The 55,958-nt window shown below is 64.0% G+C and carries 52 protein-coding genes and 2 tRNA genes (1 of these 54 running past the window's edge); 33 read left to right on the forward strand and 21 right to left on the reverse strand.

Annotated elements, in window-relative coordinates; genetic code table 11:
• Positions 1 to 104 precede the first annotated feature (104 nt).
• Complete coding sequence (locus I2H31_RS22035; protein ID WP_196295223.1) at positions 105 to 1,766, forward strand: hypothetical protein; 1,662 nt, start codon at positions 105 to 107, stop codon at positions 1,764 to 1,766.
• A gap of 342 nt (positions 1,767 to 2,108) precedes the next feature.
• Here the strand turns inward: I2H31_RS22035 and I2H31_RS22040 are convergent.
• The 8 genes from I2H31_RS22040 to I2H31_RS22075 all read right to left on the reverse strand — a co-directional run bounded on the left by I2H31_RS22040 (position 2,109) and on the right by I2H31_RS22075 (position 6,936).
• Positions 2,109 to 2,182: transfer RNA gene (locus I2H31_RS22040), tRNA-Asn, on the reverse strand.
• A gap of 111 nt (positions 2,183 to 2,293) precedes the next feature.
• A complete protein-coding gene (locus I2H31_RS22045; RefSeq protein WP_196295224.1) occupies positions 2,294 to 2,743 on the reverse strand; it encodes a Rieske (2Fe-2S) protein in 450 nt (149 codons plus the stop codon).
• 129 nt (positions 2,744 to 2,872) lie between these two features.
• Positions 2,873 to 3,844 carry a signal recognition particle-docking protein FtsY gene (gene ftsY / locus I2H31_RS22050; protein WP_196295225.1) on the reverse strand — a complete coding sequence of 324 codons (972 nt, stop codon included), beginning with the start codon at positions 3,842 to 3,844 and terminating at the stop codon, positions 2,873 to 2,875.
• Between the two features lie 95 nt (positions 3,845 to 3,939).
• Positions 3,940 to 4,104 (reverse strand): DUF4295 domain-containing protein, encoded by a 165-nt coding sequence (locus I2H31_RS22055; protein ID WP_196295226.1) that lies wholly within the window; start codon positions 4,102 to 4,104, stop codon positions 3,940 to 3,942.
• A gap of 8 nt (positions 4,105 to 4,112) precedes the next feature.
• On the reverse strand, positions 4,113 to 4,295 hold the full coding sequence (rpmG, locus tag I2H31_RS22060; RefSeq protein ID WP_046245291.1) for a 50S ribosomal protein L33: 183 nt from the start codon (positions 4,293 to 4,295) through the stop codon (positions 4,113 to 4,115).
• Positions 4,296 to 4,548: 253 nt separating this feature from the next.
• Entirely contained in the window at positions 4,549 to 6,243 is a 1,695-nt protein-coding gene (locus tag I2H31_RS22065) for an aminopeptidase P family protein (RefSeq protein WP_230687990.1), read from the reverse strand.
• Positions 6,244 to 6,428: 185 nt separating this feature from the next.
• On the reverse strand, positions 6,429 to 6,668 hold the full coding sequence (rpmB, locus tag I2H31_RS22070) for a 50S ribosomal protein L28 (protein WP_196285946.1): 240 nt from the start codon (positions 6,666 to 6,668) through the stop codon (positions 6,429 to 6,431).
• 85 nt (positions 6,669 to 6,753) lie between these two features.
• Positions 6,754 to 6,936, reverse strand: coding sequence for a DUF5522 domain-containing protein (locus tag I2H31_RS22075; protein WP_196295227.1), 183 nt, complete (start codon positions 6,934 to 6,936; stop codon positions 6,754 to 6,756).
• Positions 6,937 to 7,016: 80 nt separating this feature from the next.
• On the opposite strand from I2H31_RS22075, the gene I2H31_RS22080 reads away from it, so the two are divergent.
• The 6 genes from I2H31_RS22080 to hemB all read left to right on the forward strand — a co-directional run bounded on the left by I2H31_RS22080 (position 7,017) and on the right by hemB (position 12,386).
• Complete coding sequence (locus I2H31_RS22080) at positions 7,017 to 7,526, forward strand: hypothetical protein (protein ID WP_196295228.1); 510 nt, start codon at positions 7,017 to 7,019, stop codon at positions 7,524 to 7,526.
• Between the two features lie 64 nt (positions 7,527 to 7,590).
• Positions 7,591 to 8,844, forward strand: coding sequence for an ornithine--oxo-acid transaminase (gene rocD / locus I2H31_RS22085; protein WP_196295229.1), 1,254 nt, complete (start codon positions 7,591 to 7,593; stop codon positions 8,842 to 8,844).
• Between the two features lie 139 nt (positions 8,845 to 8,983).
• Positions 8,984 to 10,120, forward strand: coding sequence for an NAD(P)/FAD-dependent oxidoreductase (locus I2H31_RS22090; RefSeq protein ID WP_196295230.1), 1,137 nt, complete (start codon positions 8,984 to 8,986; stop codon positions 10,118 to 10,120).
• 58 nt (positions 10,121 to 10,178) lie between these two features.
• Entirely contained in the window at positions 10,179 to 10,715 is a 537-nt protein-coding gene (locus I2H31_RS22095) for a hypothetical protein (RefSeq protein ID WP_196295231.1), read from the forward strand.
• Positions 10,716 to 10,788: 73 nt separating this feature from the next.
• Positions 10,789 to 11,400 carry a hypothetical protein gene (locus I2H31_RS22100; RefSeq protein WP_196295232.1) on the forward strand — a complete coding sequence of 204 codons (612 nt, stop codon included), beginning with the start codon at positions 10,789 to 10,791 and terminating at the stop codon, positions 11,398 to 11,400.
• Positions 11,400 to 12,386: a porphobilinogen synthase gene (gene hemB, locus I2H31_RS22105; RefSeq protein WP_196295233.1), complete on the forward strand. Its 987-nt coding sequence runs from the start codon at positions 11,400 to 11,402 to the stop codon at positions 12,384 to 12,386. The genes I2H31_RS22100 and hemB overlap by 1 nt, the downstream gene beginning before the upstream one ends.
• Before the next feature lie 11 nt (positions 12,387 to 12,397).
• On the opposite strand, the gene I2H31_RS22110 is transcribed toward hemB, so the two are convergent.
• A tRNA-Arg gene (locus I2H31_RS22110) sits at positions 12,398 to 12,469 on the reverse strand.
• A 40-nt stretch (positions 12,470 to 12,509) separates the two neighbouring features.
• Between I2H31_RS22110 and I2H31_RS22115 the strand changes: the two genes are divergently transcribed.
• From I2H31_RS22115 to I2H31_RS22125, 3 genes are all read left to right on the forward strand, one after another.
• Positions 12,510 to 13,013: a GNAT family N-acetyltransferase gene (locus tag I2H31_RS22115; protein ID WP_196295234.1), complete on the forward strand. Its 504-nt coding sequence runs from the start codon at positions 12,510 to 12,512 to the stop codon at positions 13,011 to 13,013.
• 156 nt (positions 13,014 to 13,169) lie between these two features.
• Entirely contained in the window at positions 13,170 to 14,171 is a 1,002-nt protein-coding gene (locus I2H31_RS22120; protein WP_196295235.1) for an NAD-dependent epimerase/dehydratase family protein, read from the forward strand.
• A gap of 128 nt (positions 14,172 to 14,299) precedes the next feature.
• Positions 14,300 to 15,388: a glycosyltransferase family 4 protein gene (locus I2H31_RS22125; protein ID WP_196295236.1), complete on the forward strand. Its 1,089-nt coding sequence runs from the start codon at positions 14,300 to 14,302 to the stop codon at positions 15,386 to 15,388.
• A gap of 115 nt (positions 15,389 to 15,503) precedes the next feature.
• On the opposite strand, the gene I2H31_RS22130 is transcribed toward I2H31_RS22125, so the two are convergent.
• Positions 15,504 to 16,907 (reverse strand): APC family permease, encoded by a 1,404-nt coding sequence (locus I2H31_RS22130; protein ID WP_196295237.1) that lies wholly within the window; start codon positions 16,905 to 16,907, stop codon positions 15,504 to 15,506.
• Positions 16,908 to 17,044: 137 nt separating this feature from the next.
• Here I2H31_RS22130 and I2H31_RS22135 point away from each other — a divergent pair, with 137 nt between their 5' ends.
• From I2H31_RS22135 to I2H31_RS22150, 4 genes are all read left to right on the forward strand, one after another.
• Positions 17,045 to 17,980 carry a cation diffusion facilitator family transporter gene (locus I2H31_RS22135; protein WP_196295238.1) on the forward strand — a complete coding sequence of 312 codons (936 nt, stop codon included), beginning with the start codon at positions 17,045 to 17,047 and terminating at the stop codon, positions 17,978 to 17,980.
• A 140-nt stretch (positions 17,981 to 18,120) separates the two neighbouring features.
• Positions 18,121 to 19,050, forward strand: a complete 930-nt coding sequence (locus tag I2H31_RS22140) for a cation diffusion facilitator family transporter (protein WP_196295239.1) — start codon at positions 18,121 to 18,123, stop codon at positions 19,048 to 19,050.
• Positions 19,051 to 19,227: 177 nt separating this feature from the next.
• A complete protein-coding gene (locus tag I2H31_RS22145) occupies positions 19,228 to 20,424 on the forward strand; it encodes an amine oxidase (RefSeq protein WP_196295240.1) in 1,197 nt (398 codons plus the stop codon).
• A gap of 93 nt (positions 20,425 to 20,517) precedes the next feature.
• Positions 20,518 to 21,006 (forward strand): methylated-DNA--[protein]-cysteine S-methyltransferase, encoded by a 489-nt coding sequence (locus I2H31_RS22150; RefSeq protein ID WP_196295241.1) that lies wholly within the window; start codon positions 20,518 to 20,520, stop codon positions 21,004 to 21,006.
• Between the two features lie 282 nt (positions 21,007 to 21,288).
• Here I2H31_RS22150 and I2H31_RS22155 read toward each other — a convergent pair whose 3' ends face one another.
• Entirely contained in the window at positions 21,289 to 22,173 is an 885-nt protein-coding gene (locus I2H31_RS22155) for an alpha/beta hydrolase (protein WP_196295242.1), read from the reverse strand.
• Between the two features lie 259 nt (positions 22,174 to 22,432).
• On the opposite strand from I2H31_RS22155, the gene I2H31_RS22165 reads away from it, so the two are divergent.
• Both I2H31_RS22165 and I2H31_RS22170 read left to right on the forward strand, forming a co-directional pair.
• A complete protein-coding gene (locus I2H31_RS22165) occupies positions 22,433 to 23,206 on the forward strand; it encodes a tetratricopeptide repeat protein (RefSeq protein WP_196295244.1) in 774 nt (257 codons plus the stop codon).
• Between the two features lie 81 nt (positions 23,207 to 23,287).
• The gene (locus tag I2H31_RS22170; RefSeq protein WP_196295245.1) at positions 23,288 to 24,028 is read left to right on the forward strand and encodes a hypothetical protein; all 741 of its coding nucleotides are present in this window, start codon (positions 23,288 to 23,290) and stop codon (positions 24,026 to 24,028) included.
• Between the two features lie 190 nt (positions 24,029 to 24,218).
• Here the strand turns inward: I2H31_RS22170 and I2H31_RS22175 are convergent, their stop codons facing one another.
• Positions 24,219 to 26,654: a M4 family metallopeptidase gene (locus I2H31_RS22175; protein WP_230687991.1), complete on the reverse strand. Its 2,436-nt coding sequence runs from the start codon at positions 26,652 to 26,654 to the stop codon at positions 24,219 to 24,221.
• A gap of 510 nt (positions 26,655 to 27,164) precedes the next feature.
• On the opposite strand from I2H31_RS22175, the gene I2H31_RS25720 reads away from it, so the two are divergent.
• Positions 27,165 to 27,869, forward strand: coding sequence for a phosphatase PAP2-related protein (locus I2H31_RS25720; protein ID WP_196295247.1), 705 nt, complete (start codon positions 27,165 to 27,167; stop codon positions 27,867 to 27,869).
• Positions 27,870 to 27,898: 29 nt separating this feature from the next.
• Here the strand turns inward: I2H31_RS25720 and I2H31_RS22185 are convergent, their stop codons facing one another.
• Entirely contained in the window at positions 27,899 to 28,678 is a 780-nt protein-coding gene (locus I2H31_RS22185; RefSeq protein ID WP_196295248.1) for an SDR family NAD(P)-dependent oxidoreductase, read from the reverse strand.
• A gap of 145 nt (positions 28,679 to 28,823) precedes the next feature.
• The gene (locus I2H31_RS22190) at positions 28,824 to 29,639 is read right to left on the reverse strand and encodes a phytanoyl-CoA dioxygenase family protein (RefSeq protein WP_196295249.1); all 816 of its coding nucleotides are present in this window, start codon (positions 29,637 to 29,639) and stop codon (positions 28,824 to 28,826) included.
• Positions 29,640 to 30,131: 492 nt separating this feature from the next.
• On the opposite strand from I2H31_RS22190, the gene I2H31_RS22195 reads away from it, so the two are divergent.
• From I2H31_RS22195 to I2H31_RS22230, 8 genes are all read left to right on the forward strand, one after another.
• Positions 30,132 to 30,548: a hypothetical protein gene (locus I2H31_RS22195; RefSeq protein ID WP_196295250.1), complete on the forward strand. Its 417-nt coding sequence runs from the start codon at positions 30,132 to 30,134 to the stop codon at positions 30,546 to 30,548.
• Positions 30,549 to 30,638: 90 nt separating this feature from the next.
• Complete coding sequence (locus tag I2H31_RS22200) at positions 30,639 to 31,346, forward strand: hypothetical protein (protein ID WP_196295251.1); 708 nt, start codon at positions 30,639 to 30,641, stop codon at positions 31,344 to 31,346.
• 98 nt (positions 31,347 to 31,444) lie between these two features.
• Positions 31,445 to 32,182, forward strand: coding sequence for an energy transducer TonB (locus I2H31_RS22205; protein ID WP_196295252.1), 738 nt, complete (start codon positions 31,445 to 31,447; stop codon positions 32,180 to 32,182).
• A 17-nt stretch (positions 32,183 to 32,199) separates the two neighbouring features.
• Complete coding sequence (locus I2H31_RS22210; RefSeq protein ID WP_196295253.1) at positions 32,200 to 32,664, forward strand: TonB family protein; 465 nt, start codon at positions 32,200 to 32,202, stop codon at positions 32,662 to 32,664.
• A gap of 97 nt (positions 32,665 to 32,761) precedes the next feature.
• Positions 32,762 to 34,324, forward strand: coding sequence for a hydroxymethylglutaryl-CoA reductase (locus I2H31_RS22215; RefSeq protein ID WP_196295254.1), 1,563 nt, complete (start codon positions 32,762 to 32,764; stop codon positions 34,322 to 34,324).
• 54 nt (positions 34,325 to 34,378) lie between these two features.
• Entirely contained in the window at positions 34,379 to 35,953 is a 1,575-nt protein-coding gene (locus tag I2H31_RS22220) for a T9SS type A sorting domain-containing protein (RefSeq protein ID WP_196295255.1), read from the forward strand.
• A gap of 90 nt (positions 35,954 to 36,043) precedes the next feature.
• Positions 36,044 to 36,787, forward strand: a complete 744-nt coding sequence (locus I2H31_RS22225; protein ID WP_196295256.1) for a hypothetical protein — start codon at positions 36,044 to 36,046, stop codon at positions 36,785 to 36,787.
• A gap of 132 nt (positions 36,788 to 36,919) precedes the next feature.
• Positions 36,920 to 37,654, forward strand: a complete 735-nt coding sequence (locus tag I2H31_RS22230) for a hypothetical protein (protein WP_196295257.1) — start codon at positions 36,920 to 36,922, stop codon at positions 37,652 to 37,654.
• Positions 37,655 to 37,731: 77 nt separating this feature from the next.
• On the opposite strand, the gene I2H31_RS22235 is transcribed toward I2H31_RS22230, so the two are convergent.
• The 3 genes from I2H31_RS22235 to I2H31_RS22245 all read right to left on the reverse strand — a co-directional run bounded on the left by I2H31_RS22235 (position 37,732) and on the right by I2H31_RS22245 (position 41,330).
• The gene (locus I2H31_RS22235; RefSeq protein WP_196295258.1) at positions 37,732 to 38,271 is read right to left on the reverse strand and encodes a hypothetical protein; all 540 of its coding nucleotides are present in this window, start codon (positions 38,269 to 38,271) and stop codon (positions 37,732 to 37,734) included.
• A gap of 64 nt (positions 38,272 to 38,335) precedes the next feature.
• Positions 38,336 to 39,541 carry a homogentisate 1,2-dioxygenase gene (locus tag I2H31_RS22240; protein ID WP_196295259.1) on the reverse strand — a complete coding sequence of 402 codons (1,206 nt, stop codon included), beginning with the start codon at positions 39,539 to 39,541 and terminating at the stop codon, positions 38,336 to 38,338.
• Positions 39,542 to 39,653: 112 nt separating this feature from the next.
• Complete coding sequence (locus I2H31_RS22245) at positions 39,654 to 41,330, reverse strand: S41 family peptidase (RefSeq protein ID WP_196295260.1); 1,677 nt, start codon at positions 41,328 to 41,330, stop codon at positions 39,654 to 39,656.
• A gap of 416 nt (positions 41,331 to 41,746) precedes the next feature.
• Here I2H31_RS22245 and ruvX point away from each other — a divergent pair, with 416 nt between their 5' ends.
• From ruvX to I2H31_RS22260, 3 genes are all read left to right on the forward strand, one after another.
• Positions 41,747 to 42,172, forward strand: coding sequence for a Holliday junction resolvase RuvX (gene ruvX / locus I2H31_RS22250; protein WP_196295261.1), 426 nt, complete (start codon positions 41,747 to 41,749; stop codon positions 42,170 to 42,172).
• A gap of 127 nt (positions 42,173 to 42,299) precedes the next feature.
• Positions 42,300 to 42,908 carry a peptide deformylase gene (gene def, locus I2H31_RS22255; protein ID WP_196295262.1) on the forward strand — a complete coding sequence of 203 codons (609 nt, stop codon included), beginning with the start codon at positions 42,300 to 42,302 and terminating at the stop codon, positions 42,906 to 42,908.
• Positions 42,909 to 43,037: 129 nt separating this feature from the next.
• Positions 43,038 to 44,015, forward strand: coding sequence for a zinc dependent phospholipase C family protein (locus I2H31_RS22260; RefSeq protein WP_317192256.1), 978 nt, complete (start codon positions 43,038 to 43,040; stop codon positions 44,013 to 44,015).
• A gap of 51 nt (positions 44,016 to 44,066) precedes the next feature.
• Here the strand turns inward: I2H31_RS22260 and I2H31_RS22265 are convergent, their stop codons facing one another.
• Positions 44,067 to 44,984, reverse strand: a complete 918-nt coding sequence (locus I2H31_RS22265) for an ion channel (protein WP_196295263.1) — start codon at positions 44,982 to 44,984, stop codon at positions 44,067 to 44,069.
• 182 nt (positions 44,985 to 45,166) lie between these two features.
• Here I2H31_RS22265 and I2H31_RS22270 point away from each other — a divergent pair, with 182 nt between their 5' ends.
• From I2H31_RS22270 to I2H31_RS22285, 4 genes are all read left to right on the forward strand, one after another.
• Positions 45,167 to 45,541: a DMT family protein gene (locus I2H31_RS22270; RefSeq protein ID WP_196295264.1), complete on the forward strand. Its 375-nt coding sequence runs from the start codon at positions 45,167 to 45,169 to the stop codon at positions 45,539 to 45,541.
• 83 nt (positions 45,542 to 45,624) lie between these two features.
• Positions 45,625 to 45,954 carry a CD225/dispanin family protein gene (locus I2H31_RS22275; protein WP_196295265.1) on the forward strand — a complete coding sequence of 110 codons (330 nt, stop codon included), beginning with the start codon at positions 45,625 to 45,627 and terminating at the stop codon, positions 45,952 to 45,954.
• Between the two features lie 19 nt (positions 45,955 to 45,973).
• Complete coding sequence (locus tag I2H31_RS22280) at positions 45,974 to 46,348, forward strand: DUF2752 domain-containing protein (RefSeq protein ID WP_317192257.1); 375 nt, start codon at positions 45,974 to 45,976, stop codon at positions 46,346 to 46,348.
• A 201-nt stretch (positions 46,349 to 46,549) separates the two neighbouring features.
• Entirely contained in the window at positions 46,550 to 48,859 is a 2,310-nt protein-coding gene (locus tag I2H31_RS22285) for a patatin-like phospholipase family protein (RefSeq protein WP_196295267.1), read from the forward strand.
• A gap of 7 nt (positions 48,860 to 48,866) precedes the next feature.
• Here the strand turns inward: I2H31_RS22285 and I2H31_RS22290 are convergent, their stop codons facing one another.
• A complete protein-coding gene (locus I2H31_RS22290; protein ID WP_196295268.1) occupies positions 48,867 to 49,586 on the reverse strand; it encodes an alpha/beta fold hydrolase in 720 nt (239 codons plus the stop codon).
• A gap of 357 nt (positions 49,587 to 49,943) precedes the next feature.
• Here I2H31_RS22290 and I2H31_RS22295 point away from each other — a divergent pair, with 357 nt between their 5' ends.
• Positions 49,944 to 50,498 carry an RNA polymerase sigma factor gene (locus I2H31_RS22295; RefSeq protein ID WP_196295269.1) on the forward strand — a complete coding sequence of 185 codons (555 nt, stop codon included), beginning with the start codon at positions 49,944 to 49,946 and terminating at the stop codon, positions 50,496 to 50,498.
• Positions 50,499 to 50,504: 6 nt separating this feature from the next.
• On the opposite strand, the gene I2H31_RS22300 is transcribed toward I2H31_RS22295, so the two are convergent.
• Both I2H31_RS22300 and I2H31_RS22305 read right to left on the reverse strand, forming a co-directional pair.
• Positions 50,505 to 51,425, reverse strand: coding sequence for an NAD(P)/FAD-dependent oxidoreductase (locus I2H31_RS22300; protein ID WP_196295270.1), 921 nt, complete (start codon positions 51,423 to 51,425; stop codon positions 50,505 to 50,507).
• Between the two features lie 150 nt (positions 51,426 to 51,575).
• Positions 51,576 to 55,958: the 3' portion of a T9SS type A sorting domain-containing protein gene (locus I2H31_RS22305; RefSeq protein ID WP_394368980.1), read on the reverse strand. It continues 2,865 nt past the right edge of the window; only the last 4,383 of its 7,248 coding nucleotides appear in the window; its start codon lies off the right edge, out of view; it ends in the stop codon at positions 51,576 to 51,578.

A 55,958-nucleotide genomic window follows, 5' to 3' on the forward strand; every position in this document is an offset into this window, starting at 1 on the left:
TTACCTCGCCCCCAACCACTTCGAATCCCAACTCAAAACCACGTACCAGTTCTGTCCGGCTTAGCTAGACCACCTCACAACCATATACCTCTTGCCTCGTAGCCTTGCTGGCATTATCCACTGCCCAGGCCCAGACGGGCAGCGTCGGCATTGGCACTATTGCCCCCGACGGCTCGGCGGCCCTCGACGTGCGCAGCACCGACAAGGGCCTGCTGATTCCGCGCGTGGCGCTGGCCTCGCTCACCGACGCCACTACCGTGGCCAGCCCGGCGCCGAGCCTGCTCGTTTGCAATACCACCGCGGCGCTGGGCGTGGGCTACTACTACAATGCGGGCACGGCCCGCGTGCCGCAGTGGCAGCGCCTGGCCACGCAGGCCAGCCTCGATGCCACCAACGCCACGGTCGCGGACCTGGGCACCACCAGCTGGCGCACCACCGGCAACGCCCTCACGGCCACGAGCCGGTTGGGCACCACCACCAACCAGTCGGTGGACCTGCTCACCAACAACGCCGTGCGTGGGCGCATGAGCAACTCCGGCGAGTTTTTTTGGGGTGCCACCAGCACCGCTCAAAGCGGCGACCTGATGAACGCCGTCAGCAACAGCTCTTTTCCTTTTGCCCTGAACGGGTACAGCAGCAATAACGGCAGCGGCGTATACGGAGCTATCCAGGGAACCAACACCACCACGTATGCCGCGGTGCAGGGCGAAAACAACTCCAACTCCGGCGGGGCCAATACAGCCGGCGTGCGGGGAGTTAACAGAAGCTATAACGCCGGCACCGGGTTTCGGGCCTTGCTGGGCACCGGGCCGCGGGCGGGGGTGGTGGGGGCCATTGCCCAGCCCGGCGCCTATGCCTTCGGGGTACACGGCACATCTCCGAGCTACACCAAGCGCACAGGGGCCGTGTTCGGCGACGACGGGGGCCTTTGCTACGGCGCGATGGCGTACTATTCCGCCGACAACCACGACTATTCCTTTTACGGGTTTGGCAACCCCGACAACATCACCACCGGTTCGGGCACCGGCCTGCAGGCCGGCCCCGCCGCCCCGGTGGTCAACACCCACATCGGCCTGGGCATCGACGGCGGCGTGCTCGGCGGCTGGGTGCGCGGGCAGGCGTACGGCCTGCTGGCCCGGGGCGAGCGCTACAACCTGTACGTCGACGGGGCGGCCGTCACGAACCAGCCCCTGACCCAGCTCGTGGCCCGGGCCAGCGGCGAGCGCGTGGCCGCCTACGCCCCCGTCGCGCAGCTCGGCCCGGGGCCGGGCCGAGCTGCGCGACGGACAGGCAGTGGTGGCGCTTCCGGCGGGCTTTGGGGCGCTGCTGGCCAACCCCCAGGAAGCCACCATCACCGTGACGCCCACCGGCGACACCCGGGGCGTGTACGTGGCCGAAGTCACCGAAAGCGGTTTCGTGGTGCGCGAAAACCAGGGCGGCCGCAGCTAGGCCGCCTTGCACTGGACCGTGAGCGGCCTGCGCCGCGACGCCCCCGCCGGGAAGCTGGCGCCCGAACTGCTGGCCCCCGACTTCGACGCCCGGCAGCGGGCCCTGATGCACAGCGACGCTGCCCCTACCGAGTCAGACCGCCATTTCTGGTGGGATGGCCAGCAGGTGCGCTTCGACGCCCCACCCCCCAAGCCGCAACGCGCGGTGCCCACGCCCGGCCTGCGGGCGCAGGCAGCCGATGCCGCCCAGTAGTAACGAAGCCCACGAAAAAGCCCTGGCAGTTGGCCGGGACTTTTTCGTGGGCTTGCGTGCCATGAGGCCCCGCGCCGCCCTCATCCGAAACCGAGCCATAACGCCAGCCCGTGATGAGCTGGCGGTAACCGTAATTATTAATGAGGCTTTTGTTCTATTCAACTGCTTCTCATCAATGGCTGGGAACGCCCCATGCCCGTAGGTACGTAGCCCAACCTCACCACAGTCTGCTACCCCTTACCCCGTGCTTCCTTCCGGTCAGCAAAGGTGGAGCGAACGAATGCCAAGCATCGTTTTTCTATTCCGCTCTTGCTGCAAAAAGGATGTAATCAATAAATACCCGCACTGAGTACAGAACCGGGGCAGTATGAAAAAGGCCTCTAGCATTGGTGCTAGAGGCCTTTTAGCGCTCCCTCCTGGGCTCGAACCAGGGACCCTCTGATTAACAGTCAGATGCTCTAACCGGCTGAGCTAAGGAAGCATTTTCATGCCCGAAACCCGGTTGTGGTTGTTTCGGACTGCAAACTTACGACCTTCTCCAAATAAGCGCAAGTCTGACGAACATTTTTTTCAAGAAAATTGTGCAGCACCCTCAGTTGGTAATGCTTAGGAGGTTACCTTGGAGGTTGACATTGTACTGTTTAAGGGGGCGCGGACTGGGGCCGCCACTGACCTGCCCGCGCAAATCAAATTGCGAATTGCAGCAGGAATCCCGCATAAATAAGCCCGAATTCCGGTCCAAGCTCACGATGGCGCAGGCATCGTAGGGCCGATAGGGGCAGTTGCGCTCGAAAGCCAGGTAGGTGCTGGCGTTCTGCCGCACCACAATTACCCCCTTGACGCCGCCGGTGCCGGCCGGGCCCTTCACCGGCAGGGTCACCGCGCCGTTGTCGAAGCGCAGCTTGACGTATTCTTGGCTGGTGAGGGCCAAGCTGAGGTTTACCGGCGCGTCGGGGATGAGCGGCTGCTCGTCGTTGCTGCTACCACAGGCAGCCACGATAAACCCGAAACAAACAAACAGGGGCACGAATAAATGGCGCATGAAAGAAAAGGGAAATGAGTTCCTGAGTACCTCGCAGGCGTTGCAACAGCGGCTGGCCAAAGGTCTTGTCTGCTTAAGGCCTCTGCCGGCCTTTTTGGTTCGCCGGTCGTCAACGCTACGCGGCCAGGCTTATTTCTTGAACAACGAATTCACGAACGTGTGGCGGTCAAATAGCTGCAAGTCCGTCATTTTCTCTCCTACCCCGATGTAGCGCACCGGAATGCTGAACTGGTCGGAAATACCAATAACAACGCCGCCACGGGCTGTGCCGTCGAGCTTGGTGATGGCCAGGGCCGTGACTTCGGTGGCCTTGGTGAATTCCTTGGCTTGCAGAAAGGCGTTCTGGCCCGTGCTGCCGTCGAGCACCAGCAGCACCTCGTGCGGCGCGTCAGGAATCATCTTCTGCATCACGCGCTTGATTTTGCTGAGCTCATTCATCAAATTCACCTTGTTGTGCAGGCGCCCGGCCGTGTCGATGATGACCACATCCGCGCCCATTTCCACGCCTTTTTTCACGGCGTCGAAGGCCACGGAGGCGGGGTCAGTGTTCATGCCGTGGCTCACCACGGGCACGCCCACGCGCTGGCCCCAGATGATGAGCTGGTCCACCGCCGCGGCGCGGAAAGTGTCAGCGGCGCCCAGCACCACCTTTTTGCCGGCAGAGTGGAAGCGGTGGGCCAGCTTGCCGATGGTCGTGGTTTTGCCCACCCCGTTCACGCCCACCACCATGATGACGTAGGGCTGGCCGGAGCTGCCCGCGCTGTCGAGCACGGCCATCGAGCCCGAGTTGTTGTCTTCGAGCAGCGCCGCAATTTCCTCGCGCAGGATGCGGTCCAGCTCCGAAGTGCTCACGTACTTGTCGCGGGCCACGCGGGCTTCAATGCGGTCAATGACCTTCACCGTAGTTTCGATGCCCACGTCGGCGTGCACGAGCAGGTTTTCCAAGTCGTCGAGCACGGCTTCGTCCACGGTGCTTTTGCCCACCACGGCCTTGCTCAGCTGCTCAAAAAAGCTGGTTTTGGTTTTTTCCAACCCGGCATCAAGCGAGGCTTGCTGGGCGGGCGTTTCCTTGTCCTTTTTAAAAAAATCGAAGAGACCCATGGGGAGAGAATAGTGGGGAATGGTACCCCTACACGCAAAAAGTCCCACGAAGGTGGGACTTTTTAACTTCTTGCATTGCCGAAGGCGGCAATCAATTACTTGTTGCCGGTGGCGAGGTATTCCTGCACTTTGTCGAGGAGCACCATTTCTTCTTTGAAGGTGTAGGCGCCCGTTTTCTCCGATTTCACGGCACGAATCACCTTAGCCCAGTTCTTGGCGTTCTCTGTGGTTTTCAGAGTTGCTACTACTTTCTTAGCCATTGTTCAGGTTATTTAATTTCCTTGTGAACGGTCATTTTCTTGAGGATGGGGTTGAATTTCTTCAACTCGATGCGCTCAGGGGTGTTCTTGCGGTTCTTGGTGGTGATGTAGCGCGAGGTGCCCGGCATCCCCGAGTTTTTATGCTCGGTGCATTCCATGATAACCTGCACCCGGTTTCCTTTCTTGGCCATCTCGACGGGGGTGTATGTTTTTAATTTTAGGACTGCAAAGGTACGGGTCTTTTTGGAAAACGCAAAGGGTTGCCGCGCAACTTTCAGTCGGAGAAGCAGAACGGCGGCGGATTGACGCCGTTGAGAATAGGAGGAACGTCATGCCGAGCGCCAGCGAAGCACCTTTACTGCAAGAGTAACTGAATACTCTCACGGTAAAGGTGCTTCGCTGGCGCTCGGCATGACGTTCCACGAATACCCTTCATTGAAGCTATTACTTCAGGTCTGGCAGCTTAAAGCCTTCCAGCGCGCTGGGCTCGGCCATCAGCTTCTCGATGTCGGCCACGGTGCGGGGCGCTTCGGCCGATAAGTTCTCGTAGCCCGTGGCCGTTATCAGGGCGTCGTCCTCGATGCGCACGCCGATGTTCCACCACTTGGGGTCGCAGGGCGAGCCGGCGGGGATGTAGATGCCGGGCTCCACGGTGATGACGTTGCCGGCGGCCAGCGGGCCATAATTGCCCCGGTCGTGCACGTCGAGGCCCAGGTAGTGGCTGGCGCCGTGCGGGTAATACTGCCGGAATTCTTCCTTCTTTTTGATGATGCCCAACTTCAGCAGGCCGGCGGCCACCACGTCCTGGGTGGCTTTGTTGGGGGCGTTGAAGTCGGCACCGGGCTTGCAGGCGGCAAAGCCGGCTTCCTGGGCGGCCAGCACCAGCTCGTAAATCTGGCGCTGGGCCGGGCTGAACTGGCCGGACGGCGGCGCGGTGCGCGTCACGTCGGCGGAATAGCCGTGGTATTCGGCGCCGCAGTCCATGAGCACGAGGTCGTTGTCGAGGCGCTGGCGGTCGTTGGTTTCGTAGTGCAGGATGCAGCCGTTGGCCCCGCCGCCCACGATGCTGGGGTAGCCCTGAAACTCGGCGCCGTAGCGGCGGTACACGTATTCGTGCAGGCCCTGCACTTCCATTTCGCCCATGTCGGAGCGCAGCAGCTTCATCACCTCGCGCTGGCCTTGGGCGCTGATACGGATAGCGCGGCGCAGCAGCGCCAATTCTTCCGGCGTCTTGACGGCCCGCAGCTCGTCGAGCTTCTCGCTCAGCGTGGCGTCGTCGAGGCGGCCGGGCGGGTGGGCCTCGATGGCCTTTTTGCGGGCGGCGTCGGTGGTGGCCGCCAGGAAATCCTTAATCAACGGCGAAGCGGCGATTTCCGGGGTTTCCTTTATGGCCTGGTTGATGAAGCCGGCGGCGCCGGGCCGCAGGCCGTAGCGCCGGGTCATGTTCTCCGCGTCCGAAACCGCCGCATTGTAGCCGGTGGTGAGGCCGGCCTGCTGGCGGAAGGTGGCCACGAGGTTGTGCAGGTCGGCGGGGTTGCGGCTGTCGTCGCGGGTGTCGGTGGGCAGGTTGTCGAACAAAACTTTGTCGAAATCGGCCCACGAAATGCCAGCGGCGGCAAAATCCTTGTTGTCGGCTGTGAACTGCAGGCCCAGCTGGTTTTTGGCCCCGGCCGCGCCCAGCCGCCGGCCCGTCCAGGACTCGCGGGCGGGGTTGCGGGGTTGGGTAAACAGCGCCTCGGTCACGCCCGGCTGCCCGCCCACGGTGCGCGGCTCCTTGAAGAGCAGCAGCACGGCATCGGGCTCCTCGTAGCCCGTGAGGTAGTGAAAATCGGGGTTTTGGTGGTAGACGTAGTCCACGTCGTTGGCCCGGTTGCGGACGGGCGCGGCAAACAGCACGGCCACGCCTCGCGCCGGCAATTGTGCCCTTAGCAACTCGCGCCGCTGTTTGTGGAAGGCGGGCGACAGAAAATCGGTGGGCCGGGCGGGCGGCGCAGCGGCCGTAATGGGCTCGGGCACCGAAGCGGGCTGCTGAGCCACGGCCGGGAAGCCGGCCAGCCCCAGCATGCCCAGGGCCAGCAGCGAAGTAGCCCGCCGCAACCGCAGCGGCGAAAGGGGGTTCGTGTTGAATTGGGGCCGCATATTCATCGAGAGATAAAGAAGACCAAACCGAAATGCAAGGTAGCCGCCAATAGACAAAGCCAGCGCCGATACAGTTGCCTGAGGGCAAGCGTACCGGCGCTGGCTTTTAGAATGAGCAACCAGGAATAAACCCGTAGCAAAGCGACTCTCGCCTTCCCTGCCACTGGTTATTCAGTGCTAAAAATCTAGTAGACGATGAAGCCCTGCTCCTTGGCCTTCTTCAAGGTGGCCATGATGCCGTTCTTGTTGATGGTGCGGATGGTGGAGGTAGCCACTTTCAGCGTAACCCAGGCGTCTTGCTCGGGCACGTAGAAGCGCTTTTTCTGCAGGTTCGGATAGAACTTGCGCTTGGTCTTGTTGTTAGCGTGCGAAACGTTGTTGCCAACGCGGGTACGCTTGCCGGTCAAATCACAAACACGGGCCATGATATCGGAGGGTTAATTAGTTACAAAGCAGGGAAACGGGCCGCAAATATCGGCAAAAGTCTGGCATTCACCAAGCGCCCCGCCCTTATTTCTGGTCGGATGCGCCCTGAGCGCCTGCTTTGGGCCGAAATTTCCACGGGCAATGGCGGCAGCCGCTGCCGCAACAGCTGCCCCGGCGGAGGTGGTACTGCTCCGTGAACACGAGGTAGCCTTCAGGTGTGTAGTAAAAATCGCCGGGCTGAAGCGGCTGGGGTGTGGGCGCGGGCATGAGTGCATCAAAGTTACGCCCGGGGCCGTTGGAAGAATTTTGGGTGGTATCTTGCTGTGGCTAACATTCTATTATTTCCTATGAAAACACCTTTTCGCCGGGCCCTGCTCGTGGCCATAGTGGCGGGCGTAGGCCGGGGAGGCCTGCTGCTCGCGCAAGGCACTACGCCCGTGGTGCTGACGGACGCCACGACCCCCGCGGGCCTTCGCCCAGCTTTATCCCGCAACGAAACCGCTCTGGCCGACCCCATGCGGGAAGCCCTGCGCACGCTGCCCCAGGCCAAAAAGCGGTTTCTGGCGGGCCTGCCCACCGGCGACCAGTTCCTGCTGTCGGTGCGCGTGCTGGCGACGGACACCAGTTTCCGGCAGGCTTCGGCGCGGGTGCTGGGCTGGCACGGCAACACCGTGCAGGCCCTGCTGCTGCCCGACGCGGCCAGCTCGACCGCGCCGGTGGAACCGGTGCCGGTGAGCTTCCCCGAAACCGCCGTGGTGGACTGGACGCTGCTGCGGGCCAACGGCCGCGAGGAAGGCAACTATGTGGGCCGCTACATCGATACCTCGCGCCAGCTGGAGAACATGCCGTTTCGTTAAGATTCGACCGGACGGGGCGAAAAAACGTACTTTCGCGGGCTCACCATTACTCCCACCCAACCCCATGCAAAGCACCGCCTCCCCCACCGCCACCAGCCGCCGCGCCGAGCAGCTGATGCAGCTCGAAGACCAGTACGGCGCCCACAACTACCACCCCCTGCCCGTGGTGCTCGCCAAGGGCGAAGGCGTGCACCTGTGGGACGTAGATGGCAAGCATTATTACGATTTTCTTTCGGCCTACTCGGCCGTGAACCAGGGGCACTGCCACCCCCGCATCATCGGGGCGCTCACGAAGCAGGCCCAGCAGCTCACGCTCACGTCGCGGGCGTTTTTCAACGACCAGCTGGGCGCGGCTGAAAAGCAGCTTTGTGAGCTGTTTGGCTACGACAAGGCCTTGATGATGAACTCGGGCGCTGAAGCGGTGGAAACGGCCCTGAAGCTGGCCCGCAAGTGGGGCTACCAGGAAAAAGGCATCGCGCCGAACCAGGCCCGCATCATCGTGGCCGAGCACAATTTCCACGGGCGCACCACGGGCATCATTTCCTTCAGCACCGACGCTGACAGCACCGGCGGCTTCGGGCCCTACATGCCCGGCTACCAAGTGGTGCCTTACGATGACCTGGAGGCACTGGAAGAAGCCGTGAAGGAGCCGCACGTGTGCGCCTTTCTGGTTGAGCCCATTCAGGGCGAGGCCGGCGTGATGGTGCCGTCGGAAGGCTACCTGAAGGCGGCCGCGGCCATTTGCAAGGCGCATCACGTGCTGTTCATTGCCGATGAAATCCAGACCGGGCTGGGCCGCACCGGCAAGCTGCTGGCCTGCGACTACGAGGGCGTGCACGCCGACATCCTAATCTTGGGCAAGGCCCTGAGCGGCGGCGTGCTGCCGGTGTCGGCGGTGCTGGCCGCGGATAAAATCATGCTCACCATTCAGCCCGGGCAGCACGGCTCCACGTTTGGCGGCAACCCGCTGGCCTGCGCCGTGATGCGCGCCGCCCTGGACGTGCTGCACGAGGAGCGCCTGACCGAAAACGCCGCCCGGCTGGGCGAAATCTTCCGCGAGCGGATGCGCCAGGTGCAGGCCCAACGCCCCGAGCTGGTGGACCTCGTGCGCGGCAAAGGCCTGCTCAACGCCGTGGTCATCAACCCGACTGACGACGGCCGCACTGCCTGGGACGTGTGCGTGACGCTGATGGAGCGCGGCGTGCTGGCCAAGCCCACGCACGGCGACATCATCCGCTTCGCCCCGCCGCTGGTGATTACAGAAGAGCAGTTGCACGCTGCCTGCGACGTAATTTCGGAAGTGCTGCTGGCCTTTTAGAGGTAGTTATTCAACTCGTCTGTCATCCTGAGCGCAGCGAAGGACCTTCGCACGTGGGCATGCTATGTGTCCTGACGTGCGAAGGTCCTTCGCTGCGCTCAGGATGACAGACGGCTCGAACAACCGTTTGATTTGCTGCATGCCTGACACCAACTTCTCTTACTGGGAATACCAATCCTTCTTCGGGCCGGCCGATGTGGCCATTATCGGTGCGGGGCTGGTGGGCCTCACCGCGGCGCTGTATCTGAAGCGGCGCCGGCCTCACTGGCACGTGGTGGTGCTGGAGCGCGGCGAATTGCCCAGCGGCGCCTCGACCAAGAACGCGGGTTTTGCCTGCTTCGGGTCGATTTCAGAGCTGATGGAGCAGGAGAAGCGCGGCGACTTGCAGGCCGTGGTGGCCGCTCGCTATGAGGGGCTGGGCCGGCTGCGTGAATTGCTGGGCGATGCCACGCTGGATTACCGGCCGGTGGGCGGCTACGAGCTTTTTCGCCACGAAGAAACGGCGCTGGCAAACGAATGCCGCGCCAAAATCGACTACTTCAACGCGCTGCTGGCGCCGGTGGTGGGCCACGCCCGCACCTTCCGCGACGCGAGCGGTGAGGCCGGCTGCTTCGGTTTCCGGGGCGTGGGCACACTGCTCAAAAACGAGCACGAAGGCAGCCTCGACGCCGGCCGCATGATGCGCGCCCTGCTCCGCCAAGCCTGGGCGTCTGATGTGCCGGTGCTCACCAACTGCGCCGTGGAAGCCATAGAAGCTGCCGGGCCCGGGCAGTTGGTGCAACTGAGCAACGGCGTGGCTCTGGCAGCCGGGCAGGTGTTGCTGGCCACCAATGCCTTTGCCGCCGAGTTGCTGCCGGAACTGGCCGTGACGCCCGGCCGCGGGCAGGTGCTGGTTACGGAGCCGCTGCCGACGGTGGCCATGCCCGGTACGTTTCACTACGACCACGGCTACGCCTATTTCCGCCAGTTGCCGGACCGTCGCCTGCTGCTGGGCGGGGGCCGCAACCTGGATTTCGCGGCCGAAGCCACCACCGCGCCGGGCCTCACCAAGCCGGTGCAGACTTACCTGGAAAACCTGCTGCACGACGTCATTCTGCCCGGCCAGCGGCCGCGCATAGACTACCGCTGGAGCGGCGTGATGGGCTTTGGGCCGGCGCTGGCGCCCATTATCGAGTGGGTGCGGCCGGGCGTACTGGCCGCCGTGCGCTGCAACGGCATGGGCGTGGCCCTGGGCGCCGGCACCGGCTGGCGGGCCGCCGAAAAGCTCGCCAAATAGCGGAAACCAGGTAATATTCGTACAGCCATTCAGCCAGTACAATCTTCAGCTTACCCTCATGCCTTTTGCTACGCGATTTCGCTTGTTCCGCTTCCGTTTACTGGCCCTGCTGGTGCTGCTGGCCAGTGCGGCCAGCAGTTGCCAGAGCAGCCGGGCGAGCTTCTCGTTCCAATCAATTTCGCTTTCGTCGCCGGTGCGCGTTGCTGAAAAGCCTGTGAAATTGGTGGACTCGATGGCGGCGGTGAGTGTCCCGGTGCGGGCGGGGCATCCGGTTGCGGCCACGCTGCCGGCGCCGCGGCCGCAACCGGTTGGGCGGGTAAGCAAAACGTCTGCAGCTGCTGTTGTTCCCGCTGAAACCACCCCGGCTAAACTAGCCAGTGCCCCCGCCCGGCACCGGCGGGCCTGGCTGGCGCGGCCCCGCGCCGCCACCGAAGCCGGACTGGGCACCACGGTGCTGGGGGTGCTGGGCCTGATAATGCTGCCCGTTGCGGCGCTGGGACTGATTTTGAGCGGCGGGGCGTTGGGCTGGATAATTGTGGGTGGGCTGGCGGCCCTGGCCGTGCTGGTGGCGTGGCTGGACCCATTCGGAGAATAATCAATCCCGGGTTTAAGACGACCTTTGTGCCGGCCCTGCCCGGCTCGTTTGCCCCAATTCTTCACTCACTCCCATGAATACACCACGATGCGGCTGGGTTCTCGTAACGGTGGCGTGGGCATTGTGCAGTAGCGGGTGCCGGAGCACGCACGCTTCCTTTCCGTTTCACAACACTGCCCAGCAACGGGTGTCTCAGGCGCCGCGTGAAGCTGCCGTGACCGTTTCGGAAACAGCAGCGCAAGACCAGACGGTGGCTGCGCCGCGCGGCATCGCCGCCGGAAGCCACCGGCCTCGCCAACGTCCGCAGTCAGCCGCTTGTGATGCAAAGCCCCGCACCTCACGCGTCCATAGCCAAGCGCTGGCGGCCACCCGGGTCTCCGTTCGTTCGCTGCCGGCCGATTCCACCAAGCGCCGGTTTCGGCGAGTCCTGCGCAGCGAGCAACCGCTTCCCAGACCGGCGACAGAGATTGGCCTGCTTGTTTTTGGCGCTTTAGAGCTTCTTGCAGGCTTGTTGTTGAGGCATTCGGCTGTAACGGGTGCCAGGGCCGGCGCCGCCATCGGCGAGAGCTTGGGGAAAGCCTACGGTGCTGCCATTCTCATTGTACTGGGTGCCATAACCCTGCTGGCGGCGCTCATCATTTTCGTTGTCAACGATTCTAAAAAACGCAAACACTCTCCTTCTTAATGCTTCCCACTCACCGCCCCCGCCGCAACCGCAAGTCCGCCGTCATCCGCGACATGGTGCAGGAAACCCGCCTCACCGCCCACGATTTCATTTACCCCATCTTCATCACCGAAGGCCAGAACCAAGCCGAGGAAATCAAGTCGATGCCCGGCATCCACCGCTTCACGGCCGACCGCGTGATTGACGAAATCGGAGCCTGCGTGGAATTGGGCGTGAAAGCCTTCGCCCCTTTCCCCAACATCAACGAAGTGCTGAAGGACCCCATGGCCCGCGAAAGCACCAACCTGGAAGGCCTCTACCTAAAAACGGTGGCCGACATCAAGCGCCAGTTTCCGGAAGTGGTGCTGATGACCGATGTGGCCATGGACCCCTACAGTTCCGACGGCCACGACGGCGTGGTGGACCCCGACTCCGGCGAAATCCTCAACGACGCCAGCCTGGAAGTGCTGGGCCAGATGGCCCTGGCCCAGGCCCGCGCCGGTGCCGACATCATCGGGCCGAGCGACATGATGGACGGCCGCGTGGCCTGGATTAGGCGGGTGCTGGACGAGAACGGATTCCAGCACGTGAGCATCATGAGCTACACGGCCAAGTACGCCTCGGCCTTCTACGGCCCGTTCCGCGACGCTCTGGCTTCGGCCCCCAAGAAAGGCGACAAGAAAAGCTACCAGATGAACCCCGCCAACAAGCGCGAGGCCCTGCGTGAGCTGGCCCTGGATGAGGCCGAAGGCGCCGACATGGTGATGATAAAGCCCGCCCTGAGCTACCTGGATGTGATTCATGAGGTGAAAGCCCACACCCACCTGCCCGTGACGGCCTACAACGTTTCAGGGGAGTACGCCATGGTGAAAGCCGCCGCCCAAAACGGCTGGCTCGACGGCGAGCGCACCATGATGGAGGTGCTCACCAGCATCAAGCGCGCCGGGGCCGACGCCGTTCTGACTTATTTCGCCAAGGAAGCGGCCGCCGTGCTGCGCCGCGGCTAGGGCCGCAAAAGTGGTTCCGGCAGGGCTCGAACCCGCATTGGCTGGTTCGAAGCCAGCTGTCCTATCCATTGAACGACAGAACCAGATGTTTCCCGCAAATGTATCGGCCCCGGCCCTTGTGAAATGATTATTCGTCGCGCGCTGCCGGCCGATGTGCCCGCTATTCTAGCCCTGGTGCGGCGGCTGGTACCGCTGATGCAGGCCAGCGGCAACTTTCAGTGGTCAATTGACTACCCGAACGAAGCCGTTTTTGTGGCCGATATCACGCAAAACCACCTCTGGGTGGCCGAGCTAGGTGGCGCGCTGGTGGGCGTGGCCGCCCTCACGCAGGACCAGGACGCGGAATACGCCCAGGCCGACTGGGACGTGGCCGAGCCCGCGCTCGTGACGCACCGGCTGGCGGTGGACCCCGCCGCCCAGGGAAAGGGCGTGGCCCTGGCGCTGATGGCGCAGGCCGAAAAGCAAGCCGTGGCGCAAAAACTAAAGGTGCTGCGCGTCGACACCAACTCCGAAAACGCCGCCACCCAGCGGCTTTTTCCGAAGCTGGGCTACCGGTTTGCGGGCGAAATCACGCTGGCGTTTCGGCCGGGGCTGCGGTTCTTTTGCTACGAGAAACGGTTGGATTAACCCCCTGCCCGGCCCGGGAGTATACCCCCCGCCCGCAGGCAGGTTTGCGCGGCGGGTTGGCCGGGCAGGTAAAATCGCCGAACTTTGCCCGCTGAAACTCCCCACTTTACTTATTTCAGCGCCGGGCCAGACCTGCGGCCGGGCGCCATCTCTGATATGATTACATCTCTCGTTACCGGCGGGGCCGGCTTCGTTGGGGCCCACGTGGCCCGCGAACTTCTCAAACTGGGCCACAAAGTGGTGGTGCTGGACGACTTGAGCGGCGGCTTTGAGGAAAACCTGCCCCACGCGGCGGAATCGACGTTCGTGCACGGCTCCATCCTCGACCACGAGCTGCTGGCCCGCCTGTTCGACGAGCATCAGTTCGACTACGTGTACCACTTGGCCGCCTACGCCGCCGAGGGCCTGAGCCACTTCATCCGCCGCTTCAACTACCAGAACAACTTGGTGGGCAGCGTGAACCTGATTAACGAGAGCATCAAGCACAAAATCAAGTGCTTCGTGTTCACCTCCAGCATCGCCACCTACGGCGCCCTCACCCCGCCCATGCGCGAGGACATGACGCCCCAGCCCGAAGACCCCTACGGCGTGGCCAAGTACGCCGTGGAGCTCGACCTGAAGTGCGCCCACGAAATGTTCGGGCTGAACTACGTGATTTTCCGCCCCCACAACGTGTACGGCGAATACCAGAACCTCGGCGACCGGTACCGCAACGTGGTGGGCATCTTCATGAACCAGCTCATGCAGGGCAAGCCGCTCACCATTTTCGGCGACGGCCTGCAGAAGCGCGCCTTCTCCTACGTGGGCGACATCGCCCCCCACATTGCCAACTGCGTGAACGTGCCGGAGGCCTACGGCGAGGTCATCAACATCGGCGCCGACCAAGAATACACCGTGAAGGAACTGGCCACCACCGTGATGGAAAGCATGGGCCTGGAAGGCATGGTGCGCCACGTAGAAGCCCGCAACGAAGTTCAGATTGCCTGGGCCGACCATTCCAAAGCTCACCGCCTCTTTGGCGAAGGCCGCGCCACTACCCTGCGCGAAGGCCTCGACCAGATGGTGGACTGGGCCAAGCGCACCGGCATCAAGAAAAGCAGTAAGTTCGAGAACATCGAGGTGATGGAGAAGCTGCCGCCCGTGTGGCTGGAAGACTGATTCCGAATACTTAGGTGTCATCCTGAGCGCAGCGAAGGACCTTATCAAGCCCGAACAAGTCGTTCAAACGTGATAAGGTCCTTCGCTGCGCTCAGGATGACCGTTTTTTATCCCAGTTTCCCTTACCAATGAAACGCATCCTCTGGGTGGCCATGCACCGGCCCGACCGCTCGCCCTCGCAGCGGTTCCGCTTTGAGCAATACATCGACTACCTGCGCGAAAACGGCTTCGACAGCGACTATTCCTACCTGATTTCGGCCGAAGACGACAAGGTGCTCTACAGCCCCGGCAACTACTTCGGCAAGCTGAAAATATTCCTCAAAAGCGCCGCCAAGCGCCTGGGCAACGTGCTGGATTTGGGCAAATACGACATCGTGTTCATCCAGCGCGAGGCGTTCATGATTGGCACCACGCTGTTCGAGAAGCTATTTGCGAAGTCGAAGGCCAAGGTGGTGTTTGACTTCGACGACTCCATCTGGCGCAACCAGGGCGAGGCGGTGGGCGCCAACACCAAGCTGCTCTTCCTCAAAAATCCGGACAAGACCAAGGACATCATCGCCGCGTCGGACCTGATTTTTGCGGGTAATGAGTACCTGGCCAACTATTCGCGGCAGTTCAACAAAAACGTGGTGATTGTGCCCACCACCATCGACACTACCGAGTACGAGCGGGCGAAGCTGCCGCCGCACCCCGGCCGCGTGTGCGTGGGCTGGAGCGGCAGCTTTACCACCATCGAGCACTTCGAAACAGCCATTCCGGCTCTGCGCAAGCTCAAGGCCAAGTATGGCGACAAGGTGTATTTCAAAGTCATCGGTGACGGCAGCTACCGCAATGAGGAACTGGGCATTGTGGGCCTACCCTGGCGCAAAAACACCGAGATTGAGGACCTGTCCGAAATCGACGTGGGCATCATGCCGCTGCCCGACACGGAGTGGGCCAAGGGCAAGTGCGGGCTCAAGGGCCTACAGTACATGGCCCTGGAAATTGCCACGCTCATGTCGCCGGTGGGCGTGAACTCGACCATCATTCAGGACGGCGTGAACGGCTACCTGGCCAACCAGCCCGACGAGTGGGTGGACAAAATCAGCCGCCTCATCGATAACGAAGCCCTACGCCTGGAGATGGGCCGCGCCGGCCGCCAGACCGTGGTGGACCAGTATTCGGTGATTTCGGAGCGCGGGCACTACCTGCAACTGTTCCGCGAGCTGACGGCGTAGCGTCTACAATTTTTGGCCTGTCATCCTGAGCGCAGCGAAGGACCTTCTCACCGCTGAACAGTTAATGTTCTAACGTGAGAAGGTCCTTCGCTGCACTCAGGATGACAGGCTTTTTTTACGCCTGCGCAAACGGCCACCGCTTCAAGCTCCGGCTCCAGAGCAGAAAGGCTACAGTGCCCAGTGCCATCATACCCAGCGCGGCAAACTGGAAATAGAGTTTGAAATGCACGCCGCCCCACGTCACCTCGGCCGGCGCGATGCCCACGAACACGAACAGCCAGACGATGATGGCCAGAATGACCGGCAGCGGATAGAGCGGCATCTTGAACGGCAGCGCCGCCGTGCCGCGCCGGCGCCGCAGCAGCACCAGCCCCACGGCCTGGCCCACGAACTGCACCAGAATGCGCATGGCCAGAATGGCCGATATCACCTCGCCCAGCCGGAACAGCAGGCTGAACACGAAGCCCACGCCACCCAGCAGCAGCAGCGAGACGTAGGGGAAGTTTTTGGTGGGGTGCAGCTTGCCGAACACGGGCAGAAACTCGCCATCGGCCGCCGCCGCGTAGGGGATGCGCGAGTAGCCCAGCAGCACCGCAAACAGCGACGCAAACGCCACCAGCAGCACCATGCCCGTGGCCACCGTGGCGGCCGCCGGCCCATACAGCCGCTCCACGAACACGCTCACGATGAACTGCGATTTGTCGCCGGCACTGGCCTGCCAGCCCTGCACTTCCTGCCAGGGAATGACGGTGCCCACGCTCCAGTTCAGCAATAAATACAGCGCCGCAATGCCCAGGATGCTGAGGAAAATGCTGCGCGGAATGACTTTTTCCGGGCCTTTGATTTCGGCGCCGAGGTGGCACACGTTGTAGTAGCCTAGGTAGGAATAGATGGTTTTGACGGCCGCCTGGCCCATGGCCACCGAAATGAGCAGGCCCGGCAAGGCTGGAAAGCCGCCCGCCGGGAAGATGTCGACGTGGTGGTTGGGGTGCGTGAGGCCGCCGAAAATCAGCCAGACCATCAAGCTTAGCACGCCCACCCACAGGGCCACGCCCAGCTTGCCGATGTCTTCGATGCGGCGGTAGAGCAGCGCGATGAGCAGCAGCACCACGCCGCCGGCCACGGCTTTGGGCTGCCACCACTCCGTCATGGGCACGAGGTAGCCGAAGTATTGGGCGAAGCCGATGGCGCCCGAGGCCAGCACCAGCGGCGACTGAATGAGCGTTTGCCACACGTAGAGGAAGGACATATAGCGGCCCCACTTCTGCTCGCCGTAGGCCAGCTTGAGGAAGCGGTAGGAGCCGCCGGCTTCGGGGTAGGCGGCGCCCAGCTCGCTCCAGATGAGGCCGTCGACGGAGGCCAGGGCCGCGCCCACCAGCCAGGCCAGCAGGAAATTGGGCCCCATGAAGCCCATGACGAGCGGCAGGGTCACGAAGGGCCCGATGCCCACCATATCTATCATATTCAACGCCGTGGCCTGGACCAGGCCCAGGCGGCGCTGCAAAGTGGGTGCTGACATGGGGGCGAAAGTAGCGCGGACTTTGTAGTCCGCGGCGCCGCGCCGTTTGGGAATCGTTCGGGCGTCCGTCGGGGACGCGGACTACAAAGTCCGCGCTACTTTCCAACGTCGGCCCAATCTACTGCGTAAGCCCCGGCATGAGTTCGGCCGCTTCTTCCTCCAAATTTGCCATTTACGGCGCCATCGGGGCCAACGTGGCCATTGCCGCGAGCAAGTTTGTGGCGGCGTATTTCACCGGCTCTTCGGCCATGCTCTCGGAGGGCATTCACTCCCTCGTGGACAGCGGCAACGGCGTGCTCATCCTGCACGGCGTGCGCCAGGCCGAGAAGCCCGCCGACAAGCGCCACCCCTTCGGCCGCAGCAAGGAGCTGTACTTCTGGGCCCTGATTGTGGCCATTCTGGTGTTTTCGGTGGGCGGCGGCATGTCGTTCTACGAAGGCATCGAGCACCTCAAGCATCCCGCGTCCCTCTCCGACCCCACCTGGAACTACTGGGTGCTGGGCCTCTCGCTGGTGTTTGAAGGCATTTCCTGCTACCTGGCTTTCAAAGCCTTCAACGCCGACCGCGGCGACGCCGGCTTCTGGGAAACCCTGGGCCGCAGCAAAGACCCCGCGGTGTTTGCCATTCTGCTCGAAGACCTCGCGGCGCTGCTGGGTTTGGTCATTGCGCTGGCCGGCGTGTACGTGGGTCATCTGCTCAACAATCCCTACCTCGACGGCGCGGCGTCCATTGCCATCGGCACGCTGCTGGTGGGCGTGGCGCTGTTTCTCATCTACAAAACCAAGCGCCTGCTGGTGGGCACCGGCGTGGATGATGAAACCCAGGACGCCATCGAAGCACTGGTGCGCGCCCAGCCCAACATCGACCAGGTAGGCCCGCCCCTCACCTCCTACCTCGGCCCGGCCGATGTCATCCTGGCGCTCGACGTAGAGTTTGCCCACCACCTCACCGCCGAAGAAATCGAACACGCCATCGACGCCCTGCAGGACGTCATTCGGGCCCAATACCCGGAAATGAAACGCATTTTTGTGGAAGCCAAGTCGCTGTCGAGCCGCGCGACGGCGCAAGCCTGACAGCACGAATCTTGGTCGTCATGCCGAGCGGAGCGAAGCATCTTTACTGCGAGAGTAAATGAATGCATTGCGCGGTAAAGATGCTTCGCTCCGCTCGGCATGACGTTCTTTACCCCCTTTATTTAATATTCTCTTCCTTTATGGCCGACGCCAACGCCTCTAAACTTTCCCTCTACGGCGGCATTGCCGCCAACGTCGCCATTGCCATCAGCAAGTTTGTGGCGGCGTATTTCACCGGCTCCTCGGCCATGTTGTCGGAGGGCATTCACTCGCTGGTGGATACCGGCAACAGCGGCCTGCTGCTCTACGGCACGGCCCAAAGCCAGCGCCCGGCCGACGCCGAACACCCCTTCGGCCACAGCAAGGAGCTGTATTTCTGGGGCCTGATTGTGGCCGTGCTCATCTTTGCCATCGGTGGCGGCATGTCGTTCTACGAAGGCATCAAGCACATTCAGCACCCCGAGCCCATCGAAGACGCGACCTGGAACTACGTGGTGCTGGGCCTCTCCTTCCTCTTCGAGGGCATTGCGTTTTACCTCTCGGTGAAGGCGCTGCTGGCGCAATCTACCGGCAACGTGGGCTTCGTGAAGATGCTGCGCACCAGCCGCGACCCGGCCGTTTTCGCTTCCGTGATGGAAAACCTGGCCGCGCTGGTGGGCCTGGCCCTGGCCGGCCTCGGCGTGTTTTTGGGCCATCTGCTGAATAATCCCTACTTCGACGGCGGCGCCTCCATTGCCATCGGGCTGCTGCTGATGCTGGTGGCCGTCTTTCTGGTGGGCCGCACCAAAGGCCTGCTGGTGGGCACCGGCGTCGACGCCCTCACGCTGGCCAACCTGGAGCGCATTGCCCGGGCCCAGCCGCAGGTGCGCGAAATCCGCTCGCCCCTCACCATGTACCTCGGCCCCAACGACGTCATCATGGCCCTCGACGTGGACTTTGCCGACAACCTCACCTCCACCGAAGTGGCCACCGCCGTCGAGCACTTGCAGGACGCCATCCGGGCCGAACACCCGGAGGTGCAGCGCATTTTCGTGGAGGCAAAGAGCCTGGTGCAGGCCGCAGAAAAGTAGCGCGGACGTTGTAGTCCGCGTCCCCGCGCCGTTAGCGTCGTTCGGGTATCGTCCGAAGACGCGGACTACAACGTCCGCGCTACAATAACCTCCGCTCCTCTTTTCCGGTATTATCCCCCGGTGCCCGCGCTAGCTCAACTGCTGACGCGGGCGCCTGCATATCCCCCATTTCCCGCTATGGCAATCCTTACCCCCGAATCCAGCCCGTTTCAGTCCTTTTGGTGGGGCGGCTACGAATGCACCGACCAGCTCAACGCTTTCGGCAACCGCGTCGATTTCCTGCCCCTCACCGGCCATCTGCAGCTGATTGACGAAGACTACCAGGCCCAGAAGCCGTTCAACATCGGCACCGTGCGCGAGGGCATTCGCTGGGCCCACATCGAAAAAACGCCCTACCACTACGATTTCAGCACCGTGAAAACCATGCTGGACGCCGGCCGGCGCCACGGCATCCAGCAAATCTGGGACTTGTGCCACTTCGGCTTCCCCGACGACCTCACGCCGCTGCACCCCATGTTTGCCCGGCGCTTTGCCGCCCTGTGCCGCGCCTTTGTGGATTTCTACCGCGCCGAGCGGCCCGACGGCCCGCTCATCGTCACGCCCATCAACGAGGTGAGCTTTATCAGCTGGCTCGGCGGCGAGGCCAACGGCACCGCGCCCTACTGCCACGGCCAGGGCTGGCGCGTGAAATACGGCCTGATGCGCGCCTACATCGAGGGCAGCTACGCCCTGCGCGAGGCCGACCCCGGCATCCGCCTGCTCACCACCGAGCCGCTCATCAACATCGTGCCCCCGCCCAACCCCTGGGCCAGCCACCGCCGCGAAGCCCGCGACGCCCACAACAACCAGTTCCAGGCCACCGACATGCTCTGCGGCCGGCTGTGCCCCGAGCTCGGCGGCAGCCCCGAGCTGCTCGACATCGTGGGCTTCAACTATTACTACGACAACCAGTGGCAGCTGCACCCCTACCGCAAGCTGGGCTGGAACGACCCCCAGCCCGACCCCAACTGGGTGCCCCTGCACAAGCTGCTGCAAAAGGCCTACAAGCGCTACGGCCGCCCCTTCGCCATCACCGAAACCAGCCACCCCGGCGTGGACCGGCCCCTGTGGTGGCGCATGATTGCCGAGGAATGCGCCCACGTGCTGCGCAAAGGCCTGCCCCTGCAAGGCGTCTGCATCTACCCCCTCATCGACCGGCCCGACTGGGACCACCTGCACCACTGGCACCAGTCCGGCCTTTTCGATGCCGACCTCGCCCAGCCCGGCCCCGGCCGCGTGCTGCACCAGCCCAGCGCCGAAGCCCTGCTGCGCGCCCAGGCCGCCGTGGCCGCCGCCAAGCCCGCCCGGCGCCGCAAGCTGCCCGAGTTGCTGTAGCGCGGACTTTGTAGTCCGCGTCCCCGGCGGAAACCCGAACGACGCCAACGGCACGGGGACGCGGACTACAAAGTCCGCGCTACTTTTACCGGCATGGACACCGCCCTTTCCATCCTCGCCACGCCCCTCGGCCCGCTGGCCCTCACCGGCACCGAGGCCGGCCTGAGCGCCGTCACTTTTCTGAACGAAGCAGCAGAACTAACCGCACCAGCCGCCGTGCCCGAGTGCCTGCGCGAAGGCCACCGCCAGCTGCAAGCCTACTTCGGCCGCGAGCTGCGCGAGTTCGCCCTCACCTACACGCCGGCCTTTGGCACCGATTTTCAGCGGCAGGTGTGGCAGGCACTGCTCAGCGTCGGCTACGGCCGCACGGCCTCGTACCGGGAGGTGGCCAGGCTGCTGAACAATCCAAAATCCGTCCGGGCCGTGGGCGCGGCCAATGGCCAAAACCCGCTGGCCATTGTGTGCCCCTGCCACCGCATCATCGGGGCCAACGGCAGCCTCACGGGCTACGCCGGCGGCCTGCACCGCAAGCAGTGGCTGCTGGCATTTGAGCAGCCCACCCGCCAAACTGGCCTGTTTTAGCCCACGCCCGACCTACCGCCCGAGATAACGGAGCTGGCTTCGGACGCGCCGGAGTTGGTTACGGACGCTCACGACCGGGCTTCGGACGCTCACGACCGCGCTTCGGACGCTTACGACCGCGCTTTGGACGCTTACGACTCGGCTCCGGACACTCACGACCGAGCTTCGGACGCTCACGACCGCGCTTCGGACGGCTCGGACTTGGTTTCGGACGCTTGCGACCCGGCCTCGGACGGTGAAGAGTTGGCTTCGGACGCGTCGGAGCGGCCTTAGCCAAACCGGTTACGCCCCCACAAACTTCAGCAGGCCCTGGTAGATGATGTTGTGCTGCCAATACAGCTGCAGCACCATCGGAATGTGGTGCCGCCCGGGAATGATGGTGTAAGGCGCCGGCTGCCCAATGGCCTTCAGCCGGTCCCGAAAGCGCCCCGAGCTGCCGCTGATGCTCGGGTACGTCTCGCCGCCCAGGTAAAAGATGAACGGCGGCATCCCCGGCCGAACCTTGTAGATGGCCGACATCTCCTTCCACACGGCCGGGTCTTTGCCGAAGGGCACGAGGTACTGCGCGTCGTTGCTGTAGCGCATTTCCTTCAGGTAGCTATACATGTCCAGCCCCGCCGGGTCGTCCATGATGGCGCCGCGCACCGGGTTTTGGGCCAGGCCGGCGGCGGCCAGCAGAGCATCGTCGGTGGCCAGCAGCGCCGCCAACCCACCGCCCGCCGAGTGGCCCATCACGAACACGCGGGCCGGGTCGCCGCCGTATTGTTTGATGTTGTTCACCGTCCAGGCCAGGGCGCGGGCGCAGTCGGCGGCCTGCTCGGGCACGTGCACGGGCGGCGCCAGGCGGTAGTTGATGACGACGGCCACCACCCCCTGCTTGGCCAGCCGCCGACCGATAAAGGTGTAAATGTTCTTATTCCCACTAGTCCAGCTGCCCCCGTGAATGAACAGCACCACCGGGTAGCCCGCCGCAGTGGGCGCCGGTTTTTTGGGCGAATACACGTCCAGCACGTGGCGCTCCGGGTCAAAATCGGGGGCGGTGGCGGGCACGTAGGCCACGTTTTTGGTGCGGTGGCTGGGCCGGGCCACCACGTATTCGGTGGCGGCCAGCAGCACCGCCACGGCCACCAGCACGGCCACCGGGGCCACTAACAAAAGACGACGCATAAGAGGGAAACACAGGAGGAGCGCGGGCAAACGCCCGCCGCGTGCCTCACCTACGCCCTGGCGGCCGGCGCAGTTTGCCGCCGGCCCCCGTAGCGCGGACTTTGTAGTCCGCGTCCCCGGCGGAAACCCGAACGACGCCAACGGCACGGGGACGCGGACTGCAAAGTCCGCGCTACTGTCGCTGGCTTTATCTTTGCCAATCATATGGCGCGGCCCATTTTAATGGCGCAGCGTCCTTCATATTAATTCGTTCCTCCCCGTGCTCTTTCCCGTTTCGCTCAAAACCACTTCAAAGTCGCTGGCGGCCTTCTTGCTGCTGGTGCTGCTGCTGGCGGCTCCCGCCCACGCCCAGCGCAAACCCAAAGGCCAGGCCGCCGTCAACCCTGACGGCAGCCTGGCCACCGCCACGCCCGGCCCCACCAAGCCGGCCCGCCTGCAGCCGCTCTTCGGCGGCCTCAGCCCCGCCCAGGCCACCCAAGTCATCGGCGAGGCCCAGCTCAAGGCCATTGCCGCCAGCTTCGCCTCCACCGCCGAGGCCAGCGCTTTCTTCACCACCAAAGGCTACGAATACCTGCGCGAAAACCAGCCCGACACCGCCGCCTATCGCTTCAACCTGGCCTGGCTGCTCAACCCGCAAAACGCCGAAGCCTACCGCGGCCTGGGCGTCATCGCCAGCATGCAGCCCACCCCCGATGCCTCCATTACCCTGCTGAATAAAGCCTTCGCCCTGGCGCCCACCAGCTCGCTCATCATGAGCGACCTCGGCGCCAGCTACCTCATCCGCTACGGCCAGTCGAAAAAGAAAAAGGACCTGACCACCGGCCTCGACCTGCTGCAGCGCGCCACCGCCGCCGACCCCACCAACGCCGTGGCCTGGCAGCAGCTCGCCCGCGGCCTCTACTACCAGGAAAAATACGCTGAAGCCTGGGCCGCCGTGCACAAAGGCCAGAACGCCAGCGTCGGCAGCCTCGATTTCGACCTCATCAGCGACCTGCAGGCCAAGCTGCCCGACCCCCAGGGCACCTTTAAATAAACGCGCCGCGTAGACACGGATTTTCCCAATGGGCCGTTAGGGGCCATCCGGACAGGTTTTTTATTTTTGATTCGACTAGCTATGCGGTTTCGCTCATGGATTTTTGGGGCCTTGGTGGCCGGCGCGGGCGTGGCCAGCAGCCGGCCGGCGCAAGCCCAGTTTCACCGGGAGGTGCGCCACTACAACCGCCAGGGCCGCCCCTACTACCGCGGCCCCCTGCACCTGACGCTGGGCGGCGGCACGGCCCTCTACAACGGTGACCTGGGCAACGCCCCCGGCGACAACTTCCTCGGCCCCGCCGCGAGCTTGGGCGTGCTCTACCGCCTCACGGCGCACATGCACATCGGCAGCGAGTTTTCCTACCTGGAACTGGGGGCCCGCGACAAGCTCAAAGAGCGCGGCCTGGCCTTCACCAGCACCAACGGGCTGGGCACGGTATTCCTGCGCTTCGACCTGCTGCCCGACGAGTCCATTTTTGCGTCTTCGGTGGCTGACGCGCCCATTTTCCAGGTATATGTGCAGGGCGGCGCCGGGCTGCTGCTCTACAACCCCAAGTCCTACCTCGGCACCGCGCGCGACACCAAGGAAACGGCGTTTCTGCCCCCCGAGCGCAACGACTACCCCGCCCTGGCCGGCGCGTTCCCGGTGGGCGGCGGCTTTGCCGTGCGCCTCACCGACCGGCTGCGGGCCGACTTGGAAGCTAACTACTACTTCACCGTCACCGACCAGCTCGACGACATCAGCCTGCGCCTCGGCGGCGCCTCCCGCGGCAACGACGGCTTCGGCACCGTCATGCTAAAGCTGGACTACGCGCTGAAGTAGCCTCAGCGAATCCAGGAACGTCATGCAAAGCGCAGCGCAGCATCTTGCTTGCAGCCACTAATTCTTTTAATTACTACCCCACGCGAGATGCTTCGCTGCGCTCTGCATGACGGGCTGGAAAATCCCCTGAATCAAAAAAGGCCCGCCAGCAATGCTGACGGGCCTTTTTGTTTGCCTGGTGCAAGAAGAACTATTCTTTCACGAAGCGCTGGTGGAACACTTTCTGGCCGTCACTCACGCTCAGGGTGTACATGCCCTTGGCCAGGCCGCTGATGTCGAGCGTGCCGTTGCGCAGGGTGGCGCCATTCACGCGGGCGCCGCGCACGTCGCTCAGCACCACGCTGGTGGCTTCGGCGTTGCCGGGCAGCACCAGGTGCAGGGCGTCGGTGGCCGGGTTGGGGTACACTTGCAGCGTGCTGGCGGCTTCGTTGCCCAGCGGGGTGGCGTCGCCGGCCAGCGTGGTGGGGCCGGTGAGGGCCGCGCCGCCCGTGATGTTGAGGGTGTAGTCCTCGGCCTCGCCGTAGCTGAAAGTGCCGCAGCTGCTGGTGGCCGAGTTGTCGCTCATCAGCACGCGCATCACCGTGCTGCCGCTGCGGGCCGTGCTGGGCACCGTGAAGGTGGCGCTCAGGGTGCCGGCGCTGGCGCTGCTGCCGCTCACCACCAGCTCGCCGGCGTCGGTGAACACGCCGTTGCGGTTGTAGTCAATGTACACTTTCCAGTACTCGGTGTAAGCGGTGCTGGTGAAGCCGGCCGAGAAGTACACGGTCTGCGACGAGCCGGCGGCTACGCTGGTGCTCAGCGCAGTGCCGTTGTAGTAGCCGGCGTCCTTGCCCGAAGTCCGGTTGATGCTGCCCAGTTGCACGAGGTCAATCCACTCATACGACTGGCTGGAGCCCTTGATGGTGCAATAGGTGGTGCTGGTGGGGGGCGGCGTGGTGCCACCGCCGGTGTACGACGCGCCCACGCCCACGGCGTACCAGGCGTTGGTCACGGCAATTACCTGGGCCGAGCCGGCGCCGTACAGGTCGGTAGCGGCCTGAATGGCATAGGTGCGGGCCTGGGCATAGTTCGAGGAAGCCGTCATGTACACGCTTTCCATGCGGAAGGTGATTTTGGCGGCGGCGTCAATGCCCACGCCGGTCACGCTGTAGGTGTTGCCGCCTTCGTTGGTGCCCGATTTGCCCACGGCCAGGATGTAGTACCAGTGGTTGAGCACGCCCGAGTTGGTGTGCACGCCGCCCTGGTCGTTGGCGTCGGAGGGGGCCGACGAAAGGGGCGCCCAGTACTGGCCCTTGTAATAAGCCGGCTGGCCCAGGGATTTGGGGTCGCTCATGGAGCGCAGGGCCGCCTGCTGCTTGTCGATTTCCTCACCGATGAGCCAGGTCGACTTGGCTTTTACTCCGCCCGAGGTGAACCCGAGGTTGGACACCGCATAAGCTTCGATGCTGGCGCCCCAGATGTCGGACAGGCCTTCGTTCATGGCGCCCGATTCGTTGGCGTAGGTCAGGTTGGCGGTTTTTTCGCACACGGCGTGGCCGATTTCGTGGCCGCACACGTCCAGGGCCGTCAGCGGGCGGAAGCGGCTGGCGCCGTCGCCGTAGGTCATGCGCACGCCGTCCCAGTAGGCGTTTTCGTAGCCGGTGCCGCCGGGCACGTCGTCGAAGTGCACATAGCTTTTAATTTTGGCGCCGGCGTTGTCGTAGCTGTTGCGGCCGTGCACGTTCTTCCAGTAGTCGTAGGTGGCCTGGGCGCCCACGTGGGCATCGCCGGCCACGTTGTCGAAGTTGGCGTTGTTGTACTCGGCCGACGTCCAGTTGTTGTCGGCGTCGATGAAGTCGGTGGCCGAGGTGTAGCTATTGCCTTTGCGGCAGTTGTACGTCTCGATGCCCAGGCCGCGGGTGGTGCCTTCGCGCAGGAAGTAGCCGCCGGTGGTGGTGCCGTCGTTGATGGTGCGGGTGCCGCTGTAGGCCGTGGCGAAGGTGCCGGTGGCCGCCGCGTGCTTGATGATGTTGTCCTGCAACACCACCTGGCCGGTGCGGGCATCCACGTAGATGAGCGCGCGGCTGATGGGCTGCGCGGCATACACGTTGAACTTCCAGGCCAGCACCAGCGGGCCGGTTTCGGCATTCTGGCGCAGGTCGCGCACGATGACCAGCTCGCCCTGCGGCGCAAACTCGGCCGCGTTGGCCTCATTGGTTTGCCACATGTATTGGCGGGCGCCCACGTGGGCCAGGGCCCGGCTCAGGGCGGCGCTCTCGTTGAGGGCGGGCGTAGTGCTCAGGCCCGAAACCTTCTCGAAGTCCCCGCTGATGCTCTCGATAACGCCGCTTTTGGCGTGCACCGTGTAGTCGGCGTGCTCCACGCGGATGCCCTGGTAGTACTGGGCAAATTTCTGGTGGGTGAACCCGAGCTGGTCGGTTTCAACGGTGCGTTGCACCATTTGGTCCGCAGTGGTGAGGGCCAGCTGCTGGCGCAGCACCTGGCCGGCGTCAACGCCGCGGTACGCCATTTTTCCTTCGGCATTGAACTGCACCAGCACGGGCTGGTTGTCGTTGCCCAAAACTTTGGTTTGGATGCGGGCGGCGTCCTGTGCCTGAGCCGTGGTAGCGGCTAAGGTGCTGAGCATGGCTATTGCTACAGCTGAGTATTGTTTTCTCATGTAAAAAAGGGTTGATGGTGGGAAAGAGCGACTACTGCAAACGTTGAATATTTTACAGTTAATCCGCCGCAACCTAATCATAATTTTATTCCGCAATCGTTTTGGATTACGAAATTCATCATTAATGCCAAAATTTTGCACTCTTCTCAATTATTAAATTGCACTCAATCAAATTGAAATATTTCTTTGGCCTGAATCAATCAAATTGGACTTGTTTTTGCTGGCATGGCACTGTTGAGGTAATGAGCGGGCATTTGTTTATAAGCGGGCAGTTCGGTTAAATACCTAAAAGCCCACCTTCACGGCGGGCAGGCTCTCACCAGTCCTATAACACTGTAAATCAGCCTTTAGCTCACAAAACCCGGTTGTCTGCCCGATTCGGGCGGGGTACTTGCTTCTGGCCGGTTTGGACCGAGGTACCGTATTTTTGACTGTTTCATCAATTCGTGCTTCTCACCCGAATCGCCTGCCCTGTCCGTGGCCACACTCCCTCCTGTCAATCTTTCCCAACTCAAAGCTTTCCCGCCCGCGGGGCGCCGGGCTGCCTGGCCGGCGGCGTGGGACCGCACGGGTTTTCGGGTGCGGCTGGGTCTGGTGCTGGCGCTGCTGCTGGGCCTGCTGCCGGTGGTGCCGGGCTTCTACCACTTCATCCAGGCGCGGCCGGGGCACCGGCTCTTCGACCCGCTGCTGGCGCTGCTGCCGGTGCACGACGTATCGGCGCCCACGTTTGCCATCATCTACGGGGCCATTGCGGGCACGTTGGTGTACCTGCTGCCCCGGCCCAACCTGCTGCTGCGGGCGCTGTGGGCCTATTATTTTCTGCAGGTGCTGCGCATGGCCACGCTGTGGCTGCTGCCGCTGGAGCCGCCCACCACGCTGGTGGTTTTGCACGACCCAGTGATGGACCACATTTTCAAGGTGACCACCCAGCCCATCGTGCGCGACCTGTTTTTCTCGGGCCACACCGCCACCATGGCCCTGCTCGCGCTGGCCGGCCGCGGCCGCGGCTGGCGCCTGCTGCTGGGGCTGCTGACCGGCGCCGTGGGCCTGCTGGTGCTGGTGCAGCGCGTGCATTATTCCTACGACGTGCTGGCGGCGCCGCTGTTTGCCTGGCTGGCGTATTGGCTGGCCGGTCGGGTGTGCCGCAAAAAACCCGCTGCTCCGGCGAGCAGCGGGTTATAGATTCGCTTTCCAGCGGATGGCAGGCCTGCCTACAAGTACTTCTCGTAGATGCCGGCCGCGATTTTCTCCACAATGCCCTTGGGTACGAAGCTGGTGAGGCCCGCCGATACCTTATTCAGCACGCCGGGCACGATTTCGGCTTCGCCGGCCAGCAAGCCGGTCACGGCGGCTTCGGCCACGGCCTCGGGCGTCATCGATACTTTGTTGGCGGTGGCTTGCAGTTCGGCGCCCATGCCGGCGCGGTCGGCAAAGGCGGTGGTGGTGGCGCCGGGGCACAGGCAGGTCACCGAGACGTTGCTCGCCTTCAGTTCGTAGCGCAGGCCGCGGCTGAAGCTCAGCAAAAACGCCTTGCTGGCCGCGTAGAGCGACAATGAAGGCACCGCCTGGTAGGCCGCCGTGCTCGACACGTTCAGGATGTAGGCTTTCGGGGCGCGGTGCAGGGCCGGCAGCAGGGCGTGCGTGAGGGCCACGGGCAGGGCCATGTTCAGCTGCAGCATGTTCTGCTGCTCGGCCAGGCTGAGCTGCTCGAAGCGGCCCCAGAGGCCGTAGCCGGCATTGTTCACCAGCACGGCCAGCTGCTCGGCGTGGCCCAGGGCCCAGGCGGCCACGGTGTCGGCGGCGCCGGGGGCAGCCAGGTCCAGGGCTAGTAGTTGGGCCTGACGCTGGTGCTTTTGCGCAATTTCCTGGGCCAGGGCGGTGAGCTGGTCTTCGGAGCGGGCCACCAGCAGCAGGTCGTAGCCGCGCTGGGCCAGCAGAAGGGAAATGGCCCGGCCAATGCCGCGCGAGGCGCCGGTAACGAGTGCGTACATGGTGGTGGGATTGGAGAATGAAAGCCCGTCATGTCGAGCGCAGTCGAGACATCTCGCGTGCCGAAGTAATTCTTTCGATTTAGTTACTACCGCACGCGAGATGTCTCGACTGCGCTCGACATGACGGGCTTAATTTGTTCTTAGTCTACTTCACCAAGTGCAGAAAGCGCAGGTAGAACGGCGTGGGGCTGTCCTGGCTTTTGGGCTGGTACTTGCCCGCGATGATGGGCACGTACATCACCCGGCGGCGGCTGGCCTCGCCCACCAGCGGCGACTGCGCCACCCGGTGCCACATGCGGCCGTCGTGCACGGTGAGGTCGCCGGGCTCGGTTTCGATGGCCACCTCGTTGGGGTCGTAGAACACGTCCTTGTAGTATTTCTTCCGAAACAGCATCTTGTGCAGGCCCTGGCGGTGGGTGCCGGGTATCACGCGCAGGCCGCCGTTGGTGGCCTTGGTGCCGTCGAGGTGCAGGCCCACGTTCAGCATGGGCCCGATGCGCTTGCCGTAGAACACGTCGCGCAGCGAGTCGGTGTGCCAGCCCATCTGGCTGAACTCGGAGCCCTCCACGTTCACGTAGTGGTTCACCACGAGGCCGTCTTTCTCGTTTTCGCCCACCCGGCCGCCCTCGGCTTCGAGCAGCGGAAACAGGGCCCGGAACCGCTCGTCCTGTAGCAGCTCGTGCAGCACGGGGTGGTGCTGCGAGGCAAAGGCGAAGCGCTGCACGATGCGCGAGCCGTCCACGTCGTGGCCGTATTTGATGGGCACACCGTTCACCTTTTCCACGCCTTCGGCCAGCCATTTGGCTTGCACCTGCTGGGTGGCTTCGAGGATTTGCTGCACGTACTCGGGCGAGGCGAAGGGACGAAAGTGCAGGAAGCCGTATTTAGCAAAAAAAGCGCGTTGCTCGGCCGTGAGGGCGTGGCCGAGGGTGAAGCGCGGGTAGTCTGAGGATAAAGCCATAGCAGAAAAGAGGCGGCCGACGCCGGGACGGTTCGGCCTACAAAAGTAATACATCGCCGACGCTGGCCCCTAAACGAGCCAGCGCGGCGCGGCGACTATAACCGGGCCGCCGGGCGGGAGTTTGCCCCGCCGGTCCCGTCTGCTGACGAATGAAACCTCAAAATACTGGCCGCTTGGGTGAATAGTGAATGAACCCGCGCCCTTTGGCCGGGCACTAAGGCAATAAGACCCCAAAGCGCGCTAATCCCTTTTCCAAGTAAGGCAATAAGGCTCGCTTTGCGCTAATCAGTATTTCCACTAGAATAATGGGGAATTTACCTGGCTAATCTTGACTCCGGGTAAGGCAGAAAGAAGTATTTGCGGCTAAATCGGGGTTCCAGTACGGCAGCGGGGAATCCTTCGGGCTAATCCGGGGGCGGACTGCGCTAAACTGCGCGCCGTGAGGCCGGGTGCGTACCTTGGGAGCCTGTTCTCCTGGTAAAGCGCCGTTGTATGCCGAAAAACCTGTCTGCCGACGCCCTCGTGGCTGCTTTTGCCGAGCGCGTGGCGCGGCGCGACGACCCGCCTCCGCCCGACCCGGCCCGCTTCGAGGCGCCGCAGGTGCTGGGCCGCCTCGTGCAGGCCTTGCGCCCCCTCACCGGCATGCGCACGGAGCGGGGCCGGGCCACGCTGGCGCGCATGTGCTACGCCTTTGTGGCGGCGCCCGAGCACAGCGGCCCGGCCCTGGCCGAAGCGGCCGGCGTGGGCGAAATTGCCGCCTGCCGGGCCCGGGGGCACCTGCGGCGGGTGGGGCTGCTGGAAAACCGCTACGGGGGTGGGCACCGCCGCTACCGCCTCACCCGCTTCGGCGAAGACTGGCTGCTGGCCGTGGTGCAAGGCACGAAAATACCGGGGCCGGGCGTTGGGTAGCCTACGCCCGGCGGCCACCCGTTTTGGGAGCTGCGGCTACCGCCGGCGGCCCGGGCCGTTGCCATCACTCCTGCTCCATCGAAGCTCGTTATGCAGGCATTTCCTTTTTTGCGTGAGCCCCTGCTGTGCGGCATTGCGAAGCCCCGCTGGGCCTGGATTCTGGTGCTGTTGATGAGCGTCCCGGGTCGGCCGGCGCACGCGCAGGCTACCAAAGCCCGGCCCGGTATCGGGGCGGTCCGGCGGAGCCCGGCGAAGCCCCGGAAAGGCCATCTGCCGCTCCGCAAGCGCCCCCCGGAGGCGGGCCACTACCGGGACGACGGCTGGGTCACCAGCGACTGGCGGAGCGCCTGCGGCACGAGCGAACAGCGCCGGAACGCCTACGACGGCATATTCAACGCCGGTGACCGGATATCCTTCACAGACGCATTGCTAAAAGAAAGCTGGTTTACGGGCCCGGTTCCGTTGGCAACTCCGGATTCCATCACCGGGCAGAAGCTGGCCGATTACGTGCACCACCGGGTGTGGGCCGGCCTGGATTCGGTACCGGAATTCCGCGGGTTGCGTTCCATTTATGGCCTTTCTCACCAGTCCTACGCGCGGTTTGTGGTGGACGAAGCCGGCTACTGCCACGCGCTGCCCACCGAACGGCTCGTGCTGAGCGAGGTGCCCGAGCTGCCCGAGGCGCTACCGGCCGCCGAGGACCAGTGCATCGGGCGGGTGCTGGCGCGGCTGCCGCGGGTGCAGCTCAGCGCGAGCGTCCGGGGGGTGGCCGTGCGGTTTCGGGTGGCGTTGTATTGAGAAGCCGCGGAGGCCGCGCCGTGGTCATCGTTTTTAACTCATTTCCTCTTTCCAGCACTCGCTTTGTTGCCCTCACCCGAGTTTTTCACTTCTTGCCCATGCTCCTGCTTCCCACTTTCAACGCCGTGCTGAATCCTTGCCCCGTCGACAGGGCCGCGTTGGTCGCGCACCCGCAGGGTCATTTTTGTGGCCATTGCCAACGCGTGGTGCAGGATTTCAGCCAGTCGGCCGCCCCCGTGGCCGACCTGGCCGCCGCCCGCGCCGCCTCCGCGGATGGGCGGGTGTGCGGCAGCTTTGGCCGGGCGCAGGTGGCGGCCCCGCCTACCCTCACGCGCCGGCTGCGCTGGTTTCTGCTGGCGCTGGTGCTGGTGGTGGGCCAGGGCCTGACGGCGCGGGAGGCGCTGGCGCAGGTGCGGTGGCAAGGCATTGATTACACGCAGGAGATAACCAAGTCGGAGCGGGAGCGCACACTGGGCTCCCGGCGTGACTCGGCCGCTCTGGGATACAACCCCCTGCCCTTTCTGGGTATAGTTAATGAGGTGATGCCCACTTTCCGGGGCGGCGGTATAAGCAAGCTGGTGGCATACATCCAGCAGCAAGTGCGATGGCCGGCCGCAGCGGGAATGGTGGAGGCGGAGGGCCGCGTGTTCGTCAGCTTCGTGGTGGGGAAGGACGGCCTGGTACAGGACGTGAAGATTGTGAAAGGTCTGCATCCCCTGCTCGACGCCGAAGCCCTGCGCGTCATTCAGGCCTTGCCGGCCTTCGTGCCAGGACAGCAAAATGGGCAGCCCGTGGCGGTTAGCATGACGGTGCCCATCAAATTTCAAAGGAAGTAAGCCGACCTTTCGTGGCGATGGTTCTAACTGCCCGCTCCTTTTCGCTATCGGTGGCCAGGCTACGGCAGTTGCTGCTGCCCCTGGCCGTGGCGGGGCTGCTGGGCGCCGCGCCCCCGTCCGGCTACGCGCAGGGCCGCTCGGTGGTCGCTCCGGCTGATACCACCACCTACACCTACGTGGAAGAAATGCCGGAGCTGCCCGGCGCCAGCGGCCACGCCGCCCTGTCCGCCCACATTGCCCGCACCACCCGCCTGCCCTTGTTCCACGGGCAGCTGCCGGATGCCACCCGCATTCTCTTTGGTTTCGTGGTGACCGAGACGGGAGAAGTGACGAACGCCCGCATCCTGAAAAGCCTCAACCGCCGCGTGGATGCCGCGGTGCTGCAAGCGGTGCGGGCGCTGCCGCGCTTCCACCCCGGCCGCCACCAGGGGGTGCCGGTGCGGGTGCGGCTTACCCTGTTAATAGCGTTCGAGTGGCGATAGCGCGGGCCAGGGTTGGGCATTTCGCCCAAAATTCTGCACCTTCACCTTTGCACAGCGCACCTGGCGCAATTCCCACGCATCCTCAGCCCTTCTCCAAATGGTCTTCACTCCCAGCCCCATGCTTCTCAAGCTGCTGTACACGCGCGGCAGCCTGCACAACCTGCCCCACAACGCCGGCGTGGCTTTCAGCATCAAAAACCGCCTCGACACCGTGAAGGTGACCGGTTTCCGGCAGGTGCAGATTGGGGACGTGGTGGTGCCGGCCGCCAACATCCGGGTCGACCTGGGCAACGGCGAGCTGCGCCCCGCCGCCGATATTAACGCCGACGGCCAGGCCATCGACCTGCCCGTGGGCCGCTCCCTGACCATTTTGCTCGACACGCCGGCCCTGGCCGAGGGCATTCACGCCATCCAGGCCTGGTTTTCGAGCGACGTGTTCGGCGACCTGCACGTGGAAGTGGAAGACGCCATCGTGGGCGTGGCCAATTTCAAGCCCCGCATCCCGCGCTCCGACGAGGACGATTATTCCGAAGCCGCCATTGCCGCTCGCCAGCGCTTCGCCGAGCAGTTTTCGGAAAAAGAATTCACCCACATCAAGCACTATTCCTTCGACGCCCACCAGCTGCAGGGCAACTGCGAGCATTTCATGGGCGTGGCCCAGATTCCGGTGGGCCTGGCCGGCCCGCTGACGGTGAACGGCGAGCATGCGCAGGGCGATTTCCTAATCCCGATGGCCACCACCGAAGGTACCCTGGTGGCCAGCTACAACCGCGGCATGCAGGTGCTGAACCTGTGCGGCGGGGTGAAGTGCACCGTCATCGGCGACGCCATGCAGCGGGCGCCGGTGTTCGTGTTCAACGACGCGCGCGGCGCCCGCGACTTTGGCAAGTGGGTGGAAGACAACATCGACCTGATTCGGCCGCAGGCCGAAAGCACCTCCAGCGTGGCCAAGCTGCAGTACATCGACACGTATTTGAGCAACAAGTTTGCCTACCTGCGCTTCAATTTCAGCACCGGCGACGCGGCCGGCCAGAACATGGTGGGCCGGGCCACCTTCGCCGCCTGCTCCTGGATTCTGGAGAATTACAAAGACGTCAAAATCGAGCATTTCTACCTCGAATCGAACTTCGCCACCGACAAAAAAGCCTCGCAAATCAACGTGATGCGCACCCGGGGTAAGCGCGTGGTGGCCGAGGCCGTGGTGAAGCGCGACGTGCTACAGCAGCGCATGCGCGTGACGCCCGAGCAGCTGGCCTACCACGGGCAGGTGAGCAACGTGGGCGCCTTCATTTCGGGGGCCAACAACAACGGCGCGCACTCGGCCAACGGCATCACGGCCCTGTTCATCGCCACCGGCCAGGACGTGGCCAACGTGAGCGAGTCCTCGGCCGGCATTCTGTATTCGGAAGTGACGAAGGAGGGGGATTTGTACATCAGCATCACCATCCCGTCGCTCATCGTGGCCACCCACGGCGGCGGCACCGGCCTGGCCACCCAAAACGAATGCCTGCAGATGCTGGGCTGCGTGGGCCGCGGCACGGTGCGCAAGTTTGCCGAAATCGTGGCTGGCGTGGTGTTGGCCGGCGAGCTGAGCCTGGGCGCCGCCATCAGCAGCTCCGACTGGGTGAGCAGCCACGAGCAGTACGGCCGCAACCGGTAGGTTCGCGCTTTATTTCGTTATCGCTGTTCGCTGGCTATGACCCAACTTCTACGTATGCAAGCTGCCCGTTGCGGGCGCTTATTGCCTTTGCTGGTGCTGCTGGCGGGCGCGGCACGGGCGCAGTCGCCGCACCCGAACGTGCTCATCAGCGCCGTCAACAATCCCAACGAAACGGCCATCATGCTCAATCCCAAAAACCCGCAGGAGGTGGTGGCCGGGGCCAACCTCAACAATGCCTACTTCAGCACCAACGGCGGGCAGACTTGGACGCGGCAGCAGCTGACCTCCCCCCAAACCGTGTACGGCGACCCTGGTGTGGCATGCGACACCACCGGCGCGTTCTACTTTCTGCACCTGACCAACCCCGGCACCGGCGGGCTAAGCTACCCGTTCATTGACCGCATGCAGGTGCAGCGGGCGGCTTCTGTGGCCGGGTCGTTTAGCCTGCGCGGCTCTTTTGGACTGAACCCGCCCAAGCAGCAGGACAAGGGCTGGCTGGCTGTGGACCGCCGCACCAACGCCCTGTACTGCACCTGGACCGAGTTTGACACCTACGCCAGTCTAAACGCCCGCGACAGCACCCGCATCCTGTTCAGCCGCAGCCTCGATGGCGCCCAGACTTGGAGCGCGCCCGTGCGCATCAGCCGCCGCGGCGGCGATGCCCGGGACGAAAGCAACACCGTGGAAGGCGCCGTGCCCGCCGCCGGCCCCAACGGCGAGGTGTACGTGAGTTGGGCCGGGCCGCGCGGCATCGAGTTCAACCGCTCGCTCGATGGCGGCCTCACCTGGCCCCAGGGCGAGCGCCTGGTGAGCCCCCAGCCCGGCGGCTGGGCCTACGGCGTGCCCGGCCTCGACCGCAGCAACGGCCTGCCCGTGACGGCCTGCGACCTGAGCCGGGGCCCGCGCCGGGGCACCCTCTACGTGAACTGGACCGACCAGCGCAACGGCCCCTCCGACACCGACGTGTGGCTGGCCAGCAGCGCCGACGGCGGCCTGACCTGGACCGCCCCGCGCCGCGTGAACAACGACCCCGCCGGCACCCACCAGTTCCTGACCTGGATGGCCGTAGACCAGGTGACCGGCTACCTGTGGTTTGTGTTTTACGACCGCCGCAACTACCCCGCGGGCAGTGAGCAAACCGACGTGTACGGCGCCCGCAGCACCGACGGCGGCCTCACGTTCCAGAACTTCCGGCTGAGCCAAACGCCCTTCACGCCCGATGACTTAGGCTTTCTCGGCGACTACAACAACATCACGGCTCACAACAACGTGGTGCGCCCTTGCTGGACGCGCATGGAAGCCAACCTGACCACCAGCGTCTGGACGGCCCTCCTCGACCCCACGCTGCTGGCCAGCACCGCCGCCAGCCCCGTCGGCCTGCGCCTGGAGGCCTACCCCTCGCCCGCCCGCGAGCTGCTGAACGTGGCCTGGGAATTGCCTGGTGCTACCGAATGCCGCCTGACGCTGCGCGATGCCCTGGGCCGGGTGGTGAACGGCACGGCGCGCCGGTTTATGGCCGGGGCGCAACAGGTGGCATTGCCGGTGAGCGGCCTGGCGCCCGGCGTGTATACCCTCGAAGCGCAACTGGGCAGCCAGCGCTTGTTCCGCCGGGTGCTGGTGCAGCACTAGCGCCGGGCTCCTCCACTCTAGCCTACTTGTTTGGCCTTGTACTTTTCCTCCTTATTTTCTCTCACTTAATTGCTCTCCCCGACCCAACACATGATACGCTCGGCAGTCATTGCATTCTTTGGGGGGGCCCTGCTGCTGGCCGCTCAGTCGCCCGCCTGCGCCCAGGCCCAAACCGACCGCGACCTGGTCGACCTCCGCATGGACCTTTACCAGCGGGCCAACTCGCCCGACGCGCTGGAGCGCATGCGCAAGGACCTCATCAACGCCCCCGAGGCCTACCTGGTGAGCGTGGAGCAGCCCGGCGCGCTGGTGCTGGGCAACAAGCGCCGGGTGCGCGTGCCCGCCCTGCGCTACAACGTGGCCCTGCACCTGCTCGAAGTGCGCGACTCGACCGGCAGCCACGTGTGGCCGCCGGGCAGCCTCGACGGCTTTTACATGGGCCAGGGCAATGACACGCGGCATTTCCGCAGCTTCGTGGTGCGCAACAGCAGCACCAAGCTGGACTTTGTGGAAGTGCTGACCCGCGACGACGACGCCTTTCTGATACTGGCCGTGCTGCACCACTACGTGCACGAAGACGCCCAACTCGACCCCATCCTGCGCACCGAAACCCGCCCGGCGCGCACCGAAATCGGCCAGGTGGTGGTGGCCGGCTCGGGGGCCAAGCCCCAGGAACCCCTGCGGGCCGTGGCGCTGAACAAACGGGAGGTGTCGCGCCTCTTCGGCACCCGCGCCGCCCAGGTCGACGCCTACGCCGCCAAAGAACACCTCAGCTACACCGACCTGGCCCAAGTGCTGCGCATGGTGGAATATTATAACCAGCAGGGAAAATAGTCCGATTGTCCGCCCTGCATTCTGAAAACCAGCGCTAACCCGGGCATCTATACCTTCTGAAACCGCACCGTAGCGGCTGGGCGGTTGTAAGTTTGTATCCCTTTTTATCAGCCCATTACTTTACCCGTTTCTGTGAAATACGCTAGCTATTTAATTGCCCTCCTTATCGGTGCGGGCGCCGCGCACCCCGCCGCGGCCCAAGCCACCCGCGACGCGGCCGAGGCGCGGGTGGCCTACCAGCAGGCCAATGCCGGCGCCACGGCCCGCTCCTACCGGGCCACCCTGGGCCAGCAGGCCAGCGGGTTTCTGGGCGGCAATGCCTTTCAGCCGGGTGCTCTGCGCACCTTCGACGGCCGCACCCGGCCCGTGCCCGGCCTGCGCTACCACGCGGGCCTGCACCTGCTCGAAGCCCAGGACTCGGTGGAGCTGGATTCGACGCACTTCTGGCCCGTGAACAGCCTGCGCGGCTTCGACCTGGGCGAGGGCGGCGACCCGGCCTCGCCCCTGCGCCGCTTCCGCGCTCGCTTGGTGAAGGAAGGCAGCGCCGGCACCCGCCGCGAGTACGTGGAGGTGCTCACCGCCATCGACGCGGGCCCCCTGCTGCTGGCCTGGCTCTACGCCCCCAGCCCCGAAGCCGCGCCCAACGGCAAGCGCCCGCTGGTGGGCCTGCTGCTGGCCGGCCCCGGCACCACGGGCACCGAACCGCTGCGCCCGCTCGAACCCAGCGAGTCGTCGGTGCTGCGCCTGTTTGGGGCCCGTGCCGACGCCGTGCGCACCTTCGCCACCGGCCAGCACCTCGACTACACCCGCCCGGCCGACATCGCCAAAATGATGGACCACTACAACCGACTAGCCGTGGTGAAATAGCTTTGGCAGTCAATGTCCTAAATAAAAAAGCCGGCCCTCACGGGTCGGCTTTTTTGTTGGCTTTGGCGCCTGAATTTTTAGAGCGGGTTGGCCGTCACCTTGAAGCGGGAATCGGCCTTCACCGTGTATTTGAGAGTGTTGGGGTCGAAGGCTTTATTGTTGGTTTTGGCGATTACCGTCAGCTCGTAGGTTTCGGATTTCAGGTACTCGTCGAGGCGGGCCGTGGTGGGCGTCAGCTTGATGGTGTTCGTGCCCTGGGGCACGCTGGTGATGTTGGCCAGCAGTATCTTGTTGTTGCCGTTGGGCGTGTTGATGTATACCTCCAAGTTGTCGAGGAAATCAAAGGTTTTGCCGGCGGGGTTGGTGATGGTGAGCACCAATTGGTCGAGGTACACGTCCTTGACCTTGTCTTTGCTGGTCTTGTTGTTCTGAAAAGAAGCCGCCGAGTTGGTCGTCACCGTCACCGGGGCCAGCAGGTTGGTGCCCGGAAACGCCGGCACTTCCACGCTTTGCGTCGTATCGACGGTGAAGGTCAGCAGCTGGTCAATCTTCTTACAGCCCACAACGAGGAGAAACAGCGCCAGCGGCGCCAACAGGAAGAATTTTTTCATGGTCATACTACAATAGGTTGGTTAAGTATACGAAAAACAACGGGCTGGAAGTTCCGCCGGGCGGGCGGCGCTAATCCATCATGTCGGCCGAGCGGGGCGGGTCGGGCACGAAGCCGGGGTTCCAACTCATGGGGTAGCGCGCGTCCACGTAGGGCAGCGCCGCCTCGGTGAGGTAGAGCGGGCGGAAGGTGTCGAGCATCACGGCCAGCTCGTGGGTTTCTTTCTTGCCGAGGCTGGCTTCTACGGTGCCGGGGTGCGGGCCGTGGGGCAGCCCCGTGGGGTGCCAGGTGAAGGAAGCCAAATCGACGCCCTTGCGCGACATGAAATTGCCGGCTACGTAGTACAGCACCTCGTCCGAGTCCACGTTGGAGTGGTTGTAGGGCGCCGGAATGCTGAGCGGGTGGTAGTCGAACAAGCGCGGCACGAAGGAGCAAATAACGTAGTTGTGCCCCTCAAAGGTCTGGTGCACGGGCGGCGGCTGGTGCAGGCGCCCCGTTATCGGCTCAAAATCGTGAATGCTGAAGGCGTAGGGGTAGAAATACCCGTCCCAGCCCACCACGTCGAACGGGCAGTGCGCGTAGGTGAGCTGGTGCAAAAAGCCCTCTTTCTTGACCTGCACCAGGTAGTCGCCCTCCGGAAAATTGCCGGTGACGAGCTCCGACGGCGGGCGCATGTCGCGCTCGCAGTAGGGCGAGTGCTCCAGTAGCTGCCCGAAGTGGTTGCGGTAGCGCCGCACCGTTTCCACGGGGCTGAACGACTCGATTATCATCAGCCGTACTGGCCCTTCCTCGAAGTGCAGCTGGTGGATGACCGTGCGCGGCACCACCACGTAGTCGCCGGGCTCGAAGGCCACTTTGCCCATCTGGCTCCACAGTTCGCCGCGGCCTTCGTGCACGAAAATCACCTCGTCGGCTTGGCCGTTTTTGTAGTAGTAGCCCATCTGCTTTTCCGTGGGATTGCAGATGCTCATGGTCACGTCGGCGTTGCCGAGGAGCGTTTGGCGGGCGGCGAGGTAGTCGCCGCCGGTGCTGGTTTGGGCCAGGGTGCGCAGGTGTTCGGGCTGCAGCGGCCGGTCTTTCAGCAGCTTAGGGGCGTAGGGTTTGGGCGTACCCACCTCTTTAATCTGAGTAGGCGGGTGCACATGGTAGAGCAGCGACGACACGCCGTGAAAGCCCAGCGTGCCCACCAGCTGCTCCGAATACAGGGAGCCGTCGGGCTGGCGGAACTGGGTGTGGCGCTTGCGCGGAATCTGGCCGAGGCGGTGGTAATGCGACATAGTTCAAGGGTGGGATGAGGCCCGTGAAGTTACGAAAAACCTGTGCCCCGAGGCTGAGCTTCGGCCCGATAGAACGTGCCGCGTGGACCGAAGCCCAGCTTCAGAGTACAACTTATTTCCCCAGCAGCGCCAGCTGCGCCGAGCTGTCGCTCACGGCGTGCAGGGCGCGCTGCAGTTCCTGGTCCTGCTCGCGCAGCACCGTGTAGTAAGCCACTGTGCCGTAGGCGCTGCGGGCGATGTAAGCCTTCAGTTGATTGCGCAGCAGCGGCGCGCAGCGGTGCACGGTGCCTGCGTCGGCCCTCACGCCATCCTGGGCGGCCTGGGCAGCCAGGCTTGTCAACTGCGCATCCGAAATACGGAACGTGGCGTTAAACTGCTCGAAGCGCAGGCCTTCCAGCTCGGCTTTGTGGCCCTGGTAGAAGTTCAGGGCGAAGGCGCGGGCCACGCCGTGGCTCAGCAGCCGCGTGTAGTAGGCCGAGTGCGCGATGGAGTCGCGGGCCACGAATACGTCGGGCGTGATGCCGCCGCCGCCGTACACGGTGCGGCCGTGGTCGGTGCGGAAGCGCAACTCTTTGGCAAACTTGATGCTGTCGGCCGAAACCAACTCGCCGCGGGCAGCACGGTTGGCCACGTCGGCGCTGTACTCGGCGTAGTTGGCGCCGTAGGGCTTCTGGATGGAGCGGCCGGCCGGCGTGTAGTAGCGCGCAATGGTGAGGCGCAGCTCGCCGCCATCGCTGAGGGTGATGGGCTGCTGCACCAAACCCTTGCCAAAGGTGCGGCGTCCCACCAGGATGGCACGGTCGTGGTCCTGCAGGGCCCCGGCCACCACCTCAGCGGCCGAGGCGCTGCCTTCGTCCACCAGCACCACCAGGGCGCCTTCCTCAAATTCGCCGGCCACTTTGGCGTAGGTCTGCGAGTCGTACTGCTCGCCCTTGCCGTCGGTGTACACGATTTTGCGCGAGCCACCGATGAACTCATCGGCCAGCCGGGTGGCGCGGTCCAGGTAGCCGCCGGGGTTGCCGCGCAGGTCCAGCACGAGGCGCGTGAGGCCCTGCCGGCGCAGGTCCACGAGCGCGGCCTTGAACTCATCGTACGTATTGGAGGCAAAGCGGCTCACCTTGATGTAGCCGGTCTGGTCGTCCACCAGGTACGCGGCGTCAATCGAGGAATTGGCAATGCGGCTGCGGGCGATGCTCACGCTCAGGTTGCGGCCCAGGGGCCGGCGGCGCAGCTCCACGGTGAGGCTGCTGCCGCGGGGGCCGCGCAGCAGCTCGCTCAGCCGGGCGGTGCTGAGGTGGGCGCCCGACACCCGCTTGCCTCCGATGCTCAGAATCTGGTCGCCGGGCTGCACGCCGGCCTGCTCGGCCGGGCCGCCGCTGAGCGGGGCCACCACCGTCATGGTATCGCGGAAGAGGTTGAACTCGATGCCCACGCCGTCGTAGTCGCTTTGCAGGAAGGCGTCGGTTTTCTGGCGGTCGCGCGCCGGGATGTACACGGAGTGCGGGTCGAGCTTTTCCAGCATCTGGCCCACGGCGTAGTCCGCGAGGCCTTCCGTGTCAACGGAGTCAGCGTAGTCGCGGTCCACGTAGCTCAGGATTTCCTTGAAGCGCAGGTAGCCGCGGGCCGTGGCGTCGGGATTTTCTGACGAAGGCCGGAAGGGGTTGTTGGCCACCAGCACGCCGCAGGCCATGGCCAGGGCAAGCAACACGCCCTGCCGCAGCCACCCACGCCGCGGCCGGGGGGCAGCAGCGTGGACGGGTTCCGGAACAACGGGAGGGGTAGCAGACATTAATGGAGTATAGTTGTTAGCGTATAGAATAAATTGTAAGTTGAAATCAAAACTATTGAAACTTTCTCAGTTTATACAACAAACAGATAGTGGGAAGCCAATTTCTTTAATAAATACAGTATTTTAGATTCAAAAAGCAAATAAAGGGGTTAAATATCCGGGATATTGCAATTGAAAATCAATCTTAATGACGCTCATTTTGACGAGTAAATTTATAACTTTACTCATTTAACATTGAAGTACTTTCGATAAGCCGGGGCAAAACCTCGCCGAGCAAAGGTCTTTTCGATGTCGGCGGGGGCGTGGTGTGGCAACTACGACAACGGTTGAGCTTCGGTTTGGGCCCTGCCCCTGCCCGTATCTTTGCCCCGGCGGCTCCGGCCGTCGCTTCCTCTACGCTTTTACCCCCCTGGCACATGGGCCGCATTCTCGCCATCGATTACGGAAATAAGCGCGTGGGCCTCGCCGTGACCGACCCGCTGTGCCTCATTGCCTCGCCGCTGGAAACCATCCACAGCAAGGAATTGGTGGCGTACGTGAAGGCCTACCAGCAGCGCGAGCCCTTGCGGGCCGTGGTGGTGGGCATGCCGCGCACGCTGCTCAACGAGCCTACTGACGCCACCAGCGCCGTGGTGGGCCTGCTTCGCACGCTGCGCCGCGAGCTGCCCGACGTGCCCGTGCACGAGCTCGACGAACGGTTTACTTCGCGCATGGCCCACGCCGCCATGCTGGCCGGCGGCCTGGGCCAGAAGGCCCGCCGCGACAAGGCCACGGTGGACCGCGTGAGCGCCACCTTAATTTTGCAGTCGTTTCTCGAATCGCCGCTGATGCGGGACGTTTAATAGTTGAATTACCGAAACGTCATGTCGAGCGCAGCCGAGACATCTCGCTCGGAAAACTAATTAGCTAAAGCACGCGAGATGTCTCGGCTGCGCTCGACATGACGTTCCTTTTGACCATTTTACTACTATGATTTATTCCATTGTCGCCATCGGCGACCCCGTGCTGAAAACCAAAGCCAAGAACCTGCCCGCCGACCTGCCCGCTGCCGAGCTCAAGCAGCTGGTGGCCGACATGTTTGAAACCATGTACTCCGCCAACGGCGTGGGGCTGGCCGCGCCCCAGATTGGCAAGGCCGTCCGCCTGTTTGTGATGGACTCGACCCCGATGGTGGAGCTGGACGAGGAAGACCTGGCCGAGCTGGAAGAAGGCGAAACGCCCGAGCCGCCCGTGAAGCGCGCCTTCCTCAACCCGCAGATGGTGAGCGAAACCGGCGAAGAATGGGGCTTTGAGGAAGGTTGCCTGAGCATTCCCGGCATCCGGGAGCTGGTGACGCGCCATGCCGACATCGTGCTGCGCTACGAGGACGAAAACCGCCAGGTGCACGAGGAAGCGTTTTCGGGCATGGCGGCTCGCATCATTCAGCACGAGTACGACCACCTGGAGGGCATCCTGTTCACCGACAAGCTCTCGGGCTTCAAAAAGCAGCTGCTGAAGGGCAAGCTGGCCCGCATCAGCAAGGGCGACGTGAAGCACGACTACCGCATGAAGTTTGCCGGCGACGGCAAGCGGCGGTAATTTTTTGCTATTTGTCATCCTGAGCATTCTGCGAGAGCAGAGACGAAGGACCTTCGTCTCTGCTCTCGCAGAATGCTCAGGATGACAAAAGAAACACAATTCCGCAGCCGGTTCCGTACCTTGTTAGCCGTGAAAAAATACGGACTGTTTCTGCTGCTTTGCTTGCCGCTCTTGCTGGCGGCCTACCAGGCCCAGGCCTGGGGATTTTTTGGCCACCGGCTGCTGAACCGGCTGGCCGTGTACACGCTGCCGCCGGGCATGTTTGGCTTTTACAAGGCCAACATCGACTACCTGACGGTGAACGCCACGCGGCCCGACTCGCGGCGCACCATCGTGCCCGACGAGGCCCCCAAGCACTTTCTGGACGTGGACCGCTACGGCGACAGCGCCGAATACAAGCTCCCCCGCAAGTACGCCGACGCCGTGGCCCGCTACGGCGAAGACTCGCTGCAACGCCACGGCATCGTGCCCTGGAACGTGGTGGCCATGAAAAACCAGCTCACCGCCGCTTTCAAGGCCAAGGACACCGACCGGATTCTGCGCCTTTCGGCCGACATGGGGCACTACGTGGCCGATGCCTGCGTGCCGCTGCACACCACCCGAAATTACAACGGCCAGCTCACCGGCCAGCGCGGCATCCACGGGCTGTGGGAGTCGCGGCTGCCCGAGCTGCTGAGCGCCGACTACGACCTGTTTACGGGCAAAGCGCAGTACCTCGACGACCCCACCAAGGCCATTTGGGCGGCCGTTATCCGCTCGCACGCGGCCGTCGATTCGGTGCTGCTGTTTGAGCGGCAGTTGACGGCGCAATCGGCCGGCGACCAGAAATTTGGCTACGAGCAGCGCGGCAACAACACGGTGCGCACGTATTCGCGCGAGTTCAGCCGGGCCTACCACGCCCGGCTCAACGGGCAGGTGGAGCGCCAGATGCGCTACGCCGCGTCGCTGATTGGCAACTTCTGGTTTACCTGCTGGGTCGATGGCGGCTCGCCCGATTTGAGCCAGCTGCCGCGCACGCCGTCGGAAGTGGAAAAGCAACGGCTGGAGCGTGAGGCGAAGGAAGCCGCGGCCAAGCCCGTGGTGGCCGCGCCGGGGCACGACGAGTAAACGCTTCGCTTAATTAAGGAATGAGGAATTTGAGTTTTACCGGCTATTTCCTCATTCCTCATTGAGCGGCAGCGTCTCGTGCAGAAGGTCCAAATCGACCACGGCGATGCCGTCATCGTCGACCTCGTAGGCGCGAAGGAAGCGGCGGTGCCACTCTATTTCGTCGTGGGTGTAGGAGTTGCGGGCGTGCACGTCCTGCGCAAAGGTGTCGTCGTAGCCTTTGAGCTGGATGATGATTTCCACGTCGAGGCGCTCATAATCTTCAGCCTGAAGCTCGTAGAGCGGGCTTTCCGGGGTGATGTCGTGCACCAGCGTCCAGCTCAGCGGGAAAAAGCTGAGGGAGTCGCGCTCCAGCGGCAAAAAGGCATAAGTCTGGTCGGTGGTGACGGGGTGCACGGTTTTGAGCAGCACGCGGGCCTGCAAGTCAATGAGGATGTTGGAACGCTGGTTGGCGATGCGGAACTGCAGGCAGGGCAGGCCGTTGGCCCGGCGGCTGATGATGGCCGTGCGGCTGAAATGAATGCGCGCCGTGGGCCGCGAAAACCGCCCGTAGAGCAAGCCCGTGGCCAGCGCAAACGTGAGCACGCCCACCAAAGCCTCCATGCTCGACACGAAGCCCGAGCCGTTGGTGGCCGGGTACACGTGCCCGTAGCCGACGGAAGTGAAGGTTTGGATGGAGAAAAACAGCGCGCTCAGAAAGTCCTGCCACCAGCCGCGCGGCGCCATCACGCCCGGCAGGCTTTCGAGGCCGAGGGCGAGGTACACGAACGCAAACACCACGTTCAGCACGCTGAAAAACACCACCACTAGGCCGATGAACGGCCACCAGTTCATGCGGGTGAGCCATTGGTACGGGTCGTGGCGGTGCGGGCCGCCGCGCCGCCGCACGTTAAAAGAGCCGTCGTGGTTGATGGCCCGCTTGGTGCGGCGCGAGAACTTCTCGCCGATGCCGGGGTCGAGAGTGGGCATTTTCGGTTTAGAAAGGGCAATTGGATAAGGCACCACAAGAACGGTCATGCGGAACTTGTCGAAGCATCTCTACCGCGCAAGCAATCCATTCGTATGGGGTAACTGCTGCGGTAGAGATGCTTCGACAAGCTCAGCATGACCGTTCTTGTGACTCGCCAAAAATACCTTGCATCCCCCACTCCATGAAAGGCGTCTATTCCCTGCTACTGCTCACCATCTCCAACCTGTTCATGACGTTTGCCTGGTACGGGCACCTGCACTTGTTCAAGAAAATGGCCTGGTTTGCCAAGCTGGGCCTGTTTGGCGTCATCCTCGTGAGCTGGGGCCTAGCGCTGTTTGAGTACATTTTTCAGGTGCCGGCCAACCGGCTGGGGTTCGAGGAAAACGGCGGGCCGTTCAGCCTGTTCCAGCTCAAGGTCATTCAGGAAGTCATCACCCTTACGGTGTTCACGGTGTGCGCCGTGTTCGTGTTCAAAACCGACAAGCTGGGCTGGAATCACATCGTGGGTTTCGTGCTGCTGGTGGCGGCGGTTTACGTCATCTTTAAGAAGTGGTAGCGGTTGGTGGGAGTTAGCGGCTTTTTCGGTAATCTTGCTGCTAATCCGGTTTCATCACCTCAAATCCCCATCAACAACTTCGCATGGAGCAACCCTACCAACCCAATTCCGGCGCCGGCTTCGGCGGCATGCCGCCCATGGGCCCGCCGCCCAAAAACTGGCTCGTCGAGTCCATCCTCGTCACCATTTTCTGCTGCCTGCCCTTCGGCATCGTGGGCATCATCAAAGCCGCCGAAGTGAACAGCAAAATGGCTGCCGGGGACTATGCCGGGGCCCAGGAGTCGTCGCAGGCCGCCGGCAAGTGGACCAAAATCGGCTTCTTCGTGTCGCTGGCGGGCGGCGTTATCTACGGCTTGCTGCTGGCGTTTGGCATTGGCTCGGCCGTCATGTCGGGCATGACGGGTGCTCACTAACAGCCGTTTCTGGCCGGCGGTGCTCTTGCTGGGAGCGTTGGGGCTCGGCGCCGTGTACTTCGTGCTCGACCCAGCCCAACACCCCTTTCCGCGGTGCCCGTTTTTGCTGCTCACGGGGCTGTATTGCCCCGGCTGCGGCTCGCAGCGGGCCCTGCACGCGCTGCTGCACGGCGAGGTGGGCCGCGCGGCCGGCTTCAACCTGCTGGCCGTGGCGTGCGCGCCGCTGCTGGCCGTGGGCGCCGCCGATGGCAGCCGCGCCTGGTTCACGGGCCGGGTGCAACGCGCGGCGCTGCTGTACCGGCCGTGGCCGGCGTGGCTGGTGGCGGGCGGCACGGTGGCTTTCGGCGTGCTGCGCAACCTGCCCGGGCCGCTGGGTGCGTGGCTGGCGCCGTAGCCGGCCGGCGCTTTTTCACTACAAATCCCTGGCTTGAGGCAGCTCAGCCGGGGATTTTCGTTTTCGCCAGTTGGCGGCCCGGCTTGGGGTGGCGGCACTTGGCCCACGGTTCTTACAATAACCTCGCACCCCGGCCCGGCGTACCAGCGGCACTAGCGTTGGGCTCCCGCCCCGCGCTTTCGCCTGTCTTTTCTGCTGTTTATGAATCACTTCTTCTCTAGAATGCTGCCGGTGCTGGCGCTGGCGGCTTTTTCCACGTTTGCGGCCCGGGCCCAGAAGGTGGGGCTGGTGCTCAGCGGCGGCGGCGCCAAGGGCCTGGCGCACATCGGCGTGCTCAAGCAGCTGGAAAAAAACCACATTCCCATCGACTACATCGTGGGCACGAGCATGGGCGCGGTGGTGGGCGGCATGTACGCGGCCGGCTACTCGCCCGAGGAGATTGAGCAAATTGTGCTCAGCCCCGAGTTTCAGCGCTGGACTTCGGGCAAGCCGCTGGAAAGCAAAACGTTCAACTTTCTCACCGCCGAGCCTTCGCCCTCGGCCCTGCGGCTGGGCATTGCCATCGACTCGACGTTTAAGGCGCGGGTGAGCACCAACCTGGTGAACGACCTGAACCTGAACCTGGCCCTGGCCCGCCTGCTGGCCCCGGCCTCGGCCAGTAGCGGCTACGATTTCGACAAGCTGTTCGTGCCCTTCCGCTGCATGGCCTCGGAGGTGTTTACGCGGCAGGTAGTGGAGCAGAAAAAGGGCTCGCTCTCGGACGCCATCCGCAACTCGATGTCGTTTCCGCTGGCGTTTCGGCCCATCCGCAACCTCGACGGCAAGTACTACTACGACGGCGCGGTGTACGACAACTTCCCCACCAATCCGATGAAAAAAATCTTCGCCCCGGACGTCATCATCGGGGTGAACGTGGGCGACGTGGCCTTCAAGAAATACCCCAAAAACGACGACCAGCTGCTGGCCAGCACCGTGGCTTTCCTGGGCACGAGCGTGGCCGACACGGGCAGCGTGGGCCCCAACGGCATCTACATTCAGCCCGACCTCGACGGCCTGGGCATCGGCGACTTTGAACGCGTGAAGGATTTCATTGCCGAAGGCGACACGGCCGCCCTGCGCGCCATGGACAAAATCAAGCTGCGCATTGGCCGCCGCGTCGATTCCACGGCGCTGCAAAAGCGCCGGCTGGCCTTCCAGGCCCTGGCCCCGAAGCCCCGCTTCATCGACGTGCAGGTGCGCGGCCTGCGCCCCGACCAGAACGAGTACGCGGCGCGCTTTTTTCGGAAAACCGGCCGCGAGTATTCGCTCGATGACATCGAGGAAGGCTACTACCGACTGGCGTCGGACGACTATTTCAAGAACATCTACCCGCGCATTCGCTACGACGCGGCGCGCCAGGGCTACGTGTTCAGCGTGGACGCCCAGCGCAACAACAACGTGAGTACCGAAGTGGGCTTCGTGCTGTCGAACCGCCCCATCGACAACCTGTTTTTTGGCGTGGAGTTCCGCTACCTGCGCAAGCTGCTCTACACCGCCTCGGCCGATGTGAGCCTGGGCCGCTTCTACAACGGCGCGCACGGCTCGTTCCGCATCAACATCCCGGCCAAGTACGCCTACTTCTTCGAGCCCGAGGTGACCTACAACCAGTGGGACTACCAGAACACGGGCGGCGTGCTGGGCCGCGACGTCATCAACACCCAGGTGCGGCAGCAGGACACCAAGCTGGGCGGGCAGTTCGGCATCAGCCCCACCTACCGCAGCCGCCTGCTGCTCGACCTGGCCACCTTCGTGACCAAGGACGAATACACCAATTCCAAAGAAATCAACTCGGCCGACGTACTCGACGCCACCGTGTTCAGGGGTGCCACGGCGGCCCTGCGCCTGGCCCGCAACACCCTCAACCGCAAGCAGTACGCCACCACCGGCCACCGCTACGTGTACACGCTGCGCGGCGTGACGGGCGCGGCCACCTACACGCCCGGCTCCACGGCCGAGCAGGAAGCCAGCTCGCAACACCACGAGTGGCTGCAGTTCCGGGCCACGGTGGAGCGGTACTTTGCCCTGAAGAGCGACCGCCACGCCTGGGGCTATTTTGCGGAGCTGATGGCCAGCTCGCAGGGCACGTTTTCCAATTTCCGCTCCTCGCAAACCACGGCGCCCGTGTTTGCCCCGCTGCCCGATTCGCGCACCCTGTTTCTGGATGCCTACCGCTCCTCGCGCTACGCCGCGGTGGGCCTGCGCTACACCCGGCCTTTCTTAAAAAAGCTGGAATGGCGCACCGAGGCCTATGTGCACGTCAACGCCCAGCCCCTGCGGCAGGGCGACCTGCAGGTGGCCACGCGCGAGTCGGGCTTCGACCGTCCGCGCCTCACGGCCAGCACCGGGCTGGTGTTTCAGACGCCCGTGGGGCCGCTGGCCGTGCACGCCCGGTTCTACGACGACCCGGCCGAGCGGTTCGGCATATACGGGCACCTGGGCTTCCTGCTGTTCCGCGGCCGCGCGCTGGAATAAGGCGGCCTCAGTTGTCGCCGTTCAGGGCCGCCGCTACTTCGGCGGCGGCCTCCAGGGGCAGCAGGTGGCCGGCGCCGGGCACCACCGTAAACGGCGTACCCGCCGGCAGCAGCGGCAACGTGAGCCGGCGCTGGGTTTCGGGCGTGATGGCGGTGTCGCCCTCCCCCACCAGCAGGTGGCAGGGCACGGCCAGCCGCGGCATCAGCGCTTCGATGTTTTCGCGGGTGCCGTGTTGCAGCCAGTTCGCCCAGGCCGCGGGCGTGCTCCGCAGGTTATCGGCAATGACGTGGGCCCGCAGCTCGGGCGCGATGGGGCGCCGGGTGATTTTATCAAACGTTTTCGCGGCCTCCTCCGGCTTGCCCTGCGCGGCCAGTGAGGCGGCCCGGTCTTCGTCGGTCATGGGCTCGCCGGCGGGTGGCGAGGGCGACAACAGCACCAGCCGGCGCAGGCCCGCGGGGTGCCGCGCGGCCAAGGCCAGGGCCATTTTGCCGCTCATGCTGTGGCCGATGAGCGTGAACTCGCCCACCTGCTCCTGCGCAATAAACGCAGCTATCCAGTCGGCATACGCCCGCACGGTGTAATCGAAGCCGGCCGCCACTGCCTGCCCGCCAAAGCCGGGCAAATCGGGCGCCAGCAGGCGCACGCCGGCCGGCAGCAGCGTCCGGAGCACATCGTATTCGCGGCCGGAGCTGGCCCAGCAGTGCAGGGCCACGACGGTAGGCGTCATAAGCAGAGGGATTAAGCCATTAACACGGCCGGGCTGCCGCGCTCCGGGGTAAGCTCAACGGCGGCCCAGTTGTTTGCCGGCGCCTGCATTTTCTGCTTCGGGCCGGGCTTGGGTTAAGCCGGCCGAGCCGGAAGCACTATTTCCAGCGGTGGGAAATCCGGCCACGCTCGCCTCGTCGTAAGTGCCACCCAACCTCCTATTCTTATCCCGGCCCGGCTTTGGGCCCGCCTTATTATCAGTTTTTAGCCACTAACTCATCTTTTTTATCTGCGCAAATAATTACTACTCAGTCCTGTATTTTTTCTATTCCTGGCGCCCGCTCCTTCCACATTGGCCGGTGCCAGCTCTCGCCCTTCTATGAAACCAACCCCGGTGCTGCTGACGGCAACGGACGAAGACGCGCTGGTGCAGCGCCTTCTCGCTCGTGACGAACAAGCTCTGCGACTTCTCCATGACCGCTACTCCCGCAACCTGCTCACCGTCATCACGCGTTTGGTACACGACGAAGCCCTGGCCCAGGACGTGCTGCAGGAGGGCCTGCTGAAAGTGTGGCTGAGCATAGCCCGGTACGACCCCGCCCGCGGCCGCCTCTTCACCTGGATGGTGCGGGTGTGCTGCAACCAGGCCATCGACGCGCTGCGCAGCCCGCGCCACCGCTTCCACAGCGGCACCAAGTCGCTGGAAACGGGCGGGGCCCAGCAGGCCTCCGCGCCCGTCTCGTTCAACCCCGAGCACATTGGCCTGCGCGAGCTGGTGCTGCGCCTCAAGCCTCGCCAGAGCGAGGTCATCAACCTGCTGTATTTCGGCGGTTGCACCCAGGCCGAAGCGGCCGAGCAGCTGGGCATTCCGCTGGCCACGGTGAAAACCCGGGCCCGCGCGGCCCTGCAGGTGCTGGCCCAACTGGCCAAGTAAGCAGCCCTAGCGCGGGCATTCCTCCCGGGTCAGGCTTTCGTTGATGAGAATGGCGGCGCGGTTGCCCTCGGCCGCGGCTATCAGGGCCTGCTGGGCGCCGGGCGTGGTGTCGCCGGCGGCGTAGAGGCGATGAATGGACGTTTGCAGGCCCGAATCGACCCACACGGCGCCCTTGCTGGTGAGGCGGGCGCCCAGTTCCTCGGCCAGGGCGCTACGCTGCAGCTGCGGCGCATGCAAAAACAGGGCGGCCCGCTCCAGCCGGCTGCCATCGGCAAACTCTATGCACCGCAAGTCCCGCTCCTCGGTGCCGATGAGCTGGCTGATGCGCTCTTCCTGAATGCGGATTTTGTGGCGGCGCAGGCGGCGCCGGGCATTGGGCGTGAGGTGGCCCGGCCCATTGGTCACCACCACAATGTCGGAGCTCCAGCGGCTCACCAGCAGGGCCAGGCCCGTCACGGTGCGGCCCTGCCCGTACACGGCCAGGGGCTGGCCGCGCACCTCCCAGCCGTGGCAGTACGGGCAGTGCAGCACGCCCCGCCCCCACAGCTCGCGGAAGCCCGGCAGCGGCGGCAGAATGTCGGTGACGCCGGTGGCCAGCAGCACGCGCCGGGCCGTGAGGGCAAAGGGCGCGTCGTCGGCGGTGCCGCGGCCGGTGGCCCGGAAGCCTCCCTCCTGCTTGGTCAGGGTTTCGATGCGCAGGCACTGCACTTCCACGGTTTCGTAGGGGCGCAACTGCTCATGGCCCAGGCGCAGCAGCTCGGCCGGCGCAATGCCGTCGCGGGTGAGGAAGCCGTGCACGCCCGGCGAGCATTCGTTGCGCGGGCGGCCGCCGTCGGCCAGCAGCACCCGGCGCAGGCAGCGGCCCAGGGTGAGGGCCGCGGCCAGCCCGGCGCTGCCCGCGCCAATTATTAACACGTCGTATTGCATCAGAAGGAGAAGTCACGTATCCATTCGGTCTGGTCTAACCTTCGAGCCGGCTCCGGGGTTACGCCGACAGCTATAACAAGCATAAAAAAAGCCCTCCCCGGCGTGGGGAGGGCTTTTTCATTCACCGGCAAGCCGGAAGCTACCTCGTCGTTATTCTTTGATGAGGCGCTTGGTGAGGTTGGTGCCGTTCTGGCCCCGCACCAGCACCACGTAGGTGCCGCTGGCGATGGTGTTCAGGTCGAGGGCGTGGGCCATACCGGCCGTGTGCGCAGCACTCAGCACCACGCGGCCCGTGGCGTCGAGCACGCTCACCTGGTAGGTGCCGGCGGGCAGGGCGGTCAGGTCGAGCTGCGTGCTGCCAGCGGCCGGGTTGGGCGCCAGCGAGATGGCGGGCTCAACGGCGCCTTTGGTGAAGGCCACCGTGCGCACGGGCGAGTAGGTGGCGGTGCCGTCGGCGTCCACCTGCTGCAGGCGGTAGTACACTAGGCCGCTCACCTTGTTGCCGATGCCGGCGTCGGTCAGGGCGTAGCTCGTGGCGGCCGAAGTCGAACCCTGGCCTTTCACCTGCGCGATTTTCACGAAGTCCGTGCCGTTGAGGCTGCGCTCCACGTTGAAGTGGTCGTTGTTTTTCTCCGAAGCCGTGGCCCAGGTCAGGGCGGCATCCAGGTTCTTCACGGCCGTGGCCGTGAACTCCTTCAGCTCAACCGGCAGCGGCACAGCGCCCGTGGTGATGGTCACTGTGTTGGTGTTCGTGCCGCCTTTGGTGTCGATGGTCGTCACCGTAATGGCGGGGAGCGTGATGCCCAGGCGCGGCAGCTTGGTGGGGTCGAGTACCTTAAACTGGCCCGTGGTGGTGACGAATTCGATGCCGTAGGTGCCCAGCAGCGTCACGTCGGAAGCGCTGATGGAGGCCGACATGATGCCGTTGCTCACGGCGCCGGTGCCCGTGGCGGGTGCCTTGCCGGTGTTGGTGTCGTAAATCAGGCCGGCGGTGTTGTACTGCGCGCCGTTGATGTCGATGCCGAAGGCCAGCACGTCACCCACAGCGTACTTGTTGGCGTTGCCGCCCTTCGTAGCCGTGCGGGTGTACACCGAGTTAACGTCCTGGCCCACGGCCAGGGTGTAGGTGGCCACGTTGGACACGCCGCCCTGCGGGTCGGTGCCGGTGTAGGTGAAGGCCACCGAGCCCACGTACGACGCCAGCGGGTCGAACGACAAGCTTTGCATCTGGGTCAGGGTCAGGTTCAGGGTGCTGAAATTGGTGGCGGTGATGGCCGTGAAGGTGCCGCCGTTGTTGTAGTACAGCGTGCCCTGAGTGCCGGCGTTCGGAATGCTCACGAGCTGGAACGAATTGATGACGGCGCTTTCGGCGTCGGTCACCACGAAGGGCGAGATGGGCTGCCGGTCAGCCGTGTTGCCTTCGGGCGCCAGGGAGGTGTTCACCACGTCGTAGGCCACCGGCCTCTGGTTTATTACGCTGGTCGGCACGCTGGCCGTGTTCGAGGCGTTGACGGCGGGCTCCGTGGTGCTCGTTGCCACGTCGGCCCGCACCGTGAAGTTCGCCGAGGGGGCCGTGAAGCTCACCACCACCGTTTCCGAAACGCCCGAGTTCAGGGTGCTGGCCGTGCGGATGGTCACGGTGCCGCTGCCGCTGATGGCCGCGCCGCCGTTGATGCTGTACGAAGTCACGCCCGCGGGCAGGGTCAGGGTCTGGGTGGTACCGCCGGCGGCCGAGGGGCCGTTGTTGGTGGTCACCACGGCGTACGACACCTGCGCGCCGGCCATGGCCGAAGCCGGGCCGCTGATGGCCGTAGTTACGTCGGCCCGGTTGGCGGGGGTCACGGCTACAGTTTTTGTGTTGTTGGTGGGGTCGGTATCCGGGTTGTTCAAGGCCGTCGTGGCCGTGGCCGTGAAGGCGGTGCCCGGCAGCGTCACGTCAATGGTGTTGGTGATGACGCCGCTGGTGGCCAGGCTGGGGGTGGCCGGGATGGTCACCACGCCGGTGAGGTTGTTGTAGCTGCCATTGCCGCTGACCACCACGCTGCCACCGTTGTTGAGCAGACCCGAGGGCAAGGACACGGTTTGCATCACGTTGGTGGCGGCCTGTACGGTGCCGTTGGTCGTCGTCACGGTGAAGCGGCCGGTAGAGCCGGCCACTGGAGTAGCGGGGCCCGTCAGGCCGGTCACCAGGTCCAGGGCGGTCAGGTCCGACGTGAAGAGCGGCGTGATAACCTGGGCGGTGTTGTTGGCCGAGTTTACGTCGGTAGCAGAGGACGTAACGGCCGCCGTTACGCGCAGCAGGGTCACATCGGGGGTGATGAACTGCACCGTAAAGCTGGTGCCCGGTTCGCCGTCGCGGGTCAGGTTAGGGCTCACCGTTGGGGCCGTGAGGGCGCCGGTGCTCCGCGTGTACGTGCTGCCGTTGGTGAACACCACCGTGTTCACGTTATCGTAGATGCCGGCGGCATTGTTTAGCAGCAGCGTAGCCGGCGCCAAGTTGGCAGGCAACACCAGGCTGGTGGCGGTGGTGCCAGTGGTCGAGGGGCCGTTGTTGGCCGTGGTCACGGTGTAGAGCACCGGGTTGCCCACCACGGCCTGGGCCGGGCCGGCAATCGCCACGGTGGCATCCACGGCCAGCGTCACGCCGTTGCCGTTGGGGGCGTTGAACTGCGAGGCGTTGTTGGTCAGGCTCGATTCCGTGGTCGTCGTCGATACCTGAGCCGCGGCCCGCACGGGGCCGGAGCCTTGCACCACGTAGCTTACCGAAGTGAAGGCCGTGCCGTTGCCAACGAGGCTGGTGATGGCGGGCAGCGTCAGCGCGCCGGTGGCGATGGTGTACACCGCGCCCGAAGCGAAGGTCACCGTCGTGGCGCCCACGGTGCCGGTCAGGCCGTTCACCTGCAGGGTGGCGGGGTCGAAGCCGGTCGAGAGGTTCACTACCTGCCGCACGTCCTGGGCCGTGGTGGTGCTGTTGTTCACCGTTTGCACGCCGTAAGTCACGGTCTGGCCAGCCGTTTCGTTGTTCGTAGCAGCCACACCGCCTTGAACACGAGTGTTGAAGATGCTGATGGCCACATCGGTAACAGGCTGAATTTCGGTTTCCACGGTGGCCACGTTATCGGCCGGCACGAGGTCGTACGAGGTCGAAACGACATTGGTACTCACGGCGAACGAAGTGCCCGATTTGGGTGCCTCGAGCACAATGCTGTACGAGGTGGTGGCTGCGATGCTTTGCGAAGGGATATTGGGCAGCAGGAGCACGCCCGTCGTTTGCGAGTACGTAGCGCCGCTGGGATAGGTAATGGTGGTGCCGTTTAGCGTGCCGCCGTTGCCGTCCAGTGTCATGGTGAGCGTCGTCTGCCCAGTAGGCAGCATCACTTGCGACTGCACGTTGGCCGCGGCAAGGGGGCCGCGGTTGCCCTGCGTCACGGTATAGGTCGCCGGGCCGCCTGCCGCTACCTGGCTTGGGCCCGTTACGGTGGTGTACAGGTTGGTGCCCGTACCACTGGGGGTGCCAATGCCAACCGACGTGGCAGAGGCCGCCCCGTTCAGGTAAGCCGTGTTGTTTCCGGGGTTGGTATCCGTGGCCGAAGTCAACGTAACCAACGCGGAGGGTGAGAAACCAACGTCGGGCGCTGAAAAGCTGATGGAGTTGGTTACTACTTGCCCGATGGTCAGGGGCACGGCAGGAAAGGTTACCCGGCCGTTACTGCTGTTGTAGGTGCCGCCATTCGTGGCAAACACTCCCGACAGGTTTGTGGGCAGTTGCACCGTTTGCACGGCCGCGCCCGCCGGCGATATGCCGTTGTTGCGCGTGGTTACGATAAACGTGGCCAGGTTTTTATAAGATACGACGGTCTGCCCCGTGAGGCTCGTGGTCAGGTCCGATTGCGGCGTCACCGCGAGGCTGAGCGACGACACGTTGTTGGCCGTAGCGCCGTTTTCATCGCTCGTGGTGGCAATGCGCGACACGGCCGTGAAGTTGGCGTACGAAGCGGGCAGGTTGGCAATGGTCACCGTCACGTCCTGGGCCGTGGAGCCCGAAGCCAACGTGGCCACCGGCGTGGTGTAGGCAATCAGGCCGGTCACGTTGTTGTAGGTGGCGCCGGCGGTGGAAGTTACCGTGGCACCGGCAGTGGTCAGGCCGGCCGGCAGCTGCACGAAGCGCGTCACGCCGGTGGCGTCGTTCGGGCCGAGGTTGCGGAAAGTTGCCGTCAGGTTCAGGGTGCCGCCCGCGTTGGGGGCCGCGCCGCTGATGGTGGTAGCCACGTTGGCCACCGCCGTCACGGGGATGGTGTAGGTAGCGGTGTTTGAAGACACGCCGTTGAGGTCGAAAGCCAGGTAGTTGAAGGTGGCATTGCCCGTGAAGCCCGATGTGGGCTGGAACGTGAGCAGGTTCAGCTGATTGGCATTGATGTTGAGGCCAGTAGCCGGCACGGTCGTACCATTAAAGACGAGCGTGCCGCCCGTAGCCGGCGCATACACCTGATACAAAATAATATCGTTGCCAGCGCCGTCGGCCGTGGCCGAGAG

It is taken from the genome of Hymenobacter ruricola (genome assembly GCF_015694525.1).
GTDB classification, from domain to species: Bacteria; Bacteroidota; Bacteroidia; order Cytophagales; family Hymenobacteraceae; genus Hymenobacter; species Hymenobacter ruricola.

Excerpts from the sequence above, each read along its gene's own strand:
- I2H31_RS22045 (WP_196295224.1), bottom strand. The coding sequence starts at position 2,743 with ATGCGCCATTTATTCGTGCCCCTGTTTGTTTGTTTCGGGTTTATCGTG.
- ftsY (WP_196295225.1), bottom strand. The coding sequence starts at position 3,844 with ATGGGTCTCTTCGATTTTTTTAAAAAGGACAAGGAAACGCCCGCCCAG.
- I2H31_RS22055 (WP_196295226.1), bottom strand. The coding sequence starts at position 4,104 with ATGGCTAAGAAAGTAGTAGCAACTCTGAAAACCACAGAGAACGCCAAG.
- rpmG (WP_046245291.1), bottom strand. The coding sequence starts at position 4,295 with ATGGCCAAGAAAGGAAACCGGGTGCAGGTTATCATGGAATGCACCGAG.
- I2H31_RS22065 (WP_230687990.1), bottom strand. The coding sequence starts at position 6,243 with ATGCGGCCCCAATTCAACACGAACCCCCTTTCGCCGCTGCGGTTGCGG.
- rpmB (WP_196285946.1), bottom strand. The coding sequence starts at position 6,668 with ATGGCCCGTGTTTGTGATTTGACCGGCAAGCGTACCCGCGTTGGCAAC.
- I2H31_RS22075 (WP_196295227.1), bottom strand. The coding sequence starts at position 6,936 with ATGCCCGCGCCCACACCCCAGCCGCTTCAGCCCGGCGATTTTTACTAC.
- I2H31_RS22080 (WP_196295228.1), top strand. The coding sequence starts at position 7,017 with ATGAAAACACCTTTTCGCCGGGCCCTGCTCGTGGCCATAGTGGCGGGC.
- rocD (WP_196295229.1), top strand. The coding sequence starts at position 7,591 with ATGCAAAGCACCGCCTCCCCCACCGCCACCAGCCGCCGCGCCGAGCAG.
- I2H31_RS22090 (WP_196295230.1), top strand. The coding sequence starts at position 8,984 with ATGCCTGACACCAACTTCTCTTACTGGGAATACCAATCCTTCTTCGGG.
- I2H31_RS22095 (WP_196295231.1), top strand. The coding sequence starts at position 10,179 with ATGCCTTTTGCTACGCGATTTCGCTTGTTCCGCTTCCGTTTACTGGCC.
- I2H31_RS22100 (WP_196295232.1), top strand. The coding sequence starts at position 10,789 with ATGAATACACCACGATGCGGCTGGGTTCTCGTAACGGTGGCGTGGGCA.
- hemB (WP_196295233.1), top strand. The coding sequence starts at position 11,400 with ATGCTTCCCACTCACCGCCCCCGCCGCAACCGCAAGTCCGCCGTCATC.
- I2H31_RS22115 (WP_196295234.1), top strand. The coding sequence starts at position 12,510 with ATGATTATTCGTCGCGCGCTGCCGGCCGATGTGCCCGCTATTCTAGCC.
- I2H31_RS22120 (WP_196295235.1), top strand. The coding sequence starts at position 13,170 with ATGATTACATCTCTCGTTACCGGCGGGGCCGGCTTCGTTGGGGCCCAC.
- I2H31_RS22125 (WP_196295236.1), top strand. The coding sequence starts at position 14,300 with ATGAAACGCATCCTCTGGGTGGCCATGCACCGGCCCGACCGCTCGCCC.
- I2H31_RS22130 (WP_196295237.1), bottom strand. The coding sequence starts at position 16,907 with ATGTCAGCACCCACTTTGCAGCGCCGCCTGGGCCTGGTCCAGGCCACG.
- I2H31_RS22135 (WP_196295238.1), top strand. The coding sequence starts at position 17,045 with ATGAGTTCGGCCGCTTCTTCCTCCAAATTTGCCATTTACGGCGCCATC.
- I2H31_RS22140 (WP_196295239.1), top strand. The coding sequence starts at position 18,121 with ATGGCCGACGCCAACGCCTCTAAACTTTCCCTCTACGGCGGCATTGCC.
- I2H31_RS22145 (WP_196295240.1), top strand. The coding sequence starts at position 19,228 with ATGGCAATCCTTACCCCCGAATCCAGCCCGTTTCAGTCCTTTTGGTGG.
- I2H31_RS22150 (WP_196295241.1), top strand. The coding sequence starts at position 20,518 with ATGGACACCGCCCTTTCCATCCTCGCCACGCCCCTCGGCCCGCTGGCC.
- I2H31_RS22155 (WP_196295242.1), bottom strand. The coding sequence starts at position 22,173 with ATGCGTCGTCTTTTGTTAGTGGCCCCGGTGGCCGTGCTGGTGGCCGTG.
- I2H31_RS22170 (WP_196295245.1), top strand. The coding sequence starts at position 23,288 with ATGCGGTTTCGCTCATGGATTTTTGGGGCCTTGGTGGCCGGCGCGGGC.
- I2H31_RS22175 (WP_230687991.1), bottom strand. The coding sequence starts at position 26,654 with ATGCTCAGCACCTTAGCCGCTACCACGGCTCAGGCACAGGACGCCGCC.
- I2H31_RS22185 (WP_196295248.1), bottom strand. The coding sequence starts at position 28,678 with ATGTACGCACTCGTTACCGGCGCCTCGCGCGGCATTGGCCGGGCCATT.
- I2H31_RS22190 (WP_196295249.1), bottom strand. The coding sequence starts at position 29,639 with ATGGCTTTATCCTCAGACTACCCGCGCTTCACCCTCGGCCACGCCCTC.
- I2H31_RS22195 (WP_196295250.1), top strand. The coding sequence starts at position 30,132 with ATGCCGAAAAACCTGTCTGCCGACGCCCTCGTGGCTGCTTTTGCCGAG.
- I2H31_RS22200 (WP_196295251.1), top strand. The coding sequence starts at position 30,639 with ATGCAGGCATTTCCTTTTTTGCGTGAGCCCCTGCTGTGCGGCATTGCG.
- I2H31_RS22205 (WP_196295252.1), top strand. The coding sequence starts at position 31,445 with ATGCTCCTGCTTCCCACTTTCAACGCCGTGCTGAATCCTTGCCCCGTC.
- I2H31_RS22210 (WP_196295253.1), top strand. The coding sequence starts at position 32,200 with ATGGTTCTAACTGCCCGCTCCTTTTCGCTATCGGTGGCCAGGCTACGG.
- I2H31_RS22215 (WP_196295254.1), top strand. The coding sequence starts at position 32,762 with ATGGTCTTCACTCCCAGCCCCATGCTTCTCAAGCTGCTGTACACGCGC.
- I2H31_RS22220 (WP_196295255.1), top strand. The coding sequence starts at position 34,379 with ATGCAAGCTGCCCGTTGCGGGCGCTTATTGCCTTTGCTGGTGCTGCTG.
- I2H31_RS22225 (WP_196295256.1), top strand. The coding sequence starts at position 36,044 with ATGATACGCTCGGCAGTCATTGCATTCTTTGGGGGGGCCCTGCTGCTG.
- I2H31_RS22235 (WP_196295258.1), bottom strand. The coding sequence starts at position 38,271 with ATGACCATGAAAAAATTCTTCCTGTTGGCGCCGCTGGCGCTGTTTCTC.
- I2H31_RS22240 (WP_196295259.1), bottom strand. The coding sequence starts at position 39,541 with ATGTCGCATTACCACCGCCTCGGCCAGATTCCGCGCAAGCGCCACACC.
- I2H31_RS22245 (WP_196295260.1), bottom strand. The coding sequence starts at position 41,330 with ATGTCTGCTACCCCTCCCGTTGTTCCGGAACCCGTCCACGCTGCTGCC.
- ruvX (WP_196295261.1), top strand. The coding sequence starts at position 41,747 with ATGGGCCGCATTCTCGCCATCGATTACGGAAATAAGCGCGTGGGCCTC.
- def (WP_196295262.1), top strand. The coding sequence starts at position 42,300 with ATGATTTATTCCATTGTCGCCATCGGCGACCCCGTGCTGAAAACCAAA.
- I2H31_RS22265 (WP_196295263.1), bottom strand. The coding sequence starts at position 44,984 with ATGCCCACTCTCGACCCCGGCATCGGCGAGAAGTTCTCGCGCCGCACC.
- I2H31_RS22270 (WP_196295264.1), top strand. The coding sequence starts at position 45,167 with ATGAAAGGCGTCTATTCCCTGCTACTGCTCACCATCTCCAACCTGTTC.
- I2H31_RS22275 (WP_196295265.1), top strand. The coding sequence starts at position 45,625 with ATGGAGCAACCCTACCAACCCAATTCCGGCGCCGGCTTCGGCGGCATG.
- I2H31_RS22285 (WP_196295267.1), top strand. The coding sequence starts at position 46,550 with ATGAATCACTTCTTCTCTAGAATGCTGCCGGTGCTGGCGCTGGCGGCT.
- I2H31_RS22290 (WP_196295268.1), bottom strand. The coding sequence starts at position 49,586 with ATGACGCCTACCGTCGTGGCCCTGCACTGCTGGGCCAGCTCCGGCCGC.
- I2H31_RS22295 (WP_196295269.1), top strand. The coding sequence starts at position 49,944 with ATGAAACCAACCCCGGTGCTGCTGACGGCAACGGACGAAGACGCGCTG.
- I2H31_RS22300 (WP_196295270.1), bottom strand. The coding sequence starts at position 51,425 with ATGCAATACGACGTGTTAATAATTGGCGCGGGCAGCGCCGGGCTGGCC.